Below are 57,671 nucleotides of genomic sequence, written 5' to 3'. Positions count from 1 at the left end.
TGCAATGGGGTGCGCCGAGTGGACCGATCCGCTCCTATGCATCCGTCATCGAAATTGTTCCCAACGTCTCCGGTGAAGTGATAGACGTGCCTGTCCGGGCCCTGGAGACGGTTGAAGAAGGAACGCTGTTGTTCCAGATCGATCCTGTGCCGTTCCAGGCGACTGTCGACCAGAAACGGGCCGCACTCGCAGAAGCGCGCCAGGCCGTACCGCAACTGGAAGCGAGCCTGAGAGCCGCGACCGCCGCGGTCAAAGAAGCCGAGGCTTACCGCGACAGGGCAAAAGACGATTACGACCGCTACCGGATTGCCAATGAAAATGCCGTCCGTGATGGTGCGCGCAGCACCCCCTTCAGCGAAAGCGAAGTCGAACAACGGCGACTGACTTATCTCGCCAGCGAAGCCTCCGTTGACCGTTCCAGGGCGACCGAAGAACAGGCACGTCTTGCATTTGCATCCGAGATCGACGGCGTGAACACCACTGTCGCCCGGCTGGAGGCCGATCTGGACAAGGCGATTTACGATCTGGAACAGACCTCGGTGCAGGCACCCGCAGACGGCATGGTCATTGCCTTGACCTTGCGGCCGGGTCAGCGGGTCAGCAATCTGCCGCTCAGGTCCTGGATGGCCTTCGCTCCGACATCCAGCAACACCGTTGTTGTGGCGGTCCCGCAGACGCGCGCCCGATTTGTCCAGCCTGGACAGGTCGCAGAAGTCACCTTTGCCTATGCGCCGGGCAAGGTGTTTGAAGCCACGGTGGCATCGAAAGTGTCGATCAATGCGGCAGGTCAACTGCCACCCAACGGAATTCTGCCTTCGCTTGCACCGCACTATGGAGCGAACGAAGCGATGGGGGTGGTTCTGAAAATGAAGAATGTTAATTTGGCCACGGCCACGCCAATCGGTGGAGCTGGAGGCAGCGCGGCAATCTATACAGACTCAGTTCGTGCAACACATCTGATCCGGAAAGTGATGGTTCGGATGGATGCCTGGCTGAATTATGTTAGACCGAACTGAAGGCGACTTGGACCTGGGAAACACACAATGACCAATCTTAACTTTAAATTCGTTTCAACCTCACTTGTGACGGTGTTGCTGTCGGGCGCTGCTGTTGCCGCTGACCTTCCGGTCCAGCAGACACCCGTTTTTGAACCTGTTGAGAAGACATCGCCCTGGACCTTCGAACTTGGCGCCTATGGATTTATTCCGGTCTCCGTTGAAGGAACATCGGTGGTCGACGGGGGTGCTGTCGATCTGGACATGGATCTGGGCGATGTGCTTGAACTTCTGGATTTTGCCATTTCCGGAAGAGGCGAAGCCTGGCGGGCACGGGACGTCAATGACGGCAGCGCCTTCGGTTTTGTGCTCGATGCCCAGTATGTCAATCTCGGCCTGAAGAACCAGGGTATAGGTCCAGCCTCCGGCGGCACGGTGAAGGCCGATATCCGTCAGGGCATCATCGACGCGATGCTCGGCTACCGTTTTGCGTCCCTGTCGCCCGGCTCCGATACGTCCCAGCGTCTCGAATTCGACGTAACGGCCGGTGCGCGTTACAACTTTCTGCGGCAGAAGATCGATGTGCGCCCCGGCCTGCCTGCGCCGTTTACGGCCAATCTCGGCGAGGACAAGCACTGGGTCTCACCCGTGGTCGGCGCCCGGGCCAATTTCGTCCTCAACGACCGTTGGAATTTCGTGCTTCGCGGCGACATGTCCGGCTTCGGCGTGTCGGGTGAAAACCTGTCCTGGTCGCTCAACGGCATTGCCGGCTACCGTCTGACGGAGCGTGCCACCATGCGGCTTGGATATCGCGTCTATGACATCGACTACTCCAGCGGAACGGGCAGCAACAAGTTTGCATATGACATCACCCAGCACGGACCTTATGCCGGACTGAGTTTTCGCTGGTAGCAGGACCCGAATGTAACAGGTGCGAGCATCGGGGTTGATAATTCAACACCGGTAGTCAGCAGGTTTGGTCCTGCCCACCCGAACTGTGTCCAATGAGAGGGTGCAGACTGATGTGCAAATCAGTTCTTTTGCTGAACAAGAAACACTGCCTGCGCGAGGACATAGCCATTGCCGTGGACGTTGTCCGCTCCGAAGGTCACGATCTGGATGTGATTATCCCCTGGGACAGCGATGACATTTCAAGATTGTTCGAAAATGCGCTGAAAAGCGGGGCAAACAGGCTGATTGCGGCCGGCGGCGACGGCACAATCAATCTGATGACCAACCTTATCCTGAAGCATGATGCCCAGGAAGACGTGGCGCTGGCGATTTTGCCCCTTGGGACGGCAAATGATTTTGCGCGCGCAGCGGAGATACCGTCGAACAAACCGACCGAGGCACTTAGACTAGCCTGCGCTGGAGAACCAGTTTCCATCGATGTTGGGACCGTCAACGGCAGAGCCTTCCTGAACGTCGCCAGCGGCGGGATTGGAGCCGAGGTGACGTCAACCACCCCGACAGAGCTCAAGAAACTCCTGGGAGGAGCCGCCTATTCTCTTATGGGCCTTATCAGGGCACATCAACTATCTCCTTATGAGGCCGAAGTTATCCTCGACGACGGCAAGGCCGAAGAAGGCAGACTTCTGTTGATCGCAGTCAGCAATGGACGGTTCGCGGGAGGAGGCTTTGACGTTGCCCCAAAATCCAGACTGGACGATGGATTGCTAGACGTCGCCGTTGTTGCAGCTCCAGATGACGGACGCATCGAACGCCTTGTTCAGGAAATCAGAGATCCATTCAGCAACGAAAACCGCATTCTGCATTATCGTCAGATCAAAAAGCTTGTCGTCAGAACCCGAGAACCGTTGCCCCTTAATCTTGACGGTGAACCTGTCAGGGGAACAGAGTTTACATTCGGGATAAAGCCTGGGTTATTACAGGTGGTCCTGGGAGGAAGCCAGCGGCCGAGCGCAACCCGGTGACAACCAAACGTGCATGACATGCGCACGAATTGAGCGTGAAAGAGCGGGTTCTCTCTAAACAAGAGGGGCCATTTTCGACAGCGCTGAACAGGAAACCAAAACTGCTGCAACCTCTGTGCCAGCAAGATGGTGATCCGTTTCCTGGTTTCTTTCAAAGAGAGCAAACTCCCATTGAGACACAAACCATCATGAAACGAATTCTATTTGCCCTGTCCTTCTCTCTCATCTGTTTTCCCCTATCAATCGCTTTTGCGCAAAGCGATTGCCTGAAACTGGCCTATTCAACGGAAAACGGACGTGCGGTTGCCCAGGTGGCGGATCAACTTGAGCAAGTTCTTAATGGCGATGGCTGGTGCATACGTCTTGTCGACATGCCTAACAACCGGATTGCTCCCTTGATTGCCTCCGGACATCTGGACGGTGTCGCGTTACGCTCCAAAGCCTATCTTGCCCAAAACGACCAGGTCGTCATTGTGGAAGAGCCTGTTCTCATAGGAACGGGCTATCTCGTTTCTCAAGGAAGGGAACCTCTTAAAGACTTACTGGGGGCCCCGAACAAGCGCATCGGCATCACGGCGGGGCGCGAATGGATGCAAAATGTCCTGAAGACCGATGGAACTTTTGATGTCGTAGAGACCGTTCCAAACGTGGATCGCTTGATCGACATGTTCGACCTTGGAAGGATCGACGGGTTCTTGATCGAAGGTGCAAACCTGTCAGTCTTGGCGCCACATCTCTCGAATTTGGCCACCAAGGTCTTTGAGCAGGAAATCCATTTGTATCTTGCCCGGGCACACGGTGAAAAAGCTGCGCCGATATCTGATATTCTGAAGGACTACAAGGCGAACGGCGGATCGTTTGTCGCCAGCCCGTGACATAGGCAACGAGCCAACAGCGGTCGCTGGATTGAGGGCTACGGCGAAAGTTGAATTCGTGAGCGTGTCGAAGCGGAAGCGCATGAACAAGGCGGCAAAAACCAGATTCAAATCTGCATGCGGAATGCACATCAATCATGATTGGCTTCGGTGAGCTCAGACCACAGGCCCTGCATATTCCTCATGCCAACTGCGTTCTAACGGCTATAATTCGAAAATGGCACAGAAAACAGAACATGACGGACAGCAATTCCGGACAGCAGCCCTTGTGATCTTGGGGCTTTGCGGCCTTCTGGCTCTGCTGGTGTACGGAAGCGGTTTTCTCATTCCTCTGGTGATCGCTGGTCTGCTGACCACCTTGATTTCCGCAGGAATCACGCGACTTCAACACTACGGCTTGCCCAACTGGGCCGCCATGACCGTTTCGATATCAGCCTTCTTTCTCCTCGTTTACGCATTCGGTCAGGTCTTTTCCAGTCAACTGGATGTTGTTGCAGATGCGCTTCCAAAATACAGCGAGCGCTTTGACGAAATACTGGGCCAACTCTCGACAGTTATCGGTGAACAACAAGTTGAGCACATGAGTGCATTCCTGACCGACATGGATTTTTCAGCACAGGCTGCTGCCCTTGCCAGCTCGGTCAGTGGATTGTTTGGAAGCTTGGGACTGGTGCTGATGTATTCCGTTTTCTTGCTTGCCGAACGTGGCATGATTACCAAGAAACTGGGCTACTTGTTTCCAGACCCTGAAAAAGAAAAAAATGTTCAGGAAGTCATTACTTCAGTTGGCCATGGAATCAAAAGATACGTCTGGATCAAAACCGTTGTCAGTCTGCTGACAGGTTTCTTCTGTTATCTGGTTCTGAGATTTCTGGGGGTCGATTTTTCAGAAATCCTGGCGCTTATGATTTTTCTGCTGAATTTTATTCCGACGGTTGGCTCGATCCTCGGTGTTGTTTTTCCAGCGCTGATATCGCTGCTTCAATTCGAAACCATAACGCCATTCTTGGTTGTGGTGGTTCTTTGCGGAGGTGTCCAATTTACGGTCGGAAACATCATTGAGCCCAAATTCATGGGCAACACATTGAACCTCAGCCCTTTTACCGTGATTGTGGCACTCACTTTCTGGAGCTCAATCTGGGGCGTGGCCGGCGCCTTCATGAGCGTTCCGATCACGGCGTCCCTGGTGATTCTATTCCGTGATATACCCGCCTTGCGGCCCTTTGCAATTTTGTTATCGGCGGACGGCGATGTCGACAAAACCAGACACCAGCCCGGGCAGAAAAAACCTGGTCCGCCCAGCGCGAAAAAGAGAACACAACAAAAAATCGAAAATCTTCGGGACGAACTCAAACAGGTGCATGACGAAAAGTCGACAAGCAAGGAGTAAAGCAGCGCAAATTTGAGCAGCAGCCAAAAACCGTGGTGACGATCCGACCATTGCGCTACAGTTCACCTCAAAGCTGTACTTCGGTCGGACCATAAACTGCCCACGACCCTTTATCCCTTCCGCCCGCTCAATCTTTTCGTTTTGACAATGTTTTTATCAACAAGGTCAGCAGCGGTGCCAAGAGGTTGTTAATCGCAGCATCCCTGGGGTTCCTGGAAAAAGTCAGCAGACTGTCCTTGAGTGCAAGCAACTCGTCCCGGACAGCTTCGACCTCTTCTTGTATATGATCTGCCTTGGCTTCCAGTTCTTGAATACCGGCATCCCGAACCTCACGCGCAAGCTCCAACTCGGCACCAGTGGACAGCCGCGATGCCCATACCAACACCAGAACCGCTAAGAGCAAGTCGACAGCGGCAACGCCCAGTGCGGCGTAAACCGAGCCCCATGCCTCCTGCAGAGCAAAAAAGCCGGCAACGTTGAGCATGCCAAGTCCAAAAACACCAACAAGCGCAGCAAAAGCCGTTGCACCTATTTGCCTGACGGCAACGCGAACCTTTGCCTCAACGATCAGAAGCTCGGCGCGCCAGATAATACGCATCGTCCGCACAATGCTGTCCATACCGTCCTCCTAGCGCCGCAGAATCGAACCAACAACCAGTCCAAGGGCAAACGCTCCCGCAACAGCGATGAGCGGATTCCGGCGGATGTCATCCTCAGCGTCGTTAACCAATTCACTCAACCTTTGAGAGAGTTCATCAAGATCCATCCCACTTGCGTCAAGCTGCGGTTCGGTAGGTGCGTCTTCTTCAGGAGTAGCCTTCTTTGGCCGGCGTTTTCGAGACCTTGTTTTTGATGCATCCGCATCTTTTTTCAGGTGATTTATCTCGTTCCTGAGATCATCGGCAGCAGGCATGGTTACTTCCTTTTCTGACATCAAAACAGTACCGCAGGATGACTTGGCTGAATAGAATTTCTCAGGTCTTGACCTATGTGCTGGTCAAGGTCGACGGCAGGTCGGAACGGGCTTCGAACAGATCGGACACAATCACAATCTGGCCTCTACACCAGCAGAGTTATGCGGGTGGTTCCATGTAGAGGGACCTGGTCGGATAGGCGAACGAGGCGCCGTTCTGCTCGACAATGCGCATGATCTCCAAGAGCAGACTGTGGCAGGCTTGGCGGTACACTTCCCTGTCGGTTCCTATCACAAAACAGTCAATCAGAACGGAAATCGACGACTCTTTGAAAGAATGAGCAAAGACTGAAACGGGAACCTGGTTCGACTGCACGAAACCCTCTGCCGCATCGACGTAGTCGCGAATGGCAGTACAGATTTCTTCTATTACCTCAGGCCTTGTCTGGTAGGTAAGGTCTATCTCCCATTTTATGCGCCGCATCGGCCTTTGCGCGAAATTTGTAAGCGAACTGCCGGCAAGCTTGGCATTCGGAATGTGAATGGGCGCCTTGTCGAACCGACGGATCGTTGTCGAGCGAAGGTCGATTTTCTCGACCGTTCCCTCTGTCCCATCTTCAAGCCGGATCCAGTCGCCGGCTCGGAATCTCCGCTCACCATTGTTGGTCAATCCTGCGATGAGATTCTGAATGAGGTCCTGTGCAGCAAATGCAACAGCCGCGCCTGCAAGCCCAAGGCCCGTCAGGGCAGGGCCCAAGTCAACGCCCCAGATCTTCAGAGCCACCACAAATGCCAAGAACACGACAATGAACCGGACGATTTGTGCTAACCAATTATTCTGGGCCACTTGGTCTGCTGATAGTCGTTGGTTGAAGTTCTCAGCCACCAGCAAGGCCGAAACATATAGCACAACAAAAAGCGATAAGATGGTGGTTGTCTGAAGCAACCGCAGCAGAACGGGACTGTAAGGTCCGGAGATCTTAAGGACAGTGAATGCGAACAGCACCACCGTGTTCACAAGCAACAAGCTCATCGGGGCCGCAAGCCGCTGTTTTGCTTGATCGCTGAGCGTTAGATCGAATTGGCACGCAAGGTGGGACAGAACGGCCACGCAGCCGCGCGCTAGCCAGGACCGTGTAATCACAACGGTCAGAACCACCACAATCCATAGAAGTTTTTCAAGTTGGATGTTGAGTATCAAGTCACCCAAAGGTCGATCGCCTCCAGAATTAGAATGTGCTTCCACCTGTGCCCGGAGAGATTGTTATATGGGCGGCCAGTTGGCGGATACAATTTCAAGTCAACTCTTCCACCGATGATAGCTGCCCAGCGCTCATGAGGGCATTGGCGTTGCCCCCGTTTCCATTCGGGTAAGTTTGCCGTTTTTCAAAAGCATGACCACCAGAACAGACTCGGAAGAGCCGTTGGGAAAGTGAATAAACTGGTGAGAAACGAGGAGCTCATCATTCTCGTAGACTATTCTGTAGTCCCGCCGTTCCGGGCGCGGCCCGTCCTTGGTCCAGATATTGATGATCTCTTCCTTGCCCAGCGCAGTCCCGGACAAGTGCCGGATAAATTCAAAGTCATCATCAATCAAGTTGCAAAAGGCGGGCCTGTCTCTGGCCTCAAATGCCGTCTGCCATTTCTCAGAAAACCGCATACTCTCTCCGTTCATGTTCCCAATTGGCGCTGCTCATTGCGCGAATAGCCTCTCCCTGACAACTACCGGGCCAATCCCAATGGCCGCGACCGCCACGGATCCGGATCTCTTGCAGTCTCCCGTCCGTACTCAAAAAGCGTCTGCATGAAACGGGTGTCAAAGGGCTCTGAAGGCTCCTGGGTAAAATCTTGCCCAATGGCCACTTGTCTGAACTGCGCGCCATCCCTGTGGGTTGCAGCATAGATGCGATAGGCATCGCCAAGCCGCTGACCATTTAACACGGAGGTGACGCTGGCCTCGGCAATGCCCAGCACGGAGTTCTTGGCGGGTTTCCGGTCCGGTGCGAGTTTGGCGTTGGTAATCATGTAGACACGGTGGTGTCCGGTGATCCCGGCACGGCGTGCGACGCTCGGCAAACGTATAGAGGGCGGATAGGCAAAGACTTGTGTCGATGTGCCGCCATCGGCATGAAGTTCCGTAAAGACCTCCCCGCCGGTCTCCACCGATATCTCCACGGGTGGCAAGGCGACTGGAATGGAAGCAGAGGCCAACAGTATGGAGACAATGAGGTCCTGTTTCGTTGCTGAGTCAGATGCGGCAATCGCGCCAATGTCCCAGACAACAGGCTTGCCGTCGTCCAGATTGGTGGTTCCGATCAAAAGGCGCCGTCCCTTGCGGTGTTCTTCTGCTATTTCGGCAATGAACGGCTCGGTCGCATAGCGGCGGATCGTGCGCTCGAGCGGAGCAGAGCTGGCGAGCGCGTTGCCGAACAAAAGGCCTGCGACAGGCGACGTTGAGAACACATCTTTCTTGGAGATCGTCGTATAGACCTCCTGAAGCTGCGGGTCGTATTTGGGACCCAAGAATGCAAAAGGTGCGATCAATGCTCCCGTACTGATCCCAGTCACAGCTTCAAAGTCTGGCCGTGTACCACGTTCGCTCCAACCGACCAGAAAGCCGGCTCCAAAAGCACCGTATTCTCCGCCGCCGGAAACAGACAAAATATCAAAGGGACCACGATGTCCATGGCGCGCAAGCTGTCGGTACGCCGTTTCAAAGTGACTTGTCAGGATTTGGGGGCTGGTATCGGGATCAACGCGTATAGCAGTGCCTTCATACCCTGACACCTCAACCCGGTTCACAAGGATGTCCGGGACTGGTGTATAGGCCAGACCCGAACACCCAGCGCCAAAACCGAGCATCAAAGCACAGCAGACGAATCCAAAGGGTCTCATTGTCGAATAGGCGTCCTCTTGACCGTTGAAGAAGTGTGCGAGGCCAAGAATTTAACACCCAACTCGTTTATGCAAGCTCGAACAGAGGATCGCGCAGTGAAGCTGCGGTGTTGGTGCAACGGGATAGGCGTGAGCCACCAAGACCGCGGTAAACTTGCACGCCGCTTTACCCCAGAACAGGCTCAAGGGGCCAAAGCCGCAAGACCTATTAGGCAACACTGTTCAAATACATCTCGGCACAAGTAAATCAAAATTTAGGAAATTGATCTTTCAGCTTGCTGGCGCTTTGATAATTAACAATACTGCTTTACCGATCTTATATGCTACAAATTACTTGCAACTTGCAGCATTCCGCGACTGCCATGTCGTTTTCACAATTACTTCAATTCCAACACCTTGAGTGCCATCTCCCGTCTCTCAGCGTTAGCATTGGTGAACCTTTGCGAAAGCATTTCAAAGTCACTCATATCTGGACGGTTGTGCAAACCTTCTATGAGTTCTCGTTGCCGCTCAAGATCCAACTTCCCATAGTGTTCTTCCGTCGTGCGAATATGTTCGTGGCCAAGGTTTTGACTGAGCGCCTTTCGCTCCTCCCATGTGCGTGAGATCTGATCAAACTGCCTCGCCAGCGTGGAACGAATGGAGTGAGGCACGAAGTAGGACATGCCGGCTCGCTTCGTCGCGGTCTTCAGAATCTTTCGCACCGGAGCAGCTGTTGTCCAAAACCAATCCTCTGGCGTATGCCCAGGCAGGGCGCTAGGTGATCGAGGGAATAGCGGCTCTTCCTCGGACACTGCCACAGCGCGTCGTTCAAGCACCCAATCAATCACGATTTTTTGGAATGCCTCGTCCACCGGAAACCAAAACACCGGTATTGTTTTTGAGGCTTTTGTGTTGACTTCATTGGCGTCCTGGAACACGCGCCTCTCCTCAAGGTCAATATGCTTCAGACGCAAGCTGACCAGCGCGCCATCACGAACACCCGTCAAAACCAAAAAAGCAACAACGGCGCGATCCCTTCGTTGACAAGTTGTCATTGTCGGCATGCTTGAGAGCAGCGTCAGGATTTCACCTATGGTTGGGACATGCTTTTCTCTTTTCGCTCTTGCAAGAGCGACTTGCCGTCTCGGGGGCTCGCAATAGTCTGGCAGGGTTCTGTCCATGGAACGATAAGACTTTTGGTTCAGCAACCAGTTGAGAAAATACTTCAGGTTCCGGCACATCTGAACAACCGTTGCAGCAGCCTTCTTGTCGCTGTTTTGCGCTTTGGCGCAATCAGGCTCAATCAAGCCAGATTTGTAGCGACTTATGTCGTTTCTCGTGAGGTTTCGAAACAGTCTTCCCTGTAGGGCCGCCTCGAAATGACGGACATGGCGCAGACGTGCGTCGATGGTCTTGGCGTCCAATCCTTTCGCCTCTTTCATGTGCTGCTGATAGTGGTAGAGCGCCCAAGCGTTTTCGGTCTGCATGAACGGACCTTTCCTGAAACTATGGAGATCACGCAATTGGAGTGATGGTTGCGGAGACTCCTTAATCGGGAGTCTCCGAACTGGATTTGGATTCCAGCCTTTGTCTCAATTCGTCCAGAACAGTCTTGCGCACAAACGAACTGCAGAGTTTCCCCGTGTTCGGACAAGTCAAGGCAACACGGCTGGTAAAACGACTAAGAGGGTCTTCCTTGAAAGGCTCGTTCAGCAACGAATGGGTTGATTTGCAAGCCGTGCAGAAAACCTCATGGGAAGCACAAGGATTTTTGACTTGCTTGCGGCGCCTTGAATGAAACGCATTCAAGTCAGAGCCCAGAAAAAGTCTGCCTTCGGGCTCAATTGGCTTCAGTCCCTGTGCCTCCCAGTTTCTCAGCGTGTTTGGGCAAATGCCAAAGAGTTTCCACGTTTCCGGACGGGTATAGAACCAGTTTGCGCGCGCAATTCGACTGCTCTTTAGGTTCTTGCGGCGTTTGGGTTTTCTTTCAGGTGGGGAAGTCATTTCGCTTCCCCCTTCCTGCGCGCTTCAAAGACAAGAAGATCGTCCAGGCTCCACCGGGTGACACCCTTGGAAAAGACGATGGGCTTCGGGAAGTCCGGATTGCTCTTGGCCCAGCGCCAAACAGTTGCCTTGCTTATGGAAATGCGTTTTGCGACCTGTTTGTCAGACAAATAAACCGCATCACCAGGCGACTCTGGTTTTGGAGAGGGCTTTGCTTGCCTGCTATCGACTGATTTGGCAGGCTTCGCCTGTGTTTGTCTTCTGGGAGGCGTATCTCCCGTATCGTTCTTATTGGAGTGCTTCCTTGCTGAGGAAGTCGCGCCCGGTTCAGAGAAACCTGAATCAGGGAACAGAGAAGACTGCTCTTCGTTAGACATACCGCCTCCTAGGAACCGATCGTCTCGGTCCGTCGTTAGCAAGCACGTCCTGCGCTCAGGGGAAAATAGTTAGGCCGCTATGTGCTGCCTGTGATGAAATGAGGCTAGTTGCTGTTTCCTGCGTTTGCAAGATCAAGCGAACGTCTTAGCGCTCATCGTGGAGCAGCTGTGGAAACACTACAATATGATGGGCTGAATGATGGGCCGATTTTTCGCGTTGGCAAAAAGGCCTCAAAAATCAGTAACTTTTAAAGAGAAATGGTGGAGCCAAGGGGAATCGAACCCCTGACCTCTTCGCTGCCAGCGAAGCGCTCTCCCAGCTGAGCTATGGCCCCTAGTCCATTTGGTGCCGGTTTGGGTCGCCGGCGTCGATGGAGGCGGGTTATAGTCACACCTCCGCACAAGATCAAGCAGAAAATCGCACTAAATTCCGCCAGGCTTGTGGAAAAGATCAGGCAGAGCAAAAACTCTGCCTGATCAATAGCTTACTGATCCGGGTCTTCGTCGATCTCGACGCGGATGCCCGGCACGCTGTCCTCGTCTTCGTCCTCGTCGTCGATGAAGACGTCGTCATCCGAGCTGTCGTCATCATCCAGCTCGACATCATCATCACCGTCGATGTCCGGCACGTCGTCGCCGCCCTCGGCTTCCGCGTCCGCTTCTTCCAGCGTGACGATTTCCGGAGCCGCTGCGTCGTCCTCGTCCTCATCATCCTCGGGCTTTTCTTCAGCCTTGGCCGCCTTGGCGGCACGGGAGGTCATGACGGTCTCGAAGATCGTGCCGCATTTCGGGCACGTGATCGGGTCCCGGTTGAGGTCGTAGTATTTCGCGCCGCAGCTCGGGCACAGCCGCTTGGTGCCAAGTTCAGGTTTTGCCACTGTGCTCACCCTTCGTAGTTATTGGACGACTTGAATTAGTGGGCAGCCCCATAGCCTCAAGAGGTTTCCCTGTCAAAGGCTAATCGGGGGAAATTCGTTACTTCGCCCATTGTTCTGCACGTTGCGGGTTAAATTTCAACCACCAGACCGGTTTATCCCACGCTTGCCCACCATGCATCGAACTTTCCTCGACCGGAGAAATGCGGCCAGAGAAGATGACGAAGCCGCATCTGCGTGATAGGACGTGACACCTTTTGACAACCGACAAGGGTCCAGACCCTGAAATTGCGGACATTCGAAAATGTCACATGCTTCCACGCCCACGCCACTCACCTCGAGCATGGGCACTCCCCTTACCGGCACGATCCGCGTGCCCGGCGACAAATCCATTTCCCACCGCTCGCTGATGTTCGGCGCCCTGGCCGTCGGCCGCACCACCGTCAACGGCCTGCTTGAATCCGAGGACGTTCTGGCAACCGCCGACGCCATGCGCGCCGTTGGCGCCACCATCGAGAAACACGATGACGGCAGCTACGCCGTCGACGGCATCGGTCTCGGCAGCCTGCTGGAGCCGGACCATGTCATCGATTTCGGCAATGCCGGGACCGGCGTGCGCCTGACCATGGGCATTTTCGGCAGCCACAACATTGCCGCCACGTTTGTCGGCGATGCGTCGCTGTCCGGACGGCCGATGGGCCGGGTGCTCGATCCGCTGCGCGACATGGGCACAAACGTGATCGCCCGTGACGGCGACCGCCTTCCGGCCTCGATCCGCGGACCGGAACAGGCCCTGCCTCTGACCTACCGCGTGCCCATGCCCTCCGCCCAGGTGAAATCCGCCGTGCTTCTGGCCGGGCTCAACGCGCCGGGCGTGACCACCGTGATCGAACCGATCGCGACCCGGGATCACACGGAGAAGATGCTGAAGGGTTTTGGCGCCGAGATTTCCGTTTCTCTGAACGACGCCGGCGAGCGGGTGATCCGCCTGCAGGGCCAGCCGGAGCTGAAACCGCAGGACATCGATGTGCCCGGCGATCCGTCTTCCGCCGGCTTCCCGCTGGTGGCGGCGCTGATCACACCGGGCTCCGACATCACGATTGAAAACGTGCTTTTGAACGAGCATCGCACCGGACTGATCACGACGCTGATCGAAATGGGCGGCGACATCGAGATCGTCAACCGGCGCGAAACAGGCGGCGAGGAAGTCGGCGACCTGCGCGTGAAGGCCAGCAAGCTGAAAGGCATCACCGTGCCGGCAAGCCGCGCGCCGTCCATGATCGACGAATACCCGGTGCTGGCCGTTGCCGCGGCCTTTGCCGAGGGCGATACCTTCATGCCGGGCCTGGACGAACTCCGGGTCAAGGAATCCGACCGGCTGGCCGCCGTTGCCCGGGGCCTGGAAGCCAATGGCATCCCTTGCGGTGAAACCGAGGACACGCTCACGGTGACCGGCGGTGCCAACGACATCGGCGGCGGCACCGTTGTGACCCATCTTGATCACCGCATCGCCATGTCCTTCCTGGTGCTCGGCATGGCCGCCCACAAGCCGGTGACTGTTGACGATGGCGCGGTCATCGCCACCAGCTTCCCGACCTTCACGACGCTGTTTGAAGGCCTCGGCGCCCGGATTTCCGCCCAACCCAGCGAGGCTGCATGATCATTGCAATCGACGGTCCGGCCGCGTCCGGCAAAGGCACACTCTCCCGGCGGCTGGCGGATCATTTCGGCCTGCGCCACCTGGACACCGGCCTGACCTACCGGGCCGTCGCCGCGGCCCTGCTGGCCAAGGGCCTGCCGCTTGGCGACGAACCGATCGCCATCGAGATCGCGCAGAACCTGGACCTAGCCCAGATGGACAAGAGCGTCCTGTCAGCACATGAGATCGGTGAAGCCGCCTCGCGCATTGCCGTTCTCGGCGGTCTGCGGGAAGAGCTGGTCAACCTGCAACGACGCTTTGCCGAAACGCCGCCGGGCGCTGTCCTGGACGGGCGCGACATCGGGACCGTGGTCTGCCCGCATGCGACCGTCAAACTCTTCGTCACCGCCTCGCCCGAGGCGCGCGCCAGACGGCGCACCGACGAGATGATCTCCAAGGGACAGGAGGCCGTTTACGCCTCCGTACTGGATGATCTGAAGCGCCGGGACGAGCGCGACAGCCAAAGAACGGTGGCTCCGATGAAACAAGCGGACGATGCGGTCTTGCTTGATACGACAGAAATGGATATAGAGACCGCGTTCCAGGCGGCTGTGGATATCGTTTCGCGCGCCAGGGATGCCTAGAGGACGTGGGGCTCACCCTTGGTGTGCCCCTGTTTGTGCATCCGGAGCAAAGTGGCCGCAGGCCTCTGGTTCTTGATCTAAGAACAAACTCAATTTCGGCAGGACGCCGCCAACTGGCGCCCTGTGACGAGACCGGATTTTCCGGCTCCCGCCCCGCCGGCCCGCTTTTTGAGCGGAAGGATCAGCGAAACGCGATCCCGGGAGACAGACGATCCGGAGTGCAACACCAACCCGCCGGCGGCGCGCCAAAAGGCGCCAGGAGAACGACTTGACTGATTTTAATCCCTCCACCGAGGATTTTGCGGCTCTTCTCGAAGAGTCCTTCGTCCAGAACGACCTTTACGAAGGTGCTGTTGTCAAAGGCACCGTCGTTGCCATCGAAAAAGACCTCGCCGTCATCGACGTCGGCCTGAAGGTCGAAGGCCGCGTGCCGCTGAAGGAATTCGGCGCGAAAGGCCGCGACGGCGAAATGGGCGTCGGCGACGAAGTTGAAGTTTACCTGGAGCGTGTCGAAAACGCTCTCGGCGAAGCTGTTCTGTCGCGCGAAAAAGCACGCCGCGAAGAAAGCTGGGTTCGCCTCGAAGCTGCTTTCGAAGCCAACGAAAAAGTCAACGGCCAGATTTTCAACCAGGTCAAGGGCGGCTTCACCGTCGATCTGGATGGCGCTGTTGCCTTCCTGCCGCGTTCGCAGGTGGACATCCGTCCGGTGCGCGACGTGACCCCGCTGATGCACACCCCGCAGCCGTTCCAGATCCTGAAGATGGACAAGCGCCGCGGCAACATCGTCGTGTCCCGCCGTGTTGTTCTGGAAGAAACCCGCGCCGAACAGCGTTCGGAACTGGTCCAGAGCCTGGAAGAAGGGCACACTGTCGAAGGTGTGGTCAAGAACATCACCGACTACGGTGCGTTCGTCGACCTCGGCGGTATCGATGGCCTGCTGCACGTCACCGACATCGCGTGGCGCCGCATCAACCATCCGTCGGAAGTTCTCACCATCGGCCAGACCGTCAAGGTGCAGATCATCCGCGTCAACCAGGAAACGCATCGCATCAGCCTCGGCATGAAGCAGCTGGAAACCGATCCGTGGGATGGCATCGAAGCCAAATACCCGATCGAAGCCAAGTTTGCCGGCCGCGTGACCAACATCACGGACTATGGTGCATTCGTTGAGCTGGAGCCGGGCATCGAAGGCCTGATCCACGTTTCCGAAATGTCCTGGACCAAGAAGAACGTCCATCCGGGCAAGATCGTTTCCACTTCCCAGGAAGTCGAAGTGATGATCCTGGAAGTCGATCCGGTCAAGCGCCGCATTTCCCTGGGCCTCAAGCAGACCCTGCAGAACCCGTGGGATGCGTTCGCCGAACAGTTCCCGATCGGCACCGAAGTCGAAGGCGAAGTCAAGAACAAGACCGAATTCGGCCTGTTCATCGGCCTCGACGGCGACGTGGACGGCATGGTTCACCTGTCCGATCTCGACTGGAACCGTCCGGGCGAGCAGGTCATCGAAGAGTTCAAGAAGGGCGACATGGTCAAGGCCGTCGTTCTGGACGTTGACGTCGACAAGGAGCGTATCTCCCTCGGCATCAAGCAGCTCTCCGGCGATCCGATGGAATCCGGTGCAGCCGGCGAACTTCGCAAGAACTCTGTTGTCACCTGTGAAGTCGTCGAAATCAAAGACGGTGGCCTGGACGTCAAGATCGCAGACAGCGACCTGACCGCGTTCATCCGTCGTGCCGACCTCTCCCGTGACCGCGAAGAACAGCGCCCGGAAAAATACTCCGTTGGCGACAAGTTCGACGCCCGCATCACCCAGTTCGACAAGAAGACCCGCCGGGTCACCGTGTCGATCAAGGCCCTGGAAATCGCCGAAGAGAAGGAAGCTGTCGCTCAGTACGGCTCCTCCGACAGCGGCGCCTCCCTCGGCGACATCCTGGGTGCGGCTCTGAAGCAGCAGTCCGACGACTAAGTCTTCCGGTCTCATCGAGATCTGAAAACGGAAAAGCCCGGCAGCGATGCCGGGCTTTTTGTTTGTCGGATAGAAGTGCCGGGGATTGTCTTGAGCAGATCCAGCCAGGCCCTGACCGTCGGTTTAGGCTGACTTGATGCCGTAATTTGCTACAGCTCCAAGAACTTCATCGATTTCGCCCGCCGAGAGAATATGAGGCGTGCCGATGGTGCGGCTGAGAATATAGGCGCGTGCCAGCACTTCCAGCTCTTCCAGGCGCCAAAGCCCCTTCTCCAGCGTTTCGCCCGTCACCACGGCGCCGTGATTGGCCATCAGGCAGCCGCTTCGCTCTGTCATGACTTCGACAACGGCCTCTGCGAGCCGGTCGCTTCCGAAGAGCGCGTAGTCTGCCAGGGGCACCGTGTTGCCGCCGAAAAGCGCGATCATGTAGTGGCAGGCCGGGATTTCCTCCCGGTTGATGGAGAGTGCCGTGCAATGAACCGGATGGGCATGGACGACGGCATGCATTTCCGGTTTTGCCTTCAGCAGCGCCAGGTGGAACTGCCATTCGGTGGAGGGCGGATATGGTCCTTCGGCCGGTCCGTCACCGTCCAGCGGCAGTGACGCCAGCATGTCCGGTGTCAAGCGGTCATAGGGAATGCCGGACGGCGTGATTACCATCCGGTTTCCGGCGCGCGCGGAAATATTGCCGGAAGTTCCCTGGTTGATGCCGCGCCGGTTCATCTCCAGGCAGGCATCGATGATGGCCTGACGCAGGTCGGGCGTGTCGTCGTAAGGTGGTTTCAACATGTGTGTCACGCGAGATTGAGCATTTCTGCGGCGGTTCGGGAACAGGTCGCGACATGGGTGGCATAGCCGCCGCGAATGGCAGCCAGCATCGGCCTTGCCCGGTTTGCGCCGGCGCCGACGAGCAGTCCCATGTCCTTGCCGCGCATCTGTTCCAGGGTGACCGCAATCATGCGATCCTCGATCTCCCGGTTAAGACCCTTGCCGTCCTGATCGATGAGCCGCCCGCAAATCACACCGGTCGCTCCTTTCGAGGCGCATGCCTCGATGTCGGACGGATCCAGGAGCCCCGTGTGCACCACGTGACTGTCCGCGGTGCAGGTGCCGCAGGCAAAGAGGGTCTTGTTGCAGTCGGCAACGGCGTCGAGCTGCATCCGGATCACCGGCTCCTGCTTGAGGCGTTCGGCGAGATCACGCTCCGACAGCAGCAACGGCACATGCAGGTTGACGCAATGTGCTCCGTAGCGGCGCGCCAGGGTCGCCGAACAGGTCTCGGCCGCAAAGCCGAGGGCCGCCGGACGGGACCCGACCAGCTGCACCACGGTCAGGTCTTCCACGGTGGTTCTGGGGGCGGCTTCAGCCACCCGGTAGACGGTCTCGCCCCAGGCAACGCCAAGCCGGTCCCCAGGCTCCAGCAGGCTGGGCAGCCAGTCCGCCACCACCCGCGTCACCCGGTCGAGTGACGGGTCCGGCTCTCCGGGCGCTGACGGCACCACGATGGCGTCCTGCAGCCCGAAACGGTCAACGAGCGCGCGCGCCAGCTCCTGGTTCCGGAAGATATCCGTATCGAGACTGATGCGCACATAATCGCGCCGGCGCGCCTCGGACAGATAGTTGACGACCGTCGCCCGCGATATGCCCAGGCGCTCGGCGATCTCATTCTGGTTCATGCCTTCCTGGTAATAGCACCAAGTGACTTCGATGATCGCTTCGTCCTGGGATCTTGCGCGAATGGCCGCCTTTCCCTCCGGCGGCCTGGATCTGGCGCCGCCGCCCGTCATGCGCTCTCTTTGAGGCTGCTGAGATCGGGAAACAGTTCGGCGAGCCCGTCCGCGCTTGCCTGACAGATGCCACGTTCCGTGATCAGACCGGTCACCAGATGGTTCGGCGTTACGTCAAAGGCCGGGTTGCCGCCGGGCGTGCCGACCGGCGTCACCTGCACCTGCGCGATCTCGCCGGCCTCTGTCAGCCCCTGGACATGGGTCACTTCCCGTTCAAGGCGTTCCTCGATCGGGATTTCAGCGACGCCATTATCCACCGTCCAGTCGATGGTCGGCGACGGCAGGGCGACATAAAAGGGAACATCGTTGGCCCTGGCCGCCAGGGCTTTCAGGTAGGTGCCGATCTTGTTGCACACATCTCCCCTGCGCGTGGTGCGGTCGGTTCCGACGATCACGAGGTCGACCTGGCCGTGCTGCATCAGATGTCCGCCGGCATTGTCGGTGATGTAGGTATGCGGAATGCCGTGACTACCCAGTTCCCAGGAGGTCAGGGCGCCCTGATTGCGCGGCCGGGTTTCGTCGACCCAGACATGGATCGGGATGCCCGCGTCATGGGCCTGGTACATGGGGCTGGTCGCGGTTCCCCAGTCAACCGTTGCAATCCAGCCGGCGTTGCAATGGGTCAGGATCCGGACCGGCTCTCCGTTCTTTTTCCTGGCAGCAATCTCCCGGATGATCTCCAGACCGTTCAGGCCGATGTTGCGGTTGATTTCAACGTCTTCATCGGAAATCTCATGGGCGAGCTTCAACGCGGCCTCAGCGCGATCGGCCTCGGCAAGCGTCTTTAAATACGTCCTGCAGCGCGTGAGGGCCCACCGCAGATTGATTGCCGTCGGGCGGGTCTTGTCGAGAAAGGCGAAGGCTTCGTCCAGATGGGCATCCGAGGGGTCAAGCCGGGCCGCCAGGGCCATGCCATAAGCCGCCGTCGCGCCGATCAGCGGCGCGCCGCGCACACGCATTTCAACAATCGCGTCGGCAAAGTCCTGCAATGTGTCGACATGCTGGATGCGAAACTCGTGCGGCAGCCACCGCTGATCGATGATCTGCAAGGCCCCCTTGTCCGCGTCCCACCAGAGCGAGCGGTAATGTGTGCCGTTGACCTTCATAGGACGTCCTTTGCGTTATAGAGGCGGGCAAGATCGAGAAGTTCTTTTGTGTTGCCAAGCGTTTCGGCAGTGCGAATGAGGTCGGCGCCCATGGCAAGATTGCGCGCTTCCAGGCGGCGTTTCAGACCCGTGTCTTCGATATCCTCAAAGTCGGCATTGTGCGCAAGGGAGAGCGTGCGCCGGTGCATCTCGATCCCGCAAAAACCAAGGGCCTCGGCGCGAATTTCGGCAAGCAGAGCGGCACAGGCCTCATGGGACGCGTGTCCCTGGTCTTCAAACAGGCTCGCCGGATAGAGCATGCCGGTACGTTCAGTGTCCCAGAGGCGCCGGAACTCGGCATCAAACTCGGCCAGGGTTTCCTCCACGACCGCGAGGATCCAGTCCTGATAACTCTCAAGCTCATCAGCGCTGCGATGCGCGGGCTGGCTGAAATAGGCCATCAGGAAATTGGCAGTCAGCATGCCGAGGTCGAAACCCATCGGGCCGTATTGTACGAATTCTGGATCGATGACCCGGCTGTCGCTGTCCGTCGACATGATCGAGCCGCTGTGCAGATCTCCATGCACCATGGTTTCGGTGTTCGACGCGAATTTCATCAAGAGGCGCTGGACGCGCGCCTTCAGCTGCGCATCCGACCGCAGCTGCTCCACCACGGGATCAAGCCCCTCCGTGTGGTGGTTCATTTCCGCGCCGAAATAGGGATCGGTGAAGACCAGCGCTTCGGTGATGGCCGGGATCTCCACGTTGCCCGAGAACAGGCCGACATCTTGTTTCTTGTCGGCGCTTTTCATGGAGAGTTCGGACCCGCGAAAGGCCGTGCGCGCGCAAAAGCGGCCCAGAAAGGCCCCCAGCCCGTCAACGGTCTCGCCGTCGATCAGCTTGCGCCGCAGGATCTTGTGCGGCGCCAGGAATTCCATGACGATCAGGGCCTGGGCCTCGTCAAAATGGTAGATCTCGGGCACCGCGCCCGGATCGCGCTCGGCCTGACGCACAAGGGCGTGGTTCTCATAGTAGGCGCGATAGAGCGGCAGGGGCCAGCTGTCACCGACCAGACGGACATAGGGCAGGGCCTGCTTGACGATCACCGTGCCTTGCGGGCCTTCGACGATAAACACCAGGTTCAGATTGCCGTCGCCGACTTCCTGCACCTTCCAGTTCGCCGGGTCGGCCCCAACCCTCTCAGCAATGGCGGGAACCGCGGCCAGGCGCGCCCCGAGTTCCTCGGGCGTCAGCGCCCGATACTGATCTGGCTTGTCCATCTTTTTGCTCTTTCCTCCCGATTTGCCCCGACTAAAAGGCAGTTTTGTTCAAAAGTCAATGCTGTTGACAAATGACTATTTTACATGCTGTAACGGTTTCAAGCGAGAGCCATGCTCGCCTGGAATTGGGAGGAAAGGTGGTAGAGGTCACCTGCAAACTGAGCGGACTGGAGAAGTCCTTCGGGCAGAACCACGTGCTGCGCGGCATCGATCTGGAGCTGCGCGCCGGCGAGGTCACGGCCCTGATGGGCGCCAATGGCGCCGGCAAGTCCACGCTCGTGAAAATTCTCTGCGGCTATCATTTCGCGGACGCCGGGAACCTCGTTCTCAACGGCGCGCACTATGAGCCTGCCGATCCGGCTGACGCCATCTCGAAGGGCGTCGTGACAGTGCACCAGTCCATCGACGACGGTGTCATTCCGGACCTTGATGTGGCGACCAACCTGACGCTGGACCGTCTGACGGAACCCGGCGCAGGCCTGTTCGTGAACGACCGCAAACTGCGCCAGCAGGCGCGCGACGTTGCCCGCAGCATGGGACTCGACATGGATGTGCGCACGCGGGTCGCGGACCTCGATGTCGCCGACCGTCAGATGATAGCGATTGCCCGCGCCATGGCCCGGGCGCCGAAACTGCTCATTCTGGACGAGCCCACCTCCTCCCTTTCGGCCTCGGAGGCAGAACGCCTCTTTTCCCTGATCGACAGGCTGCGGGCGGAAGGCGTCGCCATTCTCTACATTTCCCACCGCATGTCCGATATCCGCCGCGTCGCCGACAGGATCGTGTCCATGCGGGACGGGGCGATTTCCGGCCTGTTCGAGAATGAGCCGCTTGATTATGTCGGCGCGGTCAATGCAATGCTCGGCCATCAGATGACCGAGGTCGACATCACCCCGGTCCAGGGTGGGGCTCCGGTCCTTGAAATCAGCGGGTTGCGTCTTTTCGAGGGCAGTCCGGCGATCAACCTGACCGCGCGCGAGGGCGAGGTCATCGCCGTCACCGGCCTTCTGGGCAGCGGCACCACCGAGCTCGCCGAAGTCATTTTCGGCCGGGCAGCGCCTGCCGCCGGCAGCCTGAAGCTGGATGGTCGACCGTATCGGCCCAAGGGAGCGGCAGATGCCGTGTCGCAAGGGGTCTTCATGTCTCCCAAGGACCGCTCCGTGAATGCCGTGATCGCGGATTTCGACATCGCCAACAACATGACCCTGCCGTTCCTGGGGGCGTTCAGCCGGTTCTCGTTTCTGAGCGACCGCGGACAAAGGCGGGCTACGAGCGACATGATCGACAGGCTGGGCGTGGTCTGCCAGAGCGACCGCGACGACATCTCCACCCTGTCGGGCGGAAACCAGCAGAAGGTGATGATCGGACGCTGGTTGCTCAAGGCTTCCCGCGTCCTGCTTCTGGACGAGCCTTTCCAGGGCGTCGACATTGGAGCGCGCCGCGATATCGGGCGGTACATCCGGCAGAGCGCCGCCGATCGCACCACACTCGTCTTCGTCGCCGAAATCGACGAGGCCCTCGAAATCGCGGACCGGATCATCGTTCTGCACGAGGCCGAGATTTCCGGCGAATACCTCAATGAAAATGTCGATCTGAACAGTCTGGTTGCCGATGTCTCCGGCCCGGACCAGACCCAGACACAAGCCCTGGCGGGATAAACAAAAGCTCATGAACAAGAACGCACTCGAACTCGCCATCCGATACGGTTTTCTCGTCCTTCTCTTCGGGCTGGCCGTGTTCTTCAGCCTTTATGCGAGCGGATTTGCCAGCCCGCGCTCTGCGGTCTTCATCTTTCAGTCCGTCGCCATCACCGGCATTCTCGCGCTCGGCGTGACCTGCACCCTGGTCGTCGGCGGTTTCGACCTGTCGATCGGTTCCGTTGCCACATCCGCCCTGATGCTGTCCGCCTATTCCATGGTGATCCTGGAGCAGCCTGCGATTGTCGCCGTCGGCCTGTGCCTTGCCATGGGGGCGCTCGTCGGCCTGGTCAACGGGCTGCTGATCGTCAAGATGCGCGTTCCCGACCTGCTTGCCACGCTCGGCATGATGTTCCTTCTGATCGGTCTTCAACGCATTCCGACCCAGGGCAATTCGATCGCCACCGGCATGAGCCTTCCTGATGGATCGGTCGCGGAAGGCACCTTTTCCGCAGCCTTTCTCTGGCTTGGCCGGCACCGGTTCGATCTGTTCCTCGACCGGCTGCTGCCGGTCCCGGTGGTCGTGTTCCTGCTGATTGCCCTCTTCATCTGGCTGTTCCTCGGCTACACCCGCCACGGCAGGCTGATGTATGCCATCGGCTCCAATGAACGGGCGGCCGGTCTCGTCGGCACGAATGTCCAGCGCTACAAGATCATCGCCTACATGATCTCCGGCATGCTGGCCTCGGTCGGTGGCATCCTTTTGGCCGCACGCCTCGGCCGCGGCGACATTGCCTCCGGCAACAACCTGCTTCTGGACAGTGTTGCGGCCGCACTGATCGGATTTGCCGTTCTGGGTGCTGCCCGGCCAAACGCCTTCGGTACCGCCGCCGGTGCACTGTTCGTCGGCATTCTTCTTCAGGGGCTCACCATGATGAACGCCCCTTACTACATGCAGGATTTCGTCAAGGGCGCCGTTCTGGTCGCGGCCCTTGTCTTCACATTCTACCTGTCGTCGCGCCGCGGCGGCAGGAGAACAACGTGACGCCCTAAAGGCGCCGCTCTGATAGGGAGGAAGCAATATGTTGAGAAGGGAATTCATCAAGCTCGCGGTCGCAGCCGGCGTCGCGATGACCGGAGGAAGTGCGTTCGCAGCCGACATGCCGGCCCCGTTCGACAAGCCGGAAGACGTCAAGATCGCGCTTGTGCGCTACCTGTCGACCGGTGACTTCTTCCAGTCCTACCTTGCCGGTGTCGAGCGCCAGGCAGAAGCCCTTGGTGTCGATCTGCGCGTCTTCGACAGCCGCCAGGACGCCGCGCTGCAGGCCGACATGGTGGACCAGGCCATTGCCCTGGAAGTCGACGGCATCATCATTCAGCACGGCCTGACGGAATCCATGAAAGCCGCCGCCCAGCGCGCTGTCGATGCAGGCATCAAGGTGGTTGCCTTTGACGTCAATGTCGAGAACGAGGCCATTCCGCAGATCGAACAGTCGGATTACCTCCTGGGCAAACTGGCCCTGGAACAGGCCATCAAGGACAATGGCGACAGCTTTACCGCCGGCTATGTCTATGTGCCCGGCATTGCACCGCTCGACCGCCGGGACGTTGCCTGGAAGGAAGTGAAGGACGCCAATCCGGGCATCAAGGAAGCGGCCATGTTCGGCACGCTCGACAACCCGATCGCCAACTCCGTGGCCAACCAGGCCCGGTCCGTGCTGCAGGCCAACCCGACGATCAATGTGGTCTTTGCTCCCTATGACGAGTTCGCCAAGGGCGTGAAGATTGCCGTTGACGAAGCCGGTCTCAATCAGGACATCTCGATCTATTCCGCTGATGTCTCCACTGCCGACATTTCGGCAATGCGCGAACCGGATTCCGCCTGGAAGTCAACCGTTGCGACCAACCCGGCCGTTGTCGGTGAAGTCAGCGTCCGGAGCCTTGCCCTGATGCTGGCCGGCCACAATCCGGGAGCTCAGGTGATCGTGCCGCCGACGCTCATCACGCAGGACTTCCTGAACGAGCAGGACGTCAAGAACATGGATGACCTCGGCAAGAAGATGCCGCAGTTCCAGCATGCCGACGTGGCCGTCGCCGAATGGATCCCGCTTCCCGCACGGTGAAATCCGGTGAGGTGGACGGATTGATCCACCGTCGCGACAAAGCCCGGCAAATTGCCGGGCTTTCAGGTTTTTAACAAAGTCACTCCGTCATTCCGGACGGTCTGCAGCGTAGCTGCATGGCCAGATCCGGAACCCAGTGAATACTTCGCGCAGCAGGCGCGACTTTATCAATAAAGTCAGACGCTTGATTGGTTTTGTGCTCGCTTCCACTCGCGCTGATCCGCTGGGTTCCGGATCGGCGCGCAGCCACGCTGCACTTGTCCGGAATGACGCGCTGAGGGTTTGTCAGCAGTTTGAAAGCCCGGCAAATTGCCGGGCTTTTTCAGTTCCGATGCAAAAGCACCCGATCGAAAAAGGCAGACAGCTCGGCATGCGCCTCCAGTGGCAGGATTTCGGCGACATACTGGTCGGGGCGCACGATCACCAGGCAGCCGGTGTCACGATCAATGCCACGCAGATCAAAAATGTCCGGACCGTCCTTCAGATCCGGGCAGAAGATCTTTTCATAGTCCTTGAGACCGTAGCGTCCCTTTTCCGGCAGCAGGAAAGCATGCATTTTTTCAAGCGCGAGGTCGCGGTGTCCCTGCTGAAAAATAGTGCGCACATCAAGGATTGAATCCGGATCCTCCCCCGTCCTCGTGTGACGCAGCACCGGAGAAGCCGGATCGGACTGCAGAAAATCGCAAAGGCTTCGAACGCCGCAGCCAGAACCGGCCGGATCCGTGCGACCACCAAAGGCGAAGATCCGCCAGCGGCCATCCGCCTCAATCACATGCCCCAGATGAACCGGTTTGGCATCGGCAAGGCGAATGACCGGTGCCGAATGAAACCGCATGCCGGTGACAAAGCCCCTGGCCAGGTGCTGGTGCGCGCCATCACCGGTCAGAACGGACGGCTGATACAAGGTTGCCGTGCCTGCCGTGTATCGGCCGTGCTGGACAAAGTATTTCTGCACGTCCGCCGGGTCGACCCCATCCGGGTTTTGCTCAGACTTCACGGGCGCACTGACCAGACGCGCCCAGTCGCGGTCGAAATCGATCAGCGTCTGGGCGATCGCCCGCCGCTCGGCCGAGTAGGTCGAGAGCAGGTCCGGTCCGCTCCGACCGGTCAGCACATGGGCCAGTTTCCAGCCGAGATTGAATGTATCCTGCATGGAGACATTCATGCCCTGCCCAGCCTTGGGGCTGTGTGTGTGGCAGGCATCGCCTGCAATGAAGACCCGCGGCAGGCGCTCCCCCCCTGATCCGGCGGCACATCGTCGAACGTGTCGCAGATCCGCTGGCCGATCTCGTAAACCGACCACCAGGCAACTTCCTTCACCTCCAGCGTATGGGGCGCCAATATGCGGCGGGCGGCGTCGATAAGGTAGTCAACCGTGATGTTCCGGTTGGCTACGCGCTCATCCGGCTTCAGCTTGTCGAGTTCCACATAAATGCGCACGAGGTAACCGCCCTCGCGCGGAATGATCAGGATGCTGCCTTCGGCCGCGGACTGCACCAGGGCCTTGTAGCGGATATCCGGGAAATCGGTGACCGCAAGCACGTCCATGACACCCCAGGCCTGGTTGGCGCTGTCGCCCTTGAGTTCCCCGCCCAACAATTTGCGCACAACGCTCCGTGCACCGTCGCAGCCGACAACATATCTGGCGCGGACGGTTTCGACCTCACCTTCGTGGCCCGCGTCCATTCGTTCAAGACGCACTGTCACAGGATGATCTTCTGCCGTTGGTGCCGGGTCGATCTCAAGGCTTGTCAGCTTGCGGTGGTAATCCGGCTCCAGGCGGTTGGGCGCGTTCTTCATGATCTCCAGAAAATGGTCATGCACGCGGGCCTGATTCAGGATCACATGGGGGAACTCCGAAAGGCCGTCCTCAACATCCTGAACCCGGCCGCTGCGTGCTATCCGGGAGGGCTCCTCCGGATCCGGTTTCCAGAAAACGGTTTCATTGACCCAGTAGGCCTCCCTTTCGACCCGTTCGGCAAAACCAAAGGCGTTGAACATTTCCATGGTCCGACAGGCGATCCCATCCGCCTGTCCCAGCTTCAATGGCCCGGGCTTTTGTTCGACGATCCGAGTTTGGATCTCCGGGAACGCGGCCAGCTGAGCGGCCAGAGTCAGGCCTGCCGGGCCACAACCGACGATCAGCACATCAACTTCCTCCGGAACGTTTTCCGAACTCGCGGGACTTCCGGTTCTCTCTGAGATCGCCGGGTCCCCTGCCTTGAAACCGTTCAGATGAAACTGCATGACGCGATGTCCTCCCAACTCGGATCCGGGTTCTGAATGTGCCGACTTCACGCTGTCATTGTCGGCTTCCCGACCGCGTGCCAACCGGCGAGCCCGTTCCCTTCAAGACCTCCCTTCGTGGCAGGTCCCTCGACGCATTCGATTTAATCAGTATACTGACTAAATGGAGAGCGTCAAATTTAATCAGTATACTGATCTTTTAAGCCGGGAGACGAACATGACCCACCTGAACGATATGCCTGGACACCTGATCCGGCGATTGCAGCAGATCGCCGTTGCCGTGTTTCATGCTGAAGTCGAGGCAACAGGTTTTGACGTGACACCGGTGCAATTTGCGGCTCTTGTGACGGTTGCGGCCTGGCCCGGCATCGACCAGATCACCCTCGCCGGGCTGATTGCCTATGACCGGACCACGATCGCCGGTGTGGTCGACCGCCTGGTGCAGAAGGGCTTTCTATCACGCGAGGTGAGCGAAAAAGACCGCCGTGCGCGCGTCCTGCATATGACGCCAGAGGGCCACGCCGCTCTTGGAACACTCACTCCAGCCGTCGCAACAGCGCAAGATGTGATGCTCAGCGGCCTGGAAAAAGAAGAAGCCGACACCTTTCTGCACTTGCTGCGCAAGGCGACCGACGCCGTCAACGATCTCAGCCGCGCACCATTGCGCGGCCATCGGAAAGACGGTTGCTGATGCCCAAAACGAAAGAACACGGCAGACAAAAAGTTTAACCAATGCGAGCATTGCTTTTCTCACGCAATTTATAGAATAGTTGCCACGGCTGTCCCTCTCCTGCTGCAGCAGATTTGGGCAGCCGGTTGGCGGAACGGCGCCGATCTATCGGGGGAGCATTGGCGTGACGGACAGCACAAATGGGTCAGACGTTTCGAGCGAACCGTTCGAGCGCGACAAGGACGATTTTCCGGTTTTTGTTATCGGCTTGACCATGGCAGGCGCCGTCTCTGCCGGCGCCTATACGGCCGGTGTGCTCGACTATCTGTTTCGGGCGGTCGATGCCCACAACGACCTGGTGGAAAAGCACAAGGACGACGACGGCAGCACCGCTCCCCGGCACAAGGTGGTCATCAAGTCCATGACAGGCGCCTCGGCAGGGGGCATGTGCATCGGCCTTGCCATCGCAAGCCTCATCAAGGCCCGAAAGGACAACCCGGGCCGTTTGCAGGCAGGTTATTCCTTTCCTTACAAAACCGCGCCTGGCACGTCCGCGGCATCTGCCAGTGGAGCAAGTCAGCAACCAGCGAAATGCCACTACGCCCTGGCGCCGATCTTCGATGCCTGGGTCAAGAACATCACGCTTTGGGAGCAAAAAGCCGGTAGCCAGACCTTCGAGGGGTTCCTCGGCACTGTGGATCTCGACGATCCGGACAAGCTTCTGATCGGCCAGCCCGGCATTCCCGAAACACCTTATGTGTCTTCCGTTCTCGACAGCACCCATATCGACGAAGCAGCAAGCCCAAGCCTCGAAGGCATCAATGCGCTTGCAGAAGGCATGCACTACGATTTCCTGGCGGCCGACCTGGATGTGTTCATCACCAATACGAGCCTGAACGGCGTGGTCTATGAAGTCCAGTTTTCCGGCAAGGACGACGGCTACTGGATGCAGAAACACGACGTGGTGCGCCATTTCCGGATCAAGGACCTCGGAACAACCGCCTATCCGTCTCCATGGCTGGACCGATGGCAGGATCAGGGTATCACGCTCGATCCCAGGCAGAGCGATCCGGCGGGACACGTTCCCTTCCTGTCCGACAAAAAGTCCTCCTGGTACGCCCTGACGGTGGCCTCGATTGCATCGGGAGCGTTTCCGCTCGGCCTGGCGCCCCGATATGTGGATGCGACCGCACGTCAACTTGGTTCTCTGGATCCGGTAGACAACTATTGCGAAGGCGGCGCCTTGCCGCTGGAATTGCCGGAGCATTTTGCAAATCCGTTGCCACGTCCCGACTTTGGCGATGAAACTCAGAACGCCAACGAGAAGACCCCGTATATCTCCGTTGATGGCGGCGTCATCAACAACGAACCCTTTGAACTTGCCCGCTTTGCCATTCGCCGCTCGGTCACATCCGATGCCGGTGACACAAAGCTGCTCGACAATCCACGAGAGGGCGACCGCGCAGACCGCGCGGTCATCATGATCGATCCTTTCCCGGAAGGCGCCCGCTATGAAGCCATGACCAAAAAGGCTGCCGAAAAACTTGGCTCCCTCCTGATCAGCGTTGGCAAACTTCTGCCGACCCTCATCAGCCAGGCACGGTTCAAACAAAGCGAACTTCTCAATGCGCAGGAAGAAACCGTCTATTCCAGGTTTCTGGTCGCCCCCAGCCGGAAGGATCCGCGCAACACGGGCAAGAAACTGCGCGGGGCGGATGCCATCGCCTGTGGAACCTTGAGCGGTTTCAGCGGGTTCTTCGATGAAAGCTTCCGAGCGCATGACTTTGTTCTTGGGCAGCGCAATTGCCAGAGGTTCCTGGAAACGGCTTTTCTTCTGGATGCGGACAATCCTGTGCTGCAGTTGGGAGACGGCCATGATGACGCCAGGGCGGCACGCGCCAAGCGCCAGGCGGGCAAGGCCCACGAGATCAGGCAACACGACAATCTTGTGCGCCGGATCGTCAATCCGGTGCCGCTGACCGACGCCAACGGCGACCCGCTGATTGATGCGATCCAGGAACCACAATGGCCGGTCATCTCCCCTGCGGCCCTGATGCGCATGAAGGACCAGGCAGACATCCGCTTCGACAAGGTCGCCAAACGCCTGTTCGAGGTCCATATTCCCGGCCGCGCAGCGCGGTGGGGCCTCAAGCTGCTGTGGGAGGGAATTCCCGGACTGTTTGCCGGAACACGCAAACAGTTGATGGAAGCGGTCAGCCGAACCGTGCTGCAAACCTTCACCCGGCGCGCCCAGCTGTTGATCTATGCGGGCTTTGGCGAGGATGTACGCGACGCACTGGCCTACATGTTTTCCAAGTCCGAAGCCATGTCGGCCGCTGCCGTCATTGCGGCCATGGAAGCAGATCGGGACAAGGATGACCTTGCCGCAGACATAGGGATACCGGGCGAACGCGATCTGGAAGACGCATTAAAACAACTTGCAAAAGACGGCCTGGCCAAGCGCACTTGGCTAAGCTTCTATGGCACCCCGAAATACACGCTCAAGCTGGGATAGCAGGTCCGCAGCCTGTTCCCGCTCTTCACGGCAAATGGCGACGCAGTCCGGCGGGTTTTGCCCGCCCACACGCGATCAAAGCCCGTCCCTTTACATTTGGCGCTGCTACTTTAGGCTTGCCCCTACGACGAGCACCTGCTGACGCGGCCTCAAAACTCACCCCGAGACAGAATTGCGAAACGCATCATGACCGAAGCCAAAGCCGGCGACACGGTTCAACTTCACTACAAGGGCACCCTGGATGACGGGTCCGTCTTCGACAGTTCCGAAGGCCGGGAGCCCCTTGAATTCACCGTCGGCTCCGGCCAGATCATCCCGGGCCTCGACCGGGCCATTCCAGGCATGAAGGTGGGTGACGAGAAGACGGTCCGTATCGAGCCGGACGACGCCTATGGCCAGCACAATCCGGCTGCGCGCCAGGCCGTACCGCGGTCGAACATTCCGGAAAACGTGCCGCTGCAGATCGGCATGCAGCTGCAGGCCCAGACGGATAACGGCCAGATGATGACCGTCACCGTCGTCGAGATCTCCGACGACGAGGTCGTGCTGGACGCCAATCATCCTCTGGCAGGCAAGGTCCTGATCTTCGAAATCCAGATCACAGGGATCAACTGAGCCGGATTTTAATTCCGGTTCTGTCCTGTCCTTGCCGCGCCATCGAGGCAAGGCCATACCTCAATGACAAAGAGGCCAAAGCATAAAAACATGCTCTGGCCTCTCAATGTATAAGCCCCGCAGTTGCCTGCGGGGCCTTGTTTCAGGCAGCAGGATTCCTCCTGGCACCTAGTCCATGTAGACGCTGCCGTTGGCCTTTTCGACTTCCGCCTTGAAGCTCGCCAGAAGCTCTTTGGCCTTGCCGTCCAGGTTTTCTGCAATGTGGGTTTCGAAGGCCGGCTGCGTTGCGGCTGCCATGGCTGCGCGCTGATCGGCGCTCAGGGCGGTGACTTCCATCTTGTCCATCAGACCCGCAAGACCCCGGTCCGACGCCTCGATGATACGCGACAGGCCGCGGCTGGCGGCAACGCAGCTTTCGGCCGCATAGCGAAGCGTTTCCTGCTGATCTTCCGTCAGGCCTTCAAAGAAGTCGCGATTGACCATGAAGGTGTAGGGTGAGAACAGATGGTTGGTCAGGGTGAGATACTTCTGCACTTCTGAGAACTTGGCGAAGGAAATGATCGGCACCGGGTTCATCTGGCCGTCGATCACGCCGGTCTGCAGACCGGAATAGACCTCGCCCCAGGAGAGCGGATAGGCCTGCGCGCCAAGCGCCTGGATGATGGTCTGATGGGACGGCAGGGTCATGGTCCGAATGCGGATACCGTCAAAATCGTCGAGCGACGCGATCGGCTGCTTGGAGTTGGTGACCGCAAAGAACCCGCCCGTGTCCGGGAAACCAAGCACCACGACATCACCAAGTGTTTCCTCGATATCGGCGGCAAGGGCCTTGCCGAAATCACCGTCGAAGACTTCGTAGGTGGCCGCGTTGTCGGCAAAGGCAAATGGCAGGTTCAGAACGTCGACGCGCGGATAATAGCTGGCAAGCGCCCCGGTGGAGGTAAGCGTCGCCTGCAAGACACCATCACGCACGTGCTGGACGTGTTCAGCGGCCGAGCCGAGCTGGTTGGAACCGAAGACTTCCACTTCCACCGCGCCATTGGTGTCCGCCGCCACGATGTTCGAGAAGACGGCGGTGCAGGCATGCGCCGGGTTCTCGAACGGATCTGTCTTATTGTCGTGACCGAATTTCAGCACCTTGCCCTCGGCAAGTGCGCTGCCGGCCATCAGGGATGTGACAAGGCCGACAGCCAGTCCTTTTGCGAGTGCTTTCATCATTCTCTCCACTTCTCTTTCAGGTTTTTTTGCAGGTTTTTTGGCAGGTTTTTGCCGTTCTTGTTTTTTGCTACGGGGCGAACCCGAAGGCGCGCGGCAGGAACAGGGCCGCACTTTCCCAGAAGGCAAACAGGAACAGGACCGCCACCTCGGCGACCAGGAACGGTGCGAGCTTGATGGCAATGCGTTCCAGTTTTTCTCCGGTAACTGAAGACAGGACGAACAGGCAGGCGCCGACGGGCGGTGTCATCAACGAGATGTTGAGGGCAAGCACGAAGATGATGCCCGCATGGATCGGTGACAGGCCGACCTGGGCCGTCAGCGGCACCAGCACAGGCGCCAGGATGATCAGGATCGCCGTGATGTCCATGACCATGCCGACGATCAGCAGGAAGCCGATGATGATGGCAATCACGAGATAACGATTGTCCGCCATGCCCAGGATGGTTTCCGCCAGGAGTTGCGGAATGCGCTCGAAGCTCATCCACCAGCCGAGAATGCCGGCAAAGGCGATGATCACGAAGATGACGCCGGTGATACGTGCGGTGCGCACCAGCATGGTGTAAAGCGCCTTCACTGTGAGGGTCCGGTAGACGAACGCCCCGATGAAAAGCGCATAGGCGACAGCGATCGAGGCGGCTTCGGTCGGCGTGACCACGCCCCCCAGGATACCGCCCAGGATGATCAGCGGCATCAAAAGCGCCGTCAGCGAGGACACGAAGACGTCCCAGATTTCTCTCAGGTTCGCGCGCCGCTCCGCCTTGGGCAGGCTGTTTCGCGTAGCGCCGACTGCAATAACTGCCATACAGACAAGGCAGATGATCAGGCCTGGCAGAATACCGGCCGCGAAGAGCCCGCCGATGGAGACCCCCATCAGCGATCCGTAGACCACCATCAGTCCGGAGGGCGGAATGGTCGGGCCGATGATGGAGCCTGCAGCCGTCACTGCGCAGGCATAGTCGCGCTTGTAGCCTTCCTTGACCATGGCCGGCACCAGCGTGCGGCCGAAGGCAGCAGCATCCGCCGTTGCAGAGCCCGTCAGGCCCGCGAAAAAGACCGAGGCAAGCATGTTGGTGTGGGCAAGACCGCCTCGAAAATGACCGACCAGCACCTGGGCAAGGCGCACCAGCCGATCGGTGATGCCGGTGTGATTCATGATTTCGCCGGCCAGAATGAAGAACGGCATGGCCAGGAACGGAAAGATGTTCAGACCGTTGAAGATCCGGCTTGGACCGATGGCGAGGAACTGATCACCGCCCATGTGGATCAGACCGATGACACCGGCTGCTCCGATGGCAAAACCGATGGGCATGCCAAGCAGGACGAAGCCGATGAAAACAAGCGCGACAATCATGCGGACGCCTCCTGAAACGGAGGATTGTCGAGATGGGTGCCCGTATCCCGGATCATGACCAGCACGGTCTGGATGACCGCAAGCGCTGCAGCCGTCGGGATCGCTGCGTAAAAGGGCTGCAGACTGATGCCAAAGATCATGGCCTGGCGTTTGGCACCGCTTTCGGCAAAGCCGAGCCCATACCAGAAGACATAGAGGAACAGGGCGAGGATAAAGAGGTCGATGGCGATCAGCACACCGCGGCGCAGGCCTTGCGGCACCTGCATGATTGCCGCGGTGAGGCCAATGTGATCCCGCCGCGCAATCCCTGAGGAGACCGCCAGCATGGCAGCCCAGATCATCAGATAACGCGCGATGATCTCCGGCCACGGCAATTGCCAGTGAAAGAAGTAACGGTCGACGACACCGAGCCAGACGTCCAGCACCAGAAGCGCCATCAGCAAGGCCACAACCGCTTCCACCCCCTTGTTCAGTCTCGCGCTGGTCTTGGCTGCCCAGTCCCGCATATCCCCCCCCAACTTCAAAAATGTACCTTAATTACATTTTCAAAGCAGATTGAGGCATCAGTCAAGCATTTTTTGTTTTTTAGTTACACTTTGGGAGCGATTTGGGCTAGTTTGAAACCCTCATTGACGCGTTTCTGTAATCAAATTACAAATCCTGCAACCAGGGAGATCCATGTGCAGGCAAAAATCAAAACCCCGTCCGGCGACAGTTCCAGCGGTCAGGCAGCCATCGATTTGATCTCCGCGCTGCGCGATCACGACGGACGGTTTCCTGCACGAGAGCAGAAGGTGGCCACTTACGTTCAGGCGCACCTGGCTGACATCTCCGACATGACCATTGCCCAGCTCGCCAAGGCAGTCGGCGTCAGCACTCCGACTGTTGTGCGCTTCTGCAGAACACTCGGCTGTGACGGGTTCCGGGAATTCAAGCTGCGCCTCGCCCAGAACCTGGCCGTCAGCCTGCAATATATTTCACCGCCGCCGGCCAGCGAACAGGTGGCCAGCGACACGGCCGTCGACCGGGTGCTCGGGGCACTCTATGCAACGGCGAATGTCATGCGCGGCCAGGTCGACCCGGATATCCTGGAAACGGCCGTCTCGGAGATTTCCAGTTGCCGGCAGCTGGTGGCCGCCGGCATTGGCGGCGGCTCTTCCATGGTCGCCACCGAAGCTGCCAACCGGTTCTTCCGGCTGGGCATTCCGGCCGTCGCGCTGGAGGACAGCTATCTCCTGCAGATGCGCGCGGCAACGCTCGGCCCGGAGGATGTGCTGTTGTGCGTCTCGGCGAGCGGGGAAGCGGAGGAACTGGTCAGCGCGGCGGAAATTGCCGGCGGCTACGGTGCCATGACCATCGCGATCGCGCCAAAGGGATCGCGGCTTGCGCAGATCTCGAAGGTCTCCCTGCTCATCGATCTGCCCGAAGACCCGGACATCTACAAGCCGACAGCCTCCCGCTATGCCCATCTGATCATTGTCGATGCGATCGCCATGACCGTGGCCCAGGTCCGGTCCACAACCACTGCGGAAAACCTGCGCCGCATACGGGCCTCCCTGACTGCCTTTCACGGGCGCACAGGCCCTCAGCCGCTCGGGGATTAAGGCCACTGCCAGACTGAGCCTGGGAAAACGTCATCATCGTGCAGCAGGTCGTGAAACACGGCGTTGAACCTGTTCAGCTCCGTCGGTTCACGCGGCGCGTTCTTCCCGCTAACATTGTATCGCTCATCGCTTGCAATGCTTGGATCCCCCTGATGACGCCGATCACCCTATAGCGGAGAATTTTCCGATCCGTGCCGCAAACTGCCGCATTCCGATGCGAAAACGACATAAGCCGATTGCATTTTCTGCGTAGGTCACCCTATGTAGGTTATTGGTTTTCAAAGCGCTTGCCGGAGACACTGAATTCATGTCGGTTGATATTGACGCCCTGGTTGATAGACGGCGCCTGAGGCGCAAAGTGACCTTCTGGCGGGTTGCGACCTTCGTCGTTATCGCCGCGGCGCTGGTCACCGGCATCCTGCTTGCTTCCGGTGCATCCGGGCTGTCCAAGCGATCTGCCCACGTGGCGCGTATCCCGATCGAAGGTCTTATCGTCGAAGACCGCAAGACGCTGAAAATGATCGAGAAGATCGGCAAGTCGACGGCCGTCAAGGGCGTCGTCATATCGATCAATTCACCCGGCGGCAGCACCACCGGCGGCGAGGCGCTATACGAAGCTCTCCGCGAATTGGCAGAGAAAAAGCCCGTTGTCGCGGAAATCCGCACCATCGGCACGTCTGCCGGCTACATGGTTGCCCTTTCGGCCGACCATATCGTCGCCCGCTACAACACAATCACCGGTTCGATCGGTGTGCTCTTCCAGTTCGGCAACATCGAGAAGCTGCTGGAAACCGTCGGCGTTGAAATGGAAGCGGTGAAAAGCGCACCACTCAAGGCGGAACCCGATTTCTATTCTCAAGTCAGCCCCGAGGCCCGGGCCATGCTGCAGAGCCTGGTCACCGACTCCTATGACTGGTTTGTCGGACTGGTGGCAGAACGCCGCTCACTCGACGCCACCAAGGCGCGGCAGCTGGCGGACGGCCGTATTCTGACCGGTCACGAAGCGATGTCCGAGAAGCTGGTGGATGCCATCGGCGGCGAAAAAGCCGCGATCTCCTGGCTCGAGACCGAGAAGGGTGTCGCAAAGGACCTGCCGGTCGTTACCTGGAGCACAAAAGAGAACCTGGAGGAGCTGCCATTCTCCTCTCGCATCTCCCGAGAATTCGGAAAAGGCATCGGTTCCGCGCTTCTGGACCCGATTAATGACGCTAAGGGGCTGATTCCACGGGGTCTTACGCTTGACGGGCTCGTGTCCGTTTGGCAGGCTTCTGACGCGGCAGACAATAATCGCTAAGCGAGGGGGCTCTTCATGATCAAATCTGAGCTTGTTCAGCATATTGCCGAACAAAATCCGCATCTCTATCAGCGGGACGTTGAGAACATCGTCAACGCCATCTTGGACGAGATCACTGAGGCACTCATGCGGGGCGACCGCGTCGAGCTGCGTGGCTTCGGAGCCTTCTCCGTGAAGAACCGGCCCGCCCGGATCGGCCGCAATCCAAGAACCGGCCAGAAGGTGGAAGTGGACGAGAAACACGTCCCGTTTTTCAAGACAGGCAAGGAAATGCGGCTCCGGTTGAACGATGGTGTGGATCACGGCGACGACTGATTGCGCTGCACACGTGACCCCATCTAAAATGAAACCGTGATCTGGAAAGTTCCGGGAGAAGGCAGTGACCAGCTTCATCAAGAACGTGATTTTGTTCACCGTGGCGGTGGTGCTTATCCCGCTGTCGGTTGCAAACCGGCACACGGTCTCGCTGTCCCTGAACCCGTTCGATCCCCAGGACCCACGGCTGACCATCCCTGACATTCCCCTGTTCTGGGTGATTTTTGCCAGCCTCGGCGTCGGCATTGTTGTCGGCGGTATTGCCGTCTGGGCCAGGCAGGGCCGCTGGCGCAAGGAAGCCAGGTCCAAGCGCCGGGAAGCTGCCAAGTGGCACAAGGAGGCAGATCAACTGCGCGAGATGCAGACGACGTCTCAGCCTGCCGGCGGTGTCAAGGGACTGACCGGGCCGGGCAGCCGCACAGCCGCCTGATCGGCGCTCCCCGATGCGGATCATTTCCAGCGACGAGATTGACGCCTGTCTTGACGACCGGTCCGTTCTTGAAACGCTGCGCCGTGCCTACAGGTCAAATACGGTCGCGCCAGAAACCAGCACATTGACGATCGACCGCGTCAATCAACTGACCGGCGCACTTTCGGTTCAACCCGCCTGGACGGATTTTGCCGCTCAGGGCGACGTCTCCCGCGGCTATATCGGATGTGCGCTTGCTCTCGACCTGCCGGAACAACCCGGACCGGCCGCCAGCCTCTATCTCCTGTTTTCCGGCTCTGCCGGCCAGCCGATCGCCCTCCTGGACGGCATGCGCCTGACAGTGTGGCGAACGTCTGCCATGCACGCTCTGGCCGCCGGCTACCTGTCGCGCGAAGACACGTCCAGACTGCTGATTATCGGCGATGATCCGCGTCTTCCCCGCCTGATCTCCGCTTATGCCGATGTCAGGAACCTGACATCGATCCTGCTTTGCGGGACGGCGCCGGACACCCAGAAACGGATCTCCGGACTGGCAACGCTGAAAGGGGTGCATGTCGGTGTGACCGGAGAAATTCACTCGGCGCAGGAGGGCGCCGACATGATCCTGATCGCCGGGCCCGATGCCGGAACAGGTACCCGTCACATGCTGACGTATCTCGATCCGCCGGCTGGCTGTCATATCGACGTGCTTGATGCCGATGTCCAGTTGCCGAGCGACCTTCTGGACGAAGCGCGCCTGTTCACGTCGGATCTCAGCCTTCCTCCTAGCACAGAGCTGGAATGGGCTGCGGATCTGAAAGAGCTGACCCAGGGCAGCAAGGCGGGCCGCCGCTATTACGGCCAACGCACCCTGTTTCTGCCCAGTGCGCGCACCGGGCTTGCCGACTATGCTCTCGCCGCACACATTTTTTTGAGAACGTAGGCTCTGGAACTCGGCACGACAGGCACCACATCTGGAACAGCAGGGGGTAGACCCGGAATGAGGACTGTCAAACGCGCCGGAGAACCGGCGGTTGCATGACAGACATGTTTCCGGAATGTCGACTGCAAAGGAGCACGTCATGTTGACGACACTTGCCTATTCGGCAAGTCTTCCAGCAATCGCGATCGGGCTGATTTTTTACGTCTCGGCGACGACAGGGCTGGTTTACTGACCCACCACCGTCCGCCTCCCAGGACGTCGCGGTGTCAAATGAGTTGAAAACGCCGGCTTGTAAGCCGGCGTTTTTTTATTGCGTGCTTTCCATATTTCTGCGCCGCCGGGACAGGAAGCCCTTGCGGCCAACCAGAAGTAATTCTTCTTGACGGAATTGGTCGCTTCGCTGCCGCGCAATCGTGTCCCCTTTCGATCGTAAAGTTCCATATTGGAAAATCTGGAAATTGTAAGTAGCAATAAAGTGAAAGCGGCGCCTATGCGACAGGGAGCAAAGTGTGGTCCGATGAGACTACGAACCGGCCTCGATCCGACGGATATCCGCATACTCAGCGCGGTGCAGAAACATGGTCAACTGAGCAAGGCCAAGTTGGCCGAAATCGTGAACCTGTCTGCCACACCGTGTTGGGCGCGCCTTAACCGTCTGCGCGCGGAAGGGTTCATTCGCGGCTACCATGCCGATATTGCGCTTGATCGGATCGTCGATGTGACTCGCGTGGTCGTGACCATTTCCCTGGAACATCATCGCAAGTCTGATTTTGAGCGTTTCGAAAACCATATCCTGACCGAAGATGCGATTATCAATTGCGTCGCGACTGGCGGCGGCTCTGACTATGTCATGACCGTTGTCACGCCCAGCCTGGCGAGTTTCCAGGAACTGATGGAAGAGCTTTTGTCGGCTGAACTGGGCATCGACAGATACATGACCTACTTCGCTACACGCCTGATCAAGGCCAAGCAACCCAATCTGGCCAAGCTGGTGTCACCGCCCCAACGCTAGCCCAATGTCTGTTTGGACTGAGATTAGCCTTGAAAACAGTCTGAACGGACTAGTGAACCACCGGATTTCAGGCCACGCCTTCAATCGAAAGACCCTATTTTGCCAGGCATCAATGACGCCGCAGCGGGACAGCCCGGATTGCACATGTGGGTGGAGGATTGAATGCAAGCTCATGAGTTCGGATTTGGAACACAGATCCGCAAATCTCCTTTTTTTGAAGCGACGGTTCGCTGGGGTGCCAGGGGCTTTTCAGTGTACAATCATATGTACATTCCACGAGATTTCGGCGACCCGGTACAGAATTTCTGGAACTTGGTGAACGACGCCATTTTGTGCGACGTGGCAGTGGAGCGGCAAGTTGAGATTACTGGGCCGGACGCCGCGAAATTCACGCAGATGCTGACCCCGCGCGACCTGTCGACCATGGCGGTGGGGCAATGTAAATACGTTCTGATCACCAATGCCCATGGCGGCATCCTGAACGACCCGATCCTGCTGCGTCTGGGCGAGAACCATTTCTGGTTGTCGATCGCCGACAGCGACATCCTGCTCTGGGCACAAGGCGTGGCTGTGCATTCCGGTCTGGACGTGACCATCTCGGAGCCGGATGTCTCACCGCTGCAGTTGCAAGGTCCCAAGTCGGGCGACATCATGCTCGCCCTCTTTGGCGACGGGATCATGGACCTGCGCTATTACTGGCTGCGCGAGGTGGAGCTTGACGGTATTCCGCTCATTGTGTCGCGCACAGGCTGGTCCAGCGAACTGGGCTATGAAATCTACCTTCGCGACAGCACCTATGGCGACCAGCTCTGGGAGCGCATCATGGAAGTCGGCGGTCCCCTCGGCCTGAAGCCGGGCCACACTTCTACCATCCGACGTATCGAAGGCGGAATGCTCTCCTATCACGCCGACGCGGACATCAACACCAACCCGTTTGAACTCGGATTGGATCGGTTGGTCAATCTGGACAGCGACGCGGAATTCATCGGCAAATTCGCGCTTCAGCGGGTCCGGGACAATGGTGTGACACGCAAGCAGGTCGGACTGATCATAGACAGCGCGCCGCTGACAGGACCGAACACAGCCTTCTGGACCATCAACCGCGACGGTGTTTGCGTGGGCAAGGTGACTTCGGCCATCTATTCGCCGCGTCTTGAGAAGAACATCGCACTTGCCATGGTTTCGGTCGACTGCGCCGATATCGGCACGCAGCTCGAGATTGTAATGCCTTCCGGCCATGCAGCAGCCACGGTCGCTGAAAGGCCGTTCTTCGATCCGCGCAAAAAGCTCGCGGCAGCCTGACACAGTATCGACCTGACATACGCCGGAGACCCAAAAAATGTCGGATTTGGAGATCGCGCTGCATTGGCATCGAAGTGAGGCAACCTTGCAGACAGGCAAATACTCCAACGCCCACACCGTGCAGTATAATGCAGGTCATGAAGTTCAGGTGGATGCCGCCCCGGACTGGGGCGGTGATCCAGAAAATACCAATCCCGAACAGGCCCTCGCTGCCGCGCTCTCCAGTTGCCACATGATGACGTTTCTCGCGCTGTCAGCCAAGGCGGGCTGGCCTGTCGCCAGCTATCACGACCAGGCGGTCGCCCATCTGGGAAAAAATGCGAGGGGACAGATGTCCGTGACACGGATCGACCTGCATCCGAAGGTGCGCTTCGACACAGGTTTCGAAGTTGACGCAAGCCAGTTGGGAGAAATGCAGGCGCGAGCTCATCGCTACTGTTTCATCGCCAACACTCTCGCCGACAGCGTCGAAATCAACGTTCTATGAGCATCGGCAAAAGGCGCGGAACATAGGATAACGAAAAGGCCGGATCCTGCAATCCGGCCTTTTTTCTTCGGACAACGACTGCTGAATACTCAGCCGGCCATCTCGGCAGGTGTCATCCAGCCTTGAACCGCGCCACCGACATCCTTCAGGATTGCGATGCGGCCGATGCCGGGCACATCAAAGGGAGGACGCATGACTTCCGCGCCATGGGCCTTTGCAAGCTCCAGTCGCTCGTCGATATTGTCGACGGCAATGTAGGACATCCAGTGTTCCGGTATGCCGTCGAAATGGGGCGCATTCATCGGGAAAAAGCCACCGACCGGCTTGTCACCGAGGTTGGCCACGACATAGGTGCCGTCTTCCATCGGCATTTCGGTGAAGGTCCACCCGAGAGTCTTGCCATAGAAATCCTTGGCTTTCTGGGTGTCGCGCGTCATCAGCTCGTTCCAGTAGAAGATACCGTGCTCGGCCATGATCTTCTCCATCCTCCATTTGTGAAATTGCACCCTGAGGCTGTGTTGATCCTACTGCGGACCGACGGACAGACCTGTGACATAACGCAATTTCATCGCGATTTTTGTCAATATCGGGACGCCCTGCCAATTAGCTGCGCTTGCCGGCGCGATAGCCGGGCAAGGTCCATCCCCGCAAAATAGCGCCGCCACGCAGGATCAGTGCGATCGCACCGGCCAGAAGGGCACAGGCGACTTGCGGCAGATCCACTTGCACCAGCAGGACATAACTTCCCGCGCCGGCAAATGCCGCGCTGACATAGATCTCGGATTTGACGATGGAAGACGGTTCACGGGCAATCGTGTCCCTCAGGACGCCGCCGAATGTTGCCGTTGCAACTCCCATCAGGACTGCTACCAGGATTGTGTCACCGACCGACAGGGCCTTGGCAGCCCCCATCACGGAATAAGCGGCGATCCCGACTGCGTCGGCCCAGCGAAGCGGCTTGTTCAAGGACTCGATCCAGTCGGCAAAGAACCAGACAAAAACGCTGACCGCGAGGCAGACCAGCAGATAGGTTTCATTCTGGACCCAGAACACCGGCACGCCAAGAAGCAGATCGCGGAGCGTGCCGCCGCCAATGCCGGTCAGGGTGGCAAAGAACAGAAACGCGATGAAATCGAGCTGCTTGCGCGACGCCATGATGCCGCCCGTGATCGCAAAAACGGCAACGCCGAGATAATCCAGCATCTGCAGCAGCATGGTGCCCCTTTTCACTCGTTGGACCGCAAGACCAGGTTCGGGTCAGCCAGCTTTCCGGTTTGCCGTCACCCCATGACTTGATCTATGAGCCTCGCCACTTCTTCCCCGATGGAAAAAGCGTGTTGTAACTCCCTTTCAGGGCAAGGACTACAGGGACAAGCCCCGCAAAGGCGAAGCTTACCAACGCCGGCCGAAAAAAAACCACTCCCGCGACTGGCGGAAGTGGCTTCTTTCAAAGAAAGACGATGGCGCGATCAGGCGCTCTTGTCGACAGTCTGCCCGGCTTCACCAGCGGCATCCGCCGGTGCCTGGGCAACGTCCTTCGGCCCGCCCTTGGAGACACCGACCATGGCCGGTCGCAGGACGCGCTCGCCGATGACATAGCCGGCCTGCATGACCTGAACCACGGTGTTGTTCGGCACTTCCGTGTTCGGTACCTCGAACATGGCCTGGTGGAAATTCGGGTCGAATTTCTGGCCTTCCGGGTTGAGTTTCTTGACGCCGTTTTTCTCCAGCTGGTTGAGCAGATCGCGTTCGATCATCTCAACACCTTCGATCAGCGAGGCAACGCCGGCATCGGCGTTCTTGCGGTCATCTTCCGGCAGGGCTTCCAACGCGCGGCGCAGATTGTCAGAAACGGTCAGCATGTCGCGCGCAAAACCGGAGACCGCATATTGGCGGGCGTCCTTGATTTCCTTCTCCGTGCGGCGGCGCAGGTTTTCCATCTCGGCCATGGCACGGAGTGCCCGGTCCTTGAGGTCGGCATTTTCCGTCTGCAGCAGTTCGAGTGGATCCATGCCGGTCGCGTCAGCACCGGTTTCACCGGCCGCGGCTTCGGTTTCCGGCGTCACGTCTGCCGGCTGTTCTTCCGGGGATTTGTTCTCGTCACTCATGAATGGTCCGTCTGGCTAAAATCCAATGCGGCTGCTTTATACCAATTGCCGGCCATTTCAAAGAGGATCGGCGGATAAGCTTTCGCATATCCGCCGGCCGCGCTCATATGGCCTGCCGCCGGTGGGCCGCAGGAAGATCATTTCTTAAAGGGCGCTCTTGATCCAGTCGGACAGCTTGCCTTTCGGCGCAGCACCGATCTGTTGCGCCATCGGCTCACCACCCTTGAACAGGATCAGCATCGGGATGGAGCGGACGCCATATTTCATGGCCATGTCCTGGTTTTCGTCGATGTTCAGCTTGGTGATCTTCACCTGGCCGTCCATCTCTTCGGAGATTTCCTCAAGTGCCGGAGCGATCATCTTACAGGGGCCGCACCATTCGGCCCAGAAGTCGACGACGACCGGAGCGTCGGAATTCAGAACTTCCGCCTCAAAGGAGGCATCGGTGACTTGCGTGGTTGCCATAACTAGATCTCGTAGGTCTGGGGGTCACGCCTACACTATGTAAGCGCGTCAGTTGGCACGAACGTAGGAAGCAAGAGGCGCGGCGTCAAGCGGCTGTGCCGTCAGGCCGCAATCCGGCAAAGGTCTCGTCGAGCATTGCCGCCGGGATTTCCATCAGGGAAGGGCCGGAGGTCCACAAAAGACAGGCGGAAATGTCCCGGCCCGGATAAATCTGCTTCAGCATTTCCCTGTAAACACAAAGCTGTGCGCGATATTCGAGAGGAACTTCCGCAACCTCTTCCGGCGGATGAAAATTCGTCTTGTAATCCACAATCACAACCCGGTTATCCTCAACCAGAAGCCGGTCGATCTGCCCGGAGATTTCGACCTCCGTGCCATCGGCAATGCGAATCGTGCCAACGACAGGCACCTCGGCTCGTGCCCGGGCCGCAAACAGCGGCGCGAATTCAGGGTCGTCCAGAATGCGCGCGACCTCTTCCAGCAAGCGCTCGCGACGGGAGATGAATTCCGGGCGCAGCGCCTGATCGAGATAGTTTTCCGCAGCCTGCATCCGCTCGCCCGCCACAAGGTCGGGCAGGAGCTCCAACAGGCGGTGAACCAGCCGTCCCCGCTCCAGCGGCCAGGAGGCCGGGTCCCGTCCCGCCTGAAGCCTGGAGACTGCCGGCACGGGATCAATCCCCTCTTTCTCCTCCATCGCCTCGAAGGCTCTTGAAGGCTGCAGGCGCTTCTTTTTCGGCAGCGGCCGTACCGGTTCCGACAGCCATGCAGGCAGTGGCGGCGCTGTCTCTTCGGACGCTTCAGGGACCCTGGAGACAGTCCCGGAGGCCGGATGTGTGCCCGCCCCGTCCTTCTGCCAGCGCCACCCTGATACAGCGCCGTCCGGACCAAACAGTTCCTGCGCTCCCGGTTTCAGGGACCGCGACACCATGGAATACCAGCAGTTTTCATGGGCACCGCGTTTCGGCTCCCAGCCACAGACAATCAGCCGGTCTTCGGCGCGTGTCAGTGCCACATACAAAAGCCGCCGATATTCCTCTTCCTGGGCCGCCCGCAACGCATCAACGGTCTCGTCGTGCCAGCTTGTGCGATCAGCCTTTGGCGGTAGCCATACAAGCGCCGGCGGCAAAAGATCATTGTTCAGACGCGGATGCGGCAGAAAAGACGGATCATGGATCGCGCTGACCGGCGCAGCACCCGGATCCACCAGAATGACGATCCGCGCCTCAAGCCCCTTGGACCCGTGCACCGTCATGATCCGGACCATGCCCTTGGTGTTGGTCAGCTCACGCTTGATCTCCGTCGGGGCCGCCGCCATCCAGGCAAGGAACCCTTCAAGACCAGGCGTGCCGGCCTGTTCATAGGCCATGGTCAGTGCCAGGAACTCGTCGAGAACGTCATCGACTTCAACCCCGAGCCGGGACCGGAAGGCCTTTCGACCGCCATCGGCCCCCAGCAGGCGGGCATAAAATTCATAGGGCGGCACGAAGTCGGCGCGGGCGCGCCAATCCTCAAGCCTTGCCCGGACCTGTTTCCAGGTCTCGCTGGTCTCGGACCGCTTGACCAGCATCTGCCAGAGCGTGCCCGGCCGGACCTTGTCAGGCGTCTCCCGGGCGATCTGGAAGAGATCCTCGTCTCCCAAGCCGAAGAGCGGGCTTTTCAACACGCAGGCAAGCGACAGATCGTCTTCCGGCAGCAGCAGGAACCGGCCAAGCGCGGCCAGATCCTTGACCGCGATGTGGTCCGTCAACACCAGCCTGTCGCTGCCGGCAGCCGGAATGTCGCGTTCCTTCAGTTCCCGGTTGAGCGCCTCGACAAAGGGACCGCGTTTGCGAACAAGGATCATGACGTCGCCGGGATCAGCCACGCCGTCCCGCATCCAGTCGGCGATTTCCCCGGCAATGCGTCTGGCGACCTTGATCATCGGACTGCCGGAGCCGACATGGTCGATCGGCTGCCGCCAGTCGTCCGGCTCCTCGATTTCCGCTTCCGCTTCCAACGGCCAGATATCGACAATTCCGGGGTCGCGGCGGATCGCCTCGTGCACAGGTGCCTTCACGTCCTGGGAAAGGCCCCTGTGGGCACTTTCTTCGCGGAACACCTCATCGACAGCGCCGAGCACATCGGGCGTCGACCGGAAAGACAGCTGCAGATTGACGGAATGAAATTCCCGTTCCGCTTCACCTGCCCTTTGCGCGAATTCCCGGCGCATGGCGTCGAAATAGGCCGGAACAGCCCCCTGAAACGAGTAGATCGACTGCTTTTCGTCGCCGACCGCAAACAGGGTCCGCACCCGGTCATGTCCACCTTCACCTGAAAAGAACTCTGCGGCCAGCGCCGTTACCACGTCCCATTGGCGCGGGCTGGTGTCCTGGGCCTCATCCACCAGGATATGGTCAAGCCCCTGGTCGAGCTTGTATTGCACCCAGAGGGCCGCATCCGACTTCTGCAGAAGCGATGCGGTCTTGACGACCAGGTCCTCGAAATCCAGATACCCGCGCGCCGTCTTTGCGCGCTCATAGTGCCGGATCACCGCGTCGGCCAGATGCAGGAGCGACGCCGTGCCTTCATAGGTGGCAACCTTGCGGCGCTCGTCCAGCAGCGACAACAGTCGGTCCTGCTCGGCGCCCAGAGCGTCCAGCATCTGCGGGAAATCCGCAACAATCTTCTTGGTGGCGAGCGATTTGCGCGGCTCAAGCTTGGCCGTCAGGAAGATGGATTGCCAGGCCTCGCGGAAAGCCGTCAGGTCCGCCAGGCTTGCGGCTTCGACCAGCGCATCGCCGCGGGCCTGATCGGTTTTTGAACCGGTCCCGAGCGCCTCGGCATATGCGCGGCAGGTATTGAGATCGAGGGGACACTCCGCCTTGAACCGCCGATCGAACTCTGCCAGCCGCAGCGACGGATCCACGTCGAGCAATCCGGCAAGCTCTTCAAGCGCGGGCAAAAGCCCGTCCGCATCATTGGTCCAGCGGCGGAAGGCATCCCGGCTCTGGATAAGTTCATCCAGAGCCTTCTGGGCACCGCCATCGCTCATCAGATCGATCACCGAGGCAAGGGCCCGGCCATAGGTGCTCGCCGGGTCGGTCTCGGCGGCATGAAGCACGGTGGCGCGGGATTCGGCCATCAGTTCTGCGGCGATGCGATCATCCAGCACCGCAAAATGCCCGGCCACGTTGGCCTCCAGCGGGAACTGGTGCAGCAGGGCTTCGCAGAAGCCGTGGATGGTCTGGATCTTCAGTCCACCGGGGGTCTCTAGCGCTCGGGCGAAGAGCCTGCGTGCCATGGCAAGGCGCGCGGCATCCGGTCTCCGCCCCTCGATATCCTGCAGCTCCCGGGACAGCGCTTCATCGTCCCTGGTCACCCAGTCGCCCAGGATGCGGAAAACACGGGTCGCCATTTCGGCAGCAGCGGCCTTGGTAAAGGTCAGCGCGAGGATGCGGGACGGGTCCGTGCCATCCAGCAGAAGCCGCACAACCCGGCGCGACAGGACAAAGGTCTTGCCGGATCCGGCATTGGCACTCACCCAGGCCGAGGCACGCGGGCGCGAGGCAAGATCCTGACGTTCACGGGTCAGTTCCGGGATCTGGAACCCGCTCATGACGGTTCCTCCCCACCAAGGGCCCATTCCTGGGTCCGGGCCAGATGGTCATAGTCGCCGTCCATCTGCCGCTCGCGCATGACACGGGCGCGCGACAGATACCCGGTCTCGGGCTTTGCATAATGGGCGATCAATTGCTCCAGGCGCGCCCAGGCATCTTCGATCAGGCCTTCCAGCGGAACATCCTTGGGGTTTCGCACCGCCTCGATGACCGGTTCCGCGCCGCCCTTCAGCTGCAGGTAGACCAGTTCCGAAACCTCGGCATCCGCCGGCACGTCCTTGAAGCCGAACCGTTTGATCATTGCGGCTTCCAGAGGCAGTTGCGGCGACAGCAGCGCGTCGACCTGTTTTTGCGACGGCACCTGCCCTGTCTTGTAATCGATCACCGAGAGGGAGCCCCCCTGCAGCTGATCGATACGGTCGGCCCGGCCGCGCAGTCGGAAATCAAATCCGGGCAGGGCGAGCGCAACACCGCCGCCGATCTCCAGATGCCGCGTGTCGATGGATGCGGATCTTTTGCCCTCATAGGCCACAAATCCGGCCGCAATCTTCTGGAACCTTGGCCACCAGAGCGCCCGGATCGCCGGAAACGCATCAAGCGGTTCAAACAGCTCTTCGCCTATTCCGATCAGCGCGTCGACTGCGCTGTCGTCGAAGGGGCCCTGCCAGGTCATCAGGAACTGCGCCAGGGCATCATGAATGAGATTGCCCTTGTCAGCCGCCCCCGGCTCGCCGCCGATTGGCTCTACCGGCTGCAGCTCCAGAACGTGGCGTGCGTAGATCGCATAGGGATCGCGGATGAGCCGCTCGATCTCGGTGATGGACAAGGAGGCCGGCCGGGCTGCCAGCGGAGGCAGAGGCGCCGGACGCCGGGCCGGACGCACCGCACCTTCGGACCGGTCAAGCTGGGAGGCCAGTTCCGGGTAGACCGCCCCGCGTGCCTCAAGGTCCCTTGTGAGTTCAGGCCCTGCAAGCGTGGTCAGCCGCTGCAGCCAGCGCGAGGCCACGGTGGGGGCGCCATCACTTCGGGCCGCACGTGACAGCAACACGCGCCTTGTGCCGAACCCTTGTGCAAAATCATGTGCGGCGGCCCCCAGCCGCCGTTCGGGCGGCTCCAGTCCCATGTCCCGTTTCATCGGCCGGTTCAGCCACGGGTCATTGCGGGTGCGCTGCGGCCAGACGCCTTCGTTCAGACCACCCATGATCATGAAGTCGAAGCTCTGCAGCCGCGCTTCCATGGGACCGAGGATCTGTATGCGCGTGTCGCCCGGCAGACGGCGGCGGACGGCGTGGCCAGACATCAGCGCAGGCAGGACGGATGGCCACTCACCAGGCGGAATATCGAGCCCGCTGGAGCCGGCTTCCAGGAGGCCGGTGAAGAATTCCGCGAGGGCCTCGCCCGCTTCACCGGCATAGAGTTCCGCGACCGAGCCGGTTTCATCCCCTGAAATCGCCTCGATCACCTCGATGTGCCGCCGTGCCAGGTCCATCAGATCTAGCGGCTCACTGGAAGATGCCAGGTCTTCCAGGGGTTTCAGCGCTGCTGCCAGCCGCTCGACAAGATCCGCGATCACGTCCCAGTCGGCGTCGTGGACCTTCTTCCAGCGCGGCGTATGCGCCTTGCCCGCTTCCTCGCGGCTCGCCTCGACGGCCAGTTTCAGGCCCGCCGTACCGGCGCGTGCCCGCGGGCCGCGAACGACCCCGCGTTCAAGCGCGCGTGCGGCCGAACGAATGTCCTTGACCGGCAGCCCGAGCCGGGCAAGCGGATGCTTGAGGAGTGAAAGAAGGTCGATCGGCTCGCAGCCATTGAGAGCCAGCTTGGCGGCCAGAAGCGAAAGAATGGCCGGTGCGGTCTGATCCAACGGCCGGCCGGCACTGTCATCAACCTGGACGTTCCAGCGGGCAAGTTCGGCGGCAACCCGCCGCGTCAGCATCCGGTCGGCGGAGACAAGGGCCGCGCTTTCACCCCGCTCAACCGCCTCGCGCAAGGCAATGGCCACACTCAGGGCTTCATCTGCCTCGTTTCGCGCCGTCATGATCGCAACGCTGTCCAGGGCTCGGGAGCGTTCCTCCTCCGACCGTCTTTCCAGAAAGCCGGTCCAACCATCGGAGGTCTCGGCGGGCCGCAAGACCTCGGACACAAGCTCTTCACGCAACAGCATCTCCGGGGCCGGCGCCGGTCCGAGGGTGCCAATGTCCTGTCGTGTGACCGCCAGGCGGTCCAGCAACTGCTTCAGCGAGTATTGCGGATGTGAGGGCAAGGTCTGGGGCGCAGGTGTCGTTCCGGTACTGGAGAGGTTCTTGCCAACCTCACGCTGCCCGAGAACCTGCCAGGAACGATCCTCCATGAAACGGTCCAGCCCGGGCAGCACGATGGCGCCTTCCGGGAGCCGGGCCACCACTTTCAGGAGTTCCGCCGTGGCGGGAACCGACCCCGTGACGCCCGCCACGATGACCGGGCCACGCGGCGGTGACGCTTTCAGACGGGCGGCTTCCCGGCGGATCAGTGCCGAGCGGCGGGCCTTGGGATCCATCTGGCCGCACTCAACAAGATGCGCCGGCCAGGCCTCGCGAACGATCTGCAGAAAATCGAGCGTGATCTGCCAGTAGCGCGCATAGTCGTCCGGCACCAGTCCGGCCAGTCCGGACCAGTCGGCTTCCTCGGTCTCAACCTCGTCCATCAGGGCCAGAAGATCACCAGCGAGCCAGGCCGCATCGGCCGTCGATGCCGGCAAACCCAGCGGTTCGTCTGAGCGCAGGCTGAGCGCTTCCCGGCGCAACATGCCCTTCCAGGCCTTCACCAGTCGTGTCATCGCCAGATGACGCTGCATCAAGGGCATGGCCGGCGGCAGTGGTTCCAGATCCGCATCTCCCGTGAGGCTTTGCAGGTCCTCGTCGGCATCGCCGACCGGGCGGATCACCGGCAACAGCACAGGGCGGCCACCAAAGCGTTTCTGGAACAGGTCAGGCAGCAGGCGCGCGGCGCGGCGGGTCGGCAGGTAAAGCGTGACATCAGCCAGTCGGAGCGGATCGTCCAGTGGCCGGAAGCCAGGAACAAGCGTGCCGTCGACAAGCGTGTCGACCAGGGTGTCCAGGAAGGGAACGGATGGCGGGATGGACCAGAGGCGCGGGCTCTCCGTCATCCTCAGGCAGCACTCTCACGCACGGCATATTCAGCGGCTGGTATGGCCTCCGGCGTCCCGATATGCAGCCAGACACCTTCCATCTGCACGCCGAACAGCCGGTCGTTTTCAATGGCCTTGTCAAACAGGTGGTTCATGGAGAACGGGCCCTCGGGCGCCCCGTCGAAGAAGCGCGGATGCAACAGGGCCGCACCTGCATAGGCAAAGGGGGTCACACCTTTTTCAGGCCGCCGCGAGAGCGATCCGTCGCGCGCCATCTCGAAGTCGCCACGGCCGGAATACCCAATCGCCTTCACGGTCTCGGCGACCAGCAGCAGGGCATCCATGCGGCTGTCGTCCCAGGCTTCGATCATGTGCTCCAGGTTCGGCTTTACGCCTTCGATCCAGTAACTGGTGTCCGAGTTGAGCTGGAAAAAGGGCTCTTCCCCCAGCAGCGGAAGCGCCTTCTTGATGCCGCCGCCCGTATCCAGCAGCTGATCACGCTCGTCGGAGATGATGATCTCCATGTCCTTGCGGTGCCGGACATGAACCTCCACAAGGTCGGCGAGGTAATGCACGTTGACGACACAGGACCTGACCCCGGCCCCGGCCAGCCGATCCATGCCATGGTCGATCAGCGCCTGGCCATTGACCTCGATCAGAGGCTTCGGTGTCGTCGCCGTCAGTGGGCGCATGCGTTTGCCGAGGCCTGCGGCCAGGATCATGGCGTTGGTGGGGCGGAACCGCGTATCAGTCATCTCTTGTCTCAAATGTGGTTCCGGCTGAACCCGAAAACTTCAGGGCCGGAAACGTTTGTACCAGTCTTTCAAATCCGACAGGCCCGGCCTGTCAAGCACCCGGTCGAGATAGCCTAACATGCGCGGCAAATGGCTCAAATAAGCCGGCTTACCATCCCTTCTGGCCAGACGCACAAAGATCCCTAGGATCTTGGACACCCGTTGGGTACCCATCACGCCGTATGCCTTTGTGAAAGACGACCTGTCGAAGCCGGAAGCCTGTTTTTCCCTTGTCGAAACATAGGTTTCGAAGAGGGCCGTTTCCAGATCCCGTGACACGTCCACCCTGGCATCCAGCAACAGGGACGCCACGTCATAGGCGACCGGTCCAATCACCGTATCCTGCAGATCGATCAGGCCAATTCGGTTCTTGCCGGATGCGCCCTCCTGCCACAGAAGATTCGGCGAGTGATAGTCGCGCAACACCCAGCCCGTCTGCGCATCGGCGATCTCTTCCAATGCCTTTTGCCAAAGACCCTCAAAGTCCCGGCGCATTGCTTCGTCGGCGTCCCGGCCGGTGACATGGGGGACATACCAGTCCAGGAACAACGCAGCTTCGGCGATCAGGGCTGCCCGCGAATAGGTCGGAACGGAATGAACGCTGCCGCCCTCCAGCGTCACCGTCTCCGGCCAGGACTGGCCGTGCATCTCGGCCAGAAGCTCCGTCGCCACACGGTAACGCGCAGGGTCGGGTCTGCCGTCCCTGACGATGGTCTCGCGGCCAAGGTCCTGGGAGAGAATGAAACCGCTCTCCAGATCCGCCGCATAGATTTCCGGCGCCAGAAAGCCGCGGCCGCGCAATTCGGAGTTGATCGCGACAACTGCCCTGCTGTCCTGCGCCAGATGAACCGTCTGCATATAGGTCCGGACGGCGTCCGGAACAGCATCGCCCTGGAACGGCCAGCGCATCAGAACCGCGGTCGTTTCATCCGATGTGACCGTTTCGAAGCTGCGCAAAGAGGCATCGCCAGCCAGGAAATGGCGCTCTGCCGTCCCCAGTTTGATGGATGCCAGGAAGCGGCGTGTCTCGAGGGATTGTTCCATCCTCGACCGCCAATCCGGGCTTTCCGAAAAAAAGCTGAAACGGCGCTTGTCCGCCTCTTCCTCGGGCTGCGTGATCTGCACCCAGAGTGCACCCGCCGGCAGCAGCTCTTCCGCCTTTTCCGGCCACTCGATCAGTGCCGCCCCGGCTTCGACCAGATCGTCCAGTCCGAGTTCTTCCAGTTCCTCCGGGTCTTCAAGCCGGTAGAGATCGAAATGGGACAGATCGAACCGGTCAAATTCATAGGTCTGGACCAGCGTGAAGGTCGGGCTCGGGACTTCAAGCTCGGGATCTCCGGCGAAGGATCGAAGCAAGGCGCGGGTGAAGGTGGATTTGCCGGCGCCCAGATCACCGGACAGGCAGACGACGTCACCAGGTTTCAGGACAAGCGCCAGATCATTGGCAAGGCGCCGTGTCTCCGCTTCATCGATGACTTCCAGTGACAGGAACGGCGCCGGCAGTTGCCTCAGGTCATGATCCGGCATTTTCAGCACCCTTTGGCATTACTCCGCCGCAGCGGTGTCCGCCACTTCAGGCCGGGCCGGGAAGGTACAGGTGACGGTCGTGCCCTTGCCTTCTGCGGACTGGATGTCGACCGTCCCGCCATGAAGTTCGACAAAGCTCTTGACGATGGCAAGGCCGAGACCGGCTCCCTGACGGCGCGCGCCAGTGTCGTGGCCGACAAAGCGGTTGAAGACCTGGGTCAGGATTTCGGCGGGAATGCCGTAGCCGTGATCCTTGACCACAAAGGTCACATTACCGTCGTTGCGGCTGCAGCTGACATCCACCACGCCTTCGGCCTCCGAATAGCGCACGGCGTTGGAAATCAGGTTGAACAGGACCTGGCGCAGGCGGGTTTCGTCGGCAACCATGACACCGATATCGTCCGGGACGTGGGTGCGCAGACTGATCTTGGTCTCCGCGAGCCGATCCTTCAGACCCTCCACGGCGGCCGCGACCGTGGCTGCCACATCGACCTCACCAAGATCCAGTTCCATGATGCCGGCATCGAGCGTTGCCAGATCGAGAATGTCGTTGATGATGGCCAGCAGGGAAGACGAGGACGACTGGATGTAGTCGGCATATTCGCTTTGCTTATCGGACAGCTCACCGAATTTCGGATCAGCCAGAAGCTGCGCGAAGCCGATGATGTTGGTCAGCGGCGAGCGGAGCTCGTAGGAGACGTGCTGGATGAAGGCGTTCTTGATCTGGTCGGCCTGTTCCAGCGCCTCGTTCTTTTCCAGAAGTGCGCGTTCGACATTGACGCTGTCCGTCACGTCGACAAAGGTCACCAGTGTGCCGCCATCGGGCAACGGCACGGTGGCATAGTCGAGCACGTCGCCGTTGTGGCGTTCCAGCCGGCTGACATTCTGGGTGCGGTTGTCGAGCAGTCCTGTGACATTGCCGGCGAGCAGTTCCCAGGCCTCGCGCTCCAGATCGCTGAGCGTGCAGGCGGAAACCACTTCCTTGACATGCGGAAGTTCGGAGAGCTGATCCTCGTCGAGCCCCCAGATGCGGCCGAAGGCCGGGTTCCAGAGCCTCAGGCGGCCATCGGAACCGAACACGGCAACAGCTTCGGAAAGATTGTCCAGCGTCTCGCCCTGAACACGGGTCAGCGCGTTGTATCGGCTTTCCAGATCAAGCTGCTCGGTGACGTTTTCATAGATATAGGTGACGCCGCCCTGCGGGTGCGGATTGGCAATGACCCTGAGCGTGCGGCCATCCGGCAGGTGCCACCAGCTCTCGCGCGCCTCGAGCGACTGGTAGCTGTCGAGCATCTTGTTGCGCCAGACCCGGTAATCGGCCTGTTCGGGCAACTTGCGCGCAGCCCGAAGGGCATCGAGCACGGCGCCATCTTCCGGACGGCTTTCCAGGAACAGCGGATCGAGATCCCAGAGCTGCTTGAAGGCGGCATTATAGAACTGAAGCTTGCGGTCGGCGCTGTAGATGGCGACCGCCGCGGCCAGCTGGTCAAGCGTCCGGCCGTGAAAGTCTTCCGCCCGGCCGAGTTCCTTCTTGGCCTGTTCAAGCTCGCTGATGTCCACGGCAATGCCGGCACCGCCGACATTCGCGTTGACATCGGTGACCTCGAACACACGGCGCTCGCTGGAGGCAACGATCGGGATCCGGGCATTGAAGCAACCGTCCTCGTCGCGCTGCACCGCCATCGCCGTCCGTGCGGCAGCGTCGAGGAAGGTGGCCCCGTCGCGCACGGCGCTGTCGGCATCCGGCATTTCCACCGCTTCCGCATAGGCCTCGTTGGCCCAGATGAGGTTGCCTTCCGCATCCCGCTGCCAGGCGGGGGCCGGCATGGCATCCAGCAGCGAATGCAGCATGTGCAGCTCGCCGGAAATCTTGGCGTTGCGCGCGGCCAGTTCCGCCTGCATCTGGCGTTCGCCGGTCAGGTCACGCAGACGCAGCACCACCGCGCCGCCGGTCGTGCGGCCAAGCGCTTCAACATAGCTGCCGGTGCGCGTTTTCAGCGTGGTCGTGAAAGTTTCCCCGGTGCGAAACAGACTGTCGAGATGCCGCTCGAGATCGCCCGCGCATTTGGCGGTCAGCCAGCTGCCGAAAGCAAGCAGTTGCGCCGGCGGACGCGGCACACCGGATTTTTCCGGCAGGACGCCCCAGATCTGCGGCACGGCGCCATTGCCTGTCCACACGATCACGCGCTGCTCGTCGGTGTTGAGCATGGCTTCGAGGCGGTCGACGCGGAATTTCAGGTCGCCCTTTTCCTTTTCCAGCGTGCCGGTCAGCTGGGCTGACTGCTTGCGATGGCGCACAAGAGCGATGGCAGCGGTCACGGCAAAGGCACACATGCCGCCTAACGCGCCGAACAGAATCATGGTATCGGGAGAAATGGCAGCGGTGGTGTCGGCGAGCATATCGGCAGCGGCCGAACCGGTGAACAGGCTAAGGCCCGCCAGCGCGGTCCCGCCAAGCTTCACCGATTTCAGACTCCGATCTCGCCACGTCGCGCGTGGCCGCGCGCCGTTTGTGCTGCCTTTCGGCATATTGTGATCCCCTTAACGCCGCCTTGTCCCGCTTTCCGCGGGGTGCAGCCCCCGGTTTCTGGGAGCAAATCAAAGACATCCGCCTTCTGGCCTTTGATTCGTCTAAACCATAACCTTTTTGAGAATCACGCAGAAGAGTCCGTTATTGAAAAGTTAACAGGACCCTTAAAATTCAAGGGTCCTGCATTTTTTTGTTCACAGAACCGAATCAGGGCGAAAACTACATCTAGTATCCGCCCTGCTCAGGATCAGTATTTGTAGTGTTCCGACTTGAACGGACCAGCCTTATTAATCCCCAGATATTGAGATTGCTCGTCCGTCAATTCGGTTAACGTCACGCCCAGCTTGGCGAGATGGAGGCGCGCGACCTTCTCGTCCAGGTGCTTCGGCAGAACGTAGACTTCGTTCTCGTACTGATCGCCCTTAGAGTAGAGCTCGATCTGGGCCAGGACCTGGTTGGTGAAGCTGGCGGACATCACGAAGCTCGGGTGGCCGGTGGCGTTGCCCAGGTTCACAAGACGGCCCTGGGACAGAAGGATCATGCGCTTGCCGTCCGGGAACTCGTACATGTCGACCTGGTCCTTGACCGGTCGCAGCTTGGTGTTCTTCAGGGCAGCAACCTGGATCTCGTTGTCGAAGTGACCGATGTTGCAGACGATTGCCATGTCCTTCATGCCACGCATGTGGTCGAAGGTGATGATGTCCTTGTTGCCGGTCGCCGTGACATAGATGTCGCCTTCCGGAAGAGCCTGCTCCATGGTCTTGACTTCAAAGCCGTCCATGGACGCCTGCAGGGCGCAGATCGGGTCGATCTCGGTGACAATGACGCGCGCGCCAGCGCCGGCCAGAGACTGGGCGGAGCCCTTACCGACATCGCCGTAACCACAGACGACGGCAACCTTGCCGGACATCATCACGTCCGTGCCGCGGCGAATGCCGTCGACCAGGGACTCACGGCAGCCGTAACGGTTGTCGAACTTGGACTTGGTGACGCTGTCATTGACGTTGATCGCCGGGAACGGCAGCGCGCCCTTTTTCTGCATTTCATAAAGACGCAGAACGCCGGTGGTGGTCTCTTCGGAGACACCCTTGATCAGCTCTTTCTGCTTTGTGAACCAGCCCGGATTGGCGGCCATGCGCTTCTTGATCTGCGCGAACAGGCACTCTTCTTCCTCGGAGGTCGGGTTCTCGATGAGGTCCGTTTCGCCGGCTTCAACGCGCGCACCCATCAGGATGTAGAGCGTGGCATCGCCGCCATCGTCGAGGATCATGTTGGCGCCTTCGGGGAAATCGAAGATCTTGTCTGCGTAGTCCCAGTATTCTTCCAGGGTTTCGCCCTTGACGGCGAAGACCGGAACACCGGAAGCGGCAATGGCGGCGGCGGCCTGATCCTGGGTGGAGTAGATGTTGCAGGAAGCCCAGCGGACTTCAGCGCCAAGCGCGACCAGCGTCTCGATCAGGACGGCGGTCTGAATGGTCATGTGCAGGGAACCGGCAATCCGGGCGCCCTTGAGCGGCTTGCTCTCGCCGAATTCTTCGCGGCAGGCCATCAGACCCGGCATTTCATGCTCGGCGATCTCGATTTCGGTACGGCCCCAGTCTGCGAGCCCGATGTCTTTGATGATATAGTCGGTCATGAAAATGTCCTGCTGTTTGAGCCAGCGTCACTGCCAGATCAGGATGTGGCCGTCGGACTGACATAAGCGCTTCTGCCCGAATTCGACCGGCGGTGTTTGCTGATCGCCGAAGACACGTCCGGCAATCCTGCGGCGGTTTATAACGCCGCCGCGCACATGACGCAATAAAGATATAAAGAAATCTTTATATCCTACTCGTGCTGTCTCGGATCAGGGTTAAGGAAGTTCTTCCAGGAGCCCCCGCCCCCCCCTTCTGGAAATAATCCTCACCGGCGAAGACCTGCGGGAAACCCCTCGGATCCCGGCGCGTTGCCGCGTCCGGCTTTCTCGCAACACGCGTTCCCGGCCCTGAACTGGCAAGAAACCGGACCAATGGAAAGGCAAAAGGCTGCAGCGCCATCCCGGACTAGCGATAGAGATCTGCCCGCGATGGCGGCATGCCGGAGGCGCCTTTTGTGCGCCGGGTTGCAACGGTCTGAAAGATTCCGATCGATCCGCGCTGAAATCCGAGCGAAACCCCGGTCAGGTAGGCCAGCCACAGGCGGTATTTCTGTTCGCCGACCTCGGCGATCGCTTCATCCTTCGCCTGCATGAGGTTTTCGGCCCACAAGCGAGACGTCCGGGCATAGTGCTCCCGCCAGGCTTCGACGTCATGCACCTCGAATCCGTGGGCCTCCAGGTTGGTCAGGGTCCAGCCGATGTGATCGACCTCTCCCCCGGAAAGATGTATTGAACCAGTGTCTGGTATTCCGGCCTCTTCCGCCGAAAGGTCTTCAGGTCCTTCTTGCCGCGACGTGTGATGGCATGGTGAAGATAGATGCCCCTGGGCGTCAGGAGCCGCCTGACATGCTTGTAGTAATCGTCATGATTGTCGATGCCGACATGTTCGAACATGCCGATCGACGAGATCTTGTCGAATTTCTCCTCGAGTTTTCTGTAGTCCTTGAGTTCGACCCGCACCCGGCCCTGAAGGCCGCGCTCCTCTATGCGTTGCCGGGCCAGTTTTGCCTGCTCTTCCGCCAGGGTGACGCCAACAGCTGTGACGCCGTAATGTTCCGCGGCGTAGCAGATCAATGCGCCCCAGCCGCAACCAATATCCAGAAGACGATCACCCGGCTTCAGCCGGAGCTTGCGACAAATCATCTCCAGCTTGTCGCGCTGCGCCGTTGCCAGGTCATTCGACCAGTTCTGGAAATAGGCACAGGTGTAGAGCATCTCCGGATCCAGAAAGAGACGGTAAAAGGTGTTGGAGACGTCGTAGTGAAAGGCAATATCGTCCTTGCCACTGCCCGCATTGCGCGTTCCGGCCTCACCTGCATCGAGACGCCCGTCCGACTGTGCCGCCGATTTCGCCCCGCCGCCCCAAAACAGTGACAATGCGCTCTTGAGCAGCAAGCGCTTGTTCAGCCGCTTGCGGATTTCGCGCCCCTTCATGGCCGGGCGTTTGTCGGCGAAGTCGAAGATGCTGCCGCCGCGCGGATCAAGATCACCAGCGGCGTAAAGCTCGA

The 57,671-nt window shown here is 59.4% G+C and carries 47 protein-coding genes, 1 tRNA gene and 2 pseudogenes (2 of these 50 cut by a window edge); 22 read left to right on the top strand and 28 right to left on the bottom strand.

Annotation, left to right across the window (positions count from 1 at the left end):
• The 5 genes from CHH27_RS22360 to CHH27_RS22340 form a co-directional block, all read left to right on the top strand.
• Positions 1-1,016 carry the 3' portion of an HlyD family secretion protein gene (locus CHH27_RS22360; protein WP_094073553.1) on the top strand. The gene continues 139 nt to the left of window position 1, outside the view, so the window shows 1,016 of its 1,155 coding nt (coding positions 140-1,155); its start codon lies beyond the left edge, outside the window; it ends in the stop codon at positions 1,014-1,016.
• Positions 1,017-1,043: 27 nt separating this feature from the next.
• Positions 1,044-1,907: an outer membrane protein gene (locus CHH27_RS22355; RefSeq protein ID WP_157739046.1), complete on the top strand. Its 864-nt coding sequence runs from the start codon at positions 1,044-1,046 to the stop codon at positions 1,905-1,907.
• 110 nt (positions 1,908-2,017) lie between these two features.
• Positions 2,018-2,929 carry a lipid kinase YegS gene (yegS, locus tag CHH27_RS22350; RefSeq protein ID WP_157739045.1) on the top strand — a complete coding sequence of 304 codons (912 nt, stop codon included), beginning with the start codon at positions 2,018-2,020 and terminating at the stop codon, positions 2,927-2,929.
• A gap of 35 nt (positions 2,930-2,964) precedes the next feature.
• On the top strand, positions 2,965-3,804 hold the full coding sequence (locus CHH27_RS22345) for a hypothetical protein (RefSeq protein WP_157739044.1): 840 nt from the start codon (positions 2,965-2,967) through the stop codon (positions 3,802-3,804).
• Between the two features lie 217 nt (positions 3,805-4,021).
• The gene (locus CHH27_RS22340; RefSeq protein WP_094073549.1) at positions 4,022-5,194 is read left to right on the top strand and encodes an AI-2E family transporter; all 1,173 of its coding nucleotides are present in this window, start codon (positions 4,022-4,024) and stop codon (positions 5,192-5,194) included.
• 127 nt (positions 5,195-5,321) lie between these two features.
• On the opposite strand, the gene CHH27_RS22335 is transcribed toward CHH27_RS22340, so the two are convergent.
• From CHH27_RS22335 to CHH27_RS22300, 9 genes are all read right to left on the bottom strand, one after another.
• Positions 5,322-5,813: a hypothetical protein gene (locus tag CHH27_RS22335; RefSeq protein WP_094073548.1), complete on the bottom strand. Its 492-nt coding sequence runs from the start codon at positions 5,811-5,813 to the stop codon at positions 5,322-5,324.
• Between the two features lie 9 nt (positions 5,814-5,822).
• On the bottom strand, positions 5,823-6,107 hold the full coding sequence (locus tag CHH27_RS22330) for a hypothetical protein (protein WP_094073547.1): 285 nt from the start codon (positions 6,105-6,107) through the stop codon (positions 5,823-5,825).
• 160 nt (positions 6,108-6,267) lie between these two features.
• The gene (locus tag CHH27_RS22325; RefSeq protein WP_094073546.1) at positions 6,268-7,317 is read right to left on the bottom strand and encodes a mechanosensitive ion channel family protein; all 1,050 of its coding nucleotides are present in this window, start codon (positions 7,315-7,317) and stop codon (positions 6,268-6,270) included.
• Between the two features lie 123 nt (positions 7,318-7,440).
• Complete coding sequence (locus CHH27_RS22320) at positions 7,441-7,767, bottom strand: nuclear transport factor 2 family protein (protein ID WP_157739043.1); 327 nt, start codon at positions 7,765-7,767, stop codon at positions 7,441-7,443.
• 62 nt (positions 7,768-7,829) lie between these two features.
• A complete protein-coding gene (locus tag CHH27_RS22315; protein ID WP_094073544.1) occupies positions 7,830-9,002 on the bottom strand; it encodes a patatin-like phospholipase family protein in 1,173 nt (390 codons plus the stop codon).
• A gap of 377 nt (positions 9,003-9,379) precedes the next feature.
• Positions 9,380-10,471 carry a site-specific integrase gene (locus CHH27_RS22310; RefSeq protein WP_094073543.1) on the bottom strand — a complete coding sequence of 364 codons (1,092 nt, stop codon included), beginning with the start codon at positions 10,469-10,471 and terminating at the stop codon, positions 9,380-9,382.
• Positions 10,472-10,984: 513 nt separating this feature from the next.
• Positions 10,985-11,365, bottom strand: coding sequence for an AlpA family transcriptional regulator (locus tag CHH27_RS27785; protein WP_157739042.1), 381 nt, complete (start codon positions 11,363-11,365; stop codon positions 10,985-10,987).
• A 259-nt stretch (positions 11,366-11,624) separates the two neighbouring features.
• Positions 11,625-11,700 (bottom strand) — tRNA-Ala (locus tag CHH27_RS22305).
• 150 nt (positions 11,701-11,850) lie between these two features.
• Positions 11,851-12,243 carry a TIGR02300 family protein gene (locus tag CHH27_RS22300; protein WP_094073542.1) on the bottom strand — a complete coding sequence of 131 codons (393 nt, stop codon included), beginning with the start codon at positions 12,241-12,243 and terminating at the stop codon, positions 11,851-11,853.
• Positions 12,244-12,544: 301 nt separating this feature from the next.
• On the opposite strand from CHH27_RS22300, the gene aroA reads away from it, so the two are divergent.
• The 3 genes from aroA (at position 12,545) to rpsA (ending at position 16,489) form a co-directional block, all read left to right on the top strand.
• Positions 12,545-13,900, top strand: coding sequence for a 3-phosphoshikimate 1-carboxyvinyltransferase (gene aroA / locus CHH27_RS22295; RefSeq protein ID WP_094073541.1), 1,356 nt, complete (start codon positions 12,545-12,547; stop codon positions 13,898-13,900).
• Entirely contained in the window at positions 13,897-14,523 is a 627-nt protein-coding gene (gene cmk, locus CHH27_RS22290; protein ID WP_094073540.1) for a (d)CMP kinase, read from the top strand. Before aroA ends, cmk begins: the two co-directional genes overlap by 4 nt.
• Positions 14,524-14,734: 211 nt before the next feature.
• Positions 14,735-16,489: a 30S ribosomal protein S1 gene (gene rpsA, locus CHH27_RS22285; RefSeq protein WP_094073539.1), complete on the top strand. Its 1,755-nt coding sequence runs from the start codon at positions 14,735-14,737 to the stop codon at positions 16,487-16,489.
• Between the two features lie 123 nt (positions 16,490-16,612).
• On the opposite strand, the gene CHH27_RS22280 is transcribed toward rpsA, so the two are convergent.
• The 4 genes from CHH27_RS22280 to mtnK are packed head-to-tail and all read right to left on the bottom strand — an operon-like array spanning position 16,613 to position 20,641.
• Positions 16,613-17,278, bottom strand: a complete 666-nt coding sequence (locus CHH27_RS22280; RefSeq protein ID WP_094073538.1) for a class II aldolase/adducin family protein — start codon at positions 17,276-17,278, stop codon at positions 16,613-16,615.
• Positions 17,279-17,283: 5 nt separating this feature from the next.
• On the bottom strand, positions 17,284-18,276 hold the full coding sequence (locus tag CHH27_RS22275) for a sugar-binding transcriptional regulator (protein WP_094073537.1): 993 nt from the start codon (positions 18,274-18,276) through the stop codon (positions 17,284-17,286).
• Positions 18,273-19,382, bottom strand: a complete 1,110-nt coding sequence (mtnA, locus tag CHH27_RS22270; protein ID WP_094073536.1) for an S-methyl-5-thioribose-1-phosphate isomerase — start codon at positions 19,380-19,382, stop codon at positions 18,273-18,275. Before mtnA ends, CHH27_RS22275 begins: the two co-directional genes overlap by 4 nt.
• On the bottom strand, positions 19,379-20,641 hold the full coding sequence (gene mtnK / locus CHH27_RS22265) for an S-methyl-5-thioribose kinase (protein ID WP_094073535.1): 1,263 nt from the start codon (positions 20,639-20,641) through the stop codon (positions 19,379-19,381). The genes mtnA and mtnK overlap by 4 nt, the downstream gene beginning before the upstream one ends.
• 137 nt (positions 20,642-20,778) lie before the next feature.
• On the opposite strand from mtnK, the gene CHH27_RS22260 reads away from it, so the two are divergent.
• The 3 genes from CHH27_RS22260 (at position 20,779) to CHH27_RS22250 (ending at position 24,401) form a co-directional block, all read left to right on the top strand.
• The gene (locus CHH27_RS22260) at positions 20,779-22,299 is read left to right on the top strand and encodes a sugar ABC transporter ATP-binding protein (protein WP_247646144.1); all 1,521 of its coding nucleotides are present in this window, start codon (positions 20,779-20,781) and stop codon (positions 22,297-22,299) included.
• A 10-nt stretch (positions 22,300-22,309) separates the two neighbouring features.
• The gene (locus CHH27_RS22255) at positions 22,310-23,323 is read left to right on the top strand and encodes an ABC transporter permease (protein WP_094073533.1); all 1,014 of its coding nucleotides are present in this window, start codon (positions 22,310-22,312) and stop codon (positions 23,321-23,323) included.
• Positions 23,324-23,408: 85 nt separating this feature from the next.
• Positions 23,409-24,401: a substrate-binding domain-containing protein gene (locus tag CHH27_RS22250; protein WP_247646321.1), complete on the top strand. Its 993-nt coding sequence runs from the start codon at positions 23,409-23,411 to the stop codon at positions 24,399-24,401.
• A 322-nt stretch (positions 24,402-24,723) separates the two neighbouring features.
• Here the strand turns inward: CHH27_RS22250 and CHH27_RS22245 are convergent.
• Positions 24,724-26,648 (bottom strand): annotated as a pseudogene (locus CHH27_RS22245) (FAD-binding monooxygenase).
• A 217-nt stretch (positions 26,649-26,865) separates the two neighbouring features.
• Here CHH27_RS22245 and CHH27_RS22240 point away from each other — a divergent pair.
• From CHH27_RS22240 to CHH27_RS22230, 3 genes are all read left to right on the top strand, one after another.
• Positions 26,866-27,339, top strand: coding sequence for a MarR family winged helix-turn-helix transcriptional regulator (locus tag CHH27_RS22240; protein WP_094073531.1), 474 nt, complete (start codon positions 26,866-26,868; stop codon positions 27,337-27,339).
• Positions 27,340-27,502: 163 nt separating this feature from the next.
• Positions 27,503-29,833 carry a hypothetical protein gene (locus CHH27_RS22235; protein WP_157739041.1) on the top strand — a complete coding sequence of 777 codons (2,331 nt, stop codon included), beginning with the start codon at positions 27,503-27,505 and terminating at the stop codon, positions 29,831-29,833.
• Positions 29,834-30,019: 186 nt separating this feature from the next.
• Positions 30,020-30,448, top strand: coding sequence for a peptidylprolyl isomerase (locus tag CHH27_RS22230; RefSeq protein WP_094073529.1), 429 nt, complete (start codon positions 30,020-30,022; stop codon positions 30,446-30,448).
• A gap of 168 nt (positions 30,449-30,616) precedes the next feature.
• Here the strand turns inward: CHH27_RS22230 and CHH27_RS22225 are convergent, their stop codons facing one another.
• The 3 genes from CHH27_RS22225 to CHH27_RS22215 all read right to left on the bottom strand — a co-directional run bounded on the left by CHH27_RS22225 (position 30,617) and on the right by CHH27_RS22215 (position 33,523).
• Positions 30,617-31,663: a DctP family TRAP transporter solute-binding subunit gene (locus tag CHH27_RS22225; RefSeq protein ID WP_094074940.1), complete on the bottom strand. Its 1,047-nt coding sequence runs from the start codon at positions 31,661-31,663 to the stop codon at positions 30,617-30,619.
• Between the two features lie 70 nt (positions 31,664-31,733).
• Positions 31,734-33,017 (bottom strand): TRAP transporter large permease, encoded by a 1,284-nt coding sequence (locus CHH27_RS22220; RefSeq protein WP_094073528.1) that lies wholly within the window; start codon positions 33,015-33,017, stop codon positions 31,734-31,736.
• Positions 33,014-33,523, bottom strand: coding sequence for a TRAP transporter small permease (locus CHH27_RS22215; protein WP_094073527.1), 510 nt, complete (start codon positions 33,521-33,523; stop codon positions 33,014-33,016). Before CHH27_RS22215 ends, CHH27_RS22220 begins: the two co-directional genes overlap by 4 nt.
• 174 nt (positions 33,524-33,697) lie before the next feature.
• Between CHH27_RS22215 and CHH27_RS22210 the strand changes: the two genes are divergently transcribed.
• From CHH27_RS22210 to CHH27_RS22175, 8 genes are all read left to right on the top strand, one after another.
• Positions 33,698-34,621, top strand: a complete 924-nt coding sequence (locus tag CHH27_RS22210) for a MurR/RpiR family transcriptional regulator (protein WP_094073526.1) — start codon at positions 33,698-33,700, stop codon at positions 34,619-34,621.
• 307 nt (positions 34,622-34,928) lie between these two features.
• A complete protein-coding gene (gene sppA / locus CHH27_RS22205) occupies positions 34,929-35,915 on the top strand; it encodes a signal peptide peptidase SppA (protein WP_094074939.1) in 987 nt (328 codons plus the stop codon).
• Between the two features lie 15 nt (positions 35,916-35,930).
• On the top strand, positions 35,931-36,230 hold the full coding sequence (locus CHH27_RS22200) for an integration host factor subunit beta (protein WP_094073525.1): 300 nt from the start codon (positions 35,931-35,933) through the stop codon (positions 36,228-36,230).
• Positions 36,231-36,294: 64 nt separating this feature from the next.
• Entirely contained in the window at positions 36,295-36,660 is a 366-nt protein-coding gene (locus CHH27_RS22195) for a LapA family protein (protein ID WP_094073524.1), read from the top strand.
• 13 nt (positions 36,661-36,673) lie between these two features.
• Positions 36,674-37,582 (top strand): ornithine cyclodeaminase, encoded by a 909-nt coding sequence (locus tag CHH27_RS22190; protein WP_094073523.1) that lies wholly within the window; start codon positions 36,674-36,676, stop codon positions 37,580-37,582.
• A gap of 517 nt (positions 37,583-38,099) precedes the next feature.
• On the top strand, positions 38,100-38,594 hold the full coding sequence (locus tag CHH27_RS22185; RefSeq protein WP_094073522.1) for an Lrp/AsnC family transcriptional regulator: 495 nt from the start codon (positions 38,100-38,102) through the stop codon (positions 38,592-38,594).
• 252 nt (positions 38,595-38,846) lie between these two features.
• A complete protein-coding gene (locus CHH27_RS22180; RefSeq protein ID WP_208988332.1) occupies positions 38,847-39,896 on the top strand; it encodes a glycine cleavage T C-terminal barrel domain-containing protein in 1,050 nt (349 codons plus the stop codon).
• 37 nt (positions 39,897-39,933) lie between these two features.
• Positions 39,934-40,383 carry an OsmC family protein gene (locus CHH27_RS22175; protein WP_094073520.1) on the top strand — a complete coding sequence of 150 codons (450 nt, stop codon included), beginning with the start codon at positions 39,934-39,936 and terminating at the stop codon, positions 40,381-40,383.
• Between the two features lie 89 nt (positions 40,384-40,472).
• Here CHH27_RS22175 and CHH27_RS22170 read toward each other — a convergent pair whose 3' ends face one another.
• From CHH27_RS22170 to CHH27_RS22120, 11 genes and pseudogenes are all read right to left on the bottom strand, one after another.
• Positions 40,473-40,856, bottom strand: coding sequence for a VOC family protein (locus CHH27_RS22170; protein WP_094074938.1), 384 nt, complete (start codon positions 40,854-40,856; stop codon positions 40,473-40,475).
• A gap of 130 nt (positions 40,857-40,986) precedes the next feature.
• Positions 40,987-41,598 carry a trimeric intracellular cation channel family protein gene (locus CHH27_RS22165; RefSeq protein WP_094073519.1) on the bottom strand — a complete coding sequence of 204 codons (612 nt, stop codon included), beginning with the start codon at positions 41,596-41,598 and terminating at the stop codon, positions 40,987-40,989.
• Positions 41,599-41,852: 254 nt separating this feature from the next.
• Entirely contained in the window at positions 41,853-42,491 is a 639-nt protein-coding gene (grpE, locus tag CHH27_RS22160) for a nucleotide exchange factor GrpE (RefSeq protein ID WP_094073518.1), read from the bottom strand.
• A 144-nt stretch (positions 42,492-42,635) separates the two neighbouring features.
• Positions 42,636-42,956, bottom strand: a complete 321-nt coding sequence (gene trxA / locus CHH27_RS22155; RefSeq protein ID WP_094073517.1) for a thioredoxin — start codon at positions 42,954-42,956, stop codon at positions 42,636-42,638.
• Positions 42,957-43,041: 85 nt separating this feature from the next.
• Positions 43,042-46,551 carry a double-strand break repair helicase AddA gene (gene addA / locus CHH27_RS22150; RefSeq protein ID WP_208988331.1) on the bottom strand — a complete coding sequence of 1,170 codons (3,510 nt, stop codon included), beginning with the start codon at positions 46,549-46,551 and terminating at the stop codon, positions 43,042-43,044.
• Entirely contained in the window at positions 46,548-49,694 is a 3,147-nt protein-coding gene (addB, locus tag CHH27_RS22145) for a double-strand break repair protein AddB (RefSeq protein WP_094073515.1), read from the bottom strand. The genes addA and addB overlap by 4 nt, the downstream gene beginning before the upstream one ends.
• Positions 49,695-49,696: 2 nt before the next feature.
• Entirely contained in the window at positions 49,697-50,431 is a 735-nt protein-coding gene (locus tag CHH27_RS22140) for a nucleotidyltransferase family protein (protein ID WP_094073514.1), read from the bottom strand.
• Positions 50,432-50,470: 39 nt separating this feature from the next.
• Positions 50,471-51,997: a tRNA (adenosine(37)-N6)-threonylcarbamoyltransferase complex ATPase subunit type 1 TsaE gene (gene tsaE / locus CHH27_RS22135; protein ID WP_094073513.1), complete on the bottom strand. Its 1,527-nt coding sequence runs from the start codon at positions 51,995-51,997 to the stop codon at positions 50,471-50,473.
• 18 nt (positions 51,998-52,015) lie between these two features.
• Positions 52,016-54,460, bottom strand: a complete 2,445-nt coding sequence (locus CHH27_RS22130) for a PAS domain-containing sensor histidine kinase (RefSeq protein WP_094073512.1) — start codon at positions 54,458-54,460, stop codon at positions 52,016-52,018.
• A 314-nt stretch (positions 54,461-54,774) separates the two neighbouring features.
• A complete protein-coding gene (ahcY, locus tag CHH27_RS22125) occupies positions 54,775-56,163 on the bottom strand; it encodes an adenosylhomocysteinase (protein WP_094073511.1) in 1,389 nt (462 codons plus the stop codon).
• A 406-nt stretch (positions 56,164-56,569) separates the two neighbouring features.
• Positions 56,570-57,671 (bottom strand): annotated as a pseudogene (locus CHH27_RS22120) (class I SAM-dependent methyltransferase) (it continues 205 nt past the right edge of the window).

This window comes from Labrenzia sp. VG12, assembly GCF_002237595.1.
Taxonomy (GTDB): Bacteria; Pseudomonadota; Alphaproteobacteria; order Rhizobiales; family Stappiaceae; genus Roseibium.
This window is presented reverse-complemented; position numbering and strand designations above follow the sequence as displayed.

Bases quoted from the DNA above. Each gene is read 5' to 3' on its own strand.
- ahcY (WP_094073511.1), bottom strand. From the start codon at position 56,163: ATGACCGACTATATCATCAAAGACATCGGGCTCGCAGACTGGGGCCGT.
- aroA (WP_094073541.1), top strand. From the start codon at position 12,545: ATGTCACATGCTTCCACGCCCACGCCACTCACCTCGAGCATGGGCACT.
- trxA (WP_094073517.1), bottom strand. From the start codon at position 42,956: ATGGCAACCACGCAAGTCACCGATGCCTCCTTTGAGGCGGAAGTTCTG.
- CHH27_RS22165 (WP_094073519.1), bottom strand. From the start codon at position 41,598: ATGCTGCTGCAGATGCTGGATTATCTCGGCGTTGCCGTTTTTGCGATC.
- CHH27_RS22240 (WP_094073531.1), top strand. From the start codon at position 26,866: ATGACCCACCTGAACGATATGCCTGGACACCTGATCCGGCGATTGCAG.
- CHH27_RS22355 (WP_157739046.1), top strand. From the start codon at position 1,044: ATGACCAATCTTAACTTTAAATTCGTTTCAACCTCACTTGTGACGGTG.
- CHH27_RS22230 (WP_094073529.1), top strand. From the start codon at position 30,020: ATGACCGAAGCCAAAGCCGGCGACACGGTTCAACTTCACTACAAGGGC.
- cmk (WP_094073540.1), top strand. From the start codon at position 13,897: ATGATCATTGCAATCGACGGTCCGGCCGCGTCCGGCAAAGGCACACTC.
- CHH27_RS22225 (WP_094074940.1), bottom strand. From the start codon at position 31,663: ATGAAAGCACTCGCAAAAGGACTGGCTGTCGGCCTTGTCACATCCCTG.
- CHH27_RS22330 (WP_094073547.1), bottom strand. From the start codon at position 6,107: ATGCCTGCTGCCGATGATCTCAGGAACGAGATAAATCACCTGAAAAAA.
- addB (WP_094073515.1), bottom strand. From the start codon at position 49,694: ATGACGGAGAGCCCGCGCCTCTGGTCCATCCCGCCATCCGTTCCCTTC.
- addA (WP_208988331.1), bottom strand. From the start codon at position 46,551: ATGAGCGGGTTCCAGATCCCGGAACTGACCCGTGAACGTCAGGATCTT.
- CHH27_RS22140 (WP_094073514.1), bottom strand. From the start codon at position 50,431: ATGACTGATACGCGGTTCCGCCCCACCAACGCCATGATCCTGGCCGCA.
- CHH27_RS22335 (WP_094073548.1), bottom strand. From the start codon at position 5,813: ATGGACAGCATTGTGCGGACGATGCGTATTATCTGGCGCGCCGAGCTT.
- CHH27_RS27785 (WP_157739042.1), bottom strand. From the start codon at position 11,365: ATGTCTAACGAAGAGCAGTCTTCTCTGTTCCCTGATTCAGGTTTCTCT.
- sppA (WP_094074939.1), top strand. From the start codon at position 34,929: ATGTCGGTTGATATTGACGCCCTGGTTGATAGACGGCGCCTGAGGCGC.
- CHH27_RS22310 (WP_094073543.1), bottom strand. From the start codon at position 10,471: ATGCAGACCGAAAACGCTTGGGCGCTCTACCACTATCAGCAGCACATG.
- CHH27_RS22220 (WP_094073528.1), bottom strand. From the start codon at position 33,017: ATGATTGTCGCGCTTGTTTTCATCGGCTTCGTCCTGCTTGGCATGCCC.
- mtnA (WP_094073536.1), bottom strand. From the start codon at position 19,382: ATGAAGGTCAACGGCACACATTACCGCTCGCTCTGGTGGGACGCGGAC.
- tsaE (WP_094073513.1), bottom strand. From the start codon at position 51,997: ATGCCGGATCATGACCTGAGGCAACTGCCGGCGCCGTTCCTGTCACTG.
- CHH27_RS22185 (WP_094073522.1), top strand. From the start codon at position 38,100: ATGAGACTACGAACCGGCCTCGATCCGACGGATATCCGCATACTCAGC.
- CHH27_RS22280 (WP_094073538.1), bottom strand. From the start codon at position 17,278: ATGTTGAAACCACCTTACGACGACACGCCCGACCTGCGTCAGGCCATC.
- grpE (WP_094073518.1), bottom strand. From the start codon at position 42,491: ATGAGTGACGAGAACAAATCCCCGGAAGAACAGCCGGCAGACGTGACG.
- CHH27_RS22175 (WP_094073520.1), top strand. From the start codon at position 39,934: ATGTCGGATTTGGAGATCGCGCTGCATTGGCATCGAAGTGAGGCAACC.
- yegS (WP_157739045.1), top strand. From the start codon at position 2,018: ATGTGCAAATCAGTTCTTTTGCTGAACAAGAAACACTGCCTGCGCGAG.
- CHH27_RS22255 (WP_094073533.1), top strand. From the start codon at position 22,310: ATGAACAAGAACGCACTCGAACTCGCCATCCGATACGGTTTTCTCGTC.
- CHH27_RS22190 (WP_094073523.1), top strand. From the start codon at position 36,674: ATGCGGATCATTTCCAGCGACGAGATTGACGCCTGTCTTGACGACCGG.
- CHH27_RS22170 (WP_094074938.1), bottom strand. From the start codon at position 40,856: ATGGCCGAGCACGGTATCTTCTACTGGAACGAGCTGATGACGCGCGAC.
- CHH27_RS22215 (WP_094073527.1), bottom strand. From the start codon at position 33,523: ATGCGGGACTGGGCAGCCAAGACCAGCGCGAGACTGAACAAGGGGGTG.
- mtnK (WP_094073535.1), bottom strand. From the start codon at position 20,641: ATGGACAAGCCAGATCAGTATCGGGCGCTGACGCCCGAGGAACTCGGG.
- CHH27_RS22320 (WP_157739043.1), bottom strand. From the start codon at position 7,767: ATGCGGTTTTCTGAGAAATGGCAGACGGCATTTGAGGCCAGAGACAGG.
- CHH27_RS22340 (WP_094073549.1), top strand. From the start codon at position 4,022: ATGGCACAGAAAACAGAACATGACGGACAGCAATTCCGGACAGCAGCC.
- CHH27_RS22275 (WP_094073537.1), bottom strand. From the start codon at position 18,276: ATGACGGGCGGCGGCGCCAGATCCAGGCCGCCGGAGGGAAAGGCGGCC.
- CHH27_RS22250 (WP_247646321.1), top strand. From the start codon at position 23,409: ATGACCGGAGGAAGTGCGTTCGCAGCCGACATGCCGGCCCCGTTCGAC.
- CHH27_RS22315 (WP_094073544.1), bottom strand. From the start codon at position 9,002: ATGAGACCCTTTGGATTCGTCTGCTGTGCTTTGATGCTCGGTTTTGGC.
- CHH27_RS22200 (WP_094073525.1), top strand. From the start codon at position 35,931: ATGATCAAATCTGAGCTTGTTCAGCATATTGCCGAACAAAATCCGCAT.